Source organism: Bacteroides sp. (assembly GCF_030151085.1).
Taxonomy (GTDB): Bacteria; Bacteroidota; Bacteroidia; order Bacteroidales; family Bacteroidaceae; genus Bacteroides.
In genome coordinates this window covers 57,672-105,104 of the sequence record NZ_JASLER010000091.1, presented here as the reverse complement: position 1 = coordinate 105,104, position 47,433 = coordinate 57,672, and the positions used below count along the sequence as shown (strand labels likewise).

General features: G+C 41.3%; 31 protein-coding genes and 1 pseudogene (1 of these 32 cut by a window edge). 10 read left to right on the top strand and 22 right to left on the bottom strand.

The window, feature by feature from the left end; translation table 11 throughout:
• Positions 1 to 377: ATP-binding protein (locus tag Q1W14_RS19355; RefSeq protein ID WP_300704321.1), on the bottom strand; the 377-nt coding region annotated here is incomplete at its 3' end.
• Between the two features lie 260 nt (positions 378 to 637).
• Between Q1W14_RS19355 and Q1W14_RS19350 the strand changes: the two genes are divergently transcribed.
• A complete protein-coding gene (locus Q1W14_RS19350) occupies positions 638 to 1,780 on the top strand; it encodes a helix-turn-helix domain-containing protein (RefSeq protein WP_300704320.1) in 1,143 nt (380 codons plus the stop codon).
• Between the two features lie 49 nt (positions 1,781 to 1,829).
• Here Q1W14_RS19350 and Q1W14_RS19345 read toward each other — a convergent pair whose 3' ends face one another.
• The 9 genes from Q1W14_RS19345 to Q1W14_RS19305 form a co-directional block, all read right to left on the bottom strand.
• A complete protein-coding gene (locus Q1W14_RS19345) occupies positions 1,830 to 3,152 on the bottom strand; it encodes a TolC family protein (RefSeq protein WP_300704319.1) in 1,323 nt (440 codons plus the stop codon).
• On the bottom strand, positions 3,149 to 6,181 hold the full coding sequence (locus Q1W14_RS19340; RefSeq protein WP_300704318.1) for an efflux RND transporter permease subunit: 3,033 nt from the start codon (positions 6,179 to 6,181) through the stop codon (positions 3,149 to 3,151). Before Q1W14_RS19340 ends, Q1W14_RS19345 begins: the two co-directional genes overlap by 4 nt.
• An 82-nt stretch (positions 6,182 to 6,263) precedes the next feature.
• Complete coding sequence (locus Q1W14_RS19335) at positions 6,264 to 7,346, bottom strand: efflux RND transporter periplasmic adaptor subunit (protein ID WP_300704317.1); 1,083 nt, start codon at positions 7,344 to 7,346, stop codon at positions 6,264 to 6,266.
• A 99-nt stretch (positions 7,347 to 7,445) separates the two neighbouring features.
• A complete protein-coding gene (gene rsgA, locus Q1W14_RS19330) occupies positions 7,446 to 8,378 on the bottom strand; it encodes a ribosome small subunit-dependent GTPase A (RefSeq protein WP_300704316.1) in 933 nt (310 codons plus the stop codon).
• A 110-nt stretch (positions 8,379 to 8,488) separates the two neighbouring features.
• Positions 8,489 to 9,049: a ribosome recycling factor gene (frr, locus tag Q1W14_RS19325; protein WP_300704315.1), complete on the bottom strand. Its 561-nt coding sequence runs from the start codon at positions 9,047 to 9,049 to the stop codon at positions 8,489 to 8,491.
• A 94-nt stretch (positions 9,050 to 9,143) separates the two neighbouring features.
• The gene (gene pyrH, locus Q1W14_RS19320; protein ID WP_300704314.1) at positions 9,144 to 9,854 is read right to left on the bottom strand and encodes a UMP kinase; all 711 of its coding nucleotides are present in this window, start codon (positions 9,852 to 9,854) and stop codon (positions 9,144 to 9,146) included.
• Between the two features lie 160 nt (positions 9,855 to 10,014).
• Positions 10,015 to 12,468: a heavy metal translocating P-type ATPase gene (locus Q1W14_RS19315; RefSeq protein WP_300704313.1), complete on the bottom strand. Its 2,454-nt coding sequence runs from the start codon at positions 12,466 to 12,468 to the stop codon at positions 10,015 to 10,017.
• Positions 12,469 to 12,581: 113 nt separating this feature from the next.
• On the bottom strand, positions 12,582 to 13,175 hold the full coding sequence (locus Q1W14_RS19310; RefSeq protein ID WP_300704312.1) for an AraC family transcriptional regulator: 594 nt from the start codon (positions 13,173 to 13,175) through the stop codon (positions 12,582 to 12,584).
• A 40-nt stretch (positions 13,176 to 13,215) separates the two neighbouring features.
• Positions 13,216 to 14,523, bottom strand: coding sequence for an MATE family efflux transporter (locus Q1W14_RS19305; RefSeq protein ID WP_300704311.1), 1,308 nt, complete (start codon positions 14,521 to 14,523; stop codon positions 13,216 to 13,218).
• A gap of 139 nt (positions 14,524 to 14,662) precedes the next feature.
• Here Q1W14_RS19305 and Q1W14_RS19300 point away from each other — a divergent pair, with 139 nt between their 5' ends.
• Both Q1W14_RS19300 and Q1W14_RS19295 read left to right on the top strand, forming a co-directional pair.
• A complete protein-coding gene (locus tag Q1W14_RS19300) occupies positions 14,663 to 15,343 on the top strand; it encodes a hypothetical protein (RefSeq protein ID WP_300704310.1) in 681 nt (226 codons plus the stop codon).
• Positions 15,344 to 15,453: 110 nt separating this feature from the next.
• The gene (locus Q1W14_RS19295) at positions 15,454 to 16,878 is read left to right on the top strand and encodes an ATP-binding protein (RefSeq protein ID WP_300704309.1); all 1,425 of its coding nucleotides are present in this window, start codon (positions 15,454 to 15,456) and stop codon (positions 16,876 to 16,878) included.
• A 164-nt stretch (positions 16,879 to 17,042) separates the two neighbouring features.
• Here Q1W14_RS19295 and Q1W14_RS19290 read toward each other — a convergent pair.
• From Q1W14_RS19290 to Q1W14_RS19245, 10 genes and pseudogenes are all read right to left on the bottom strand, one after another.
• Positions 17,043 to 17,204, bottom strand: a pseudogene (locus Q1W14_RS19290) (transposase); the annotation flags it as partial.
• Between the two features lie 21 nt (positions 17,205 to 17,225).
• Positions 17,226 to 19,295 carry an O-antigen ligase family protein gene (locus tag Q1W14_RS19285; protein ID WP_300704308.1) on the bottom strand — a complete coding sequence of 690 codons (2,070 nt, stop codon included), beginning with the start codon at positions 19,293 to 19,295 and terminating at the stop codon, positions 17,226 to 17,228.
• 52 nt (positions 19,296 to 19,347) lie between these two features.
• On the bottom strand, positions 19,348 to 20,544 hold the full coding sequence (locus Q1W14_RS19280; protein ID WP_300704307.1) for a hypothetical protein: 1,197 nt from the start codon (positions 20,542 to 20,544) through the stop codon (positions 19,348 to 19,350).
• Between the two features lie 8 nt (positions 20,545 to 20,552).
• Entirely contained in the window at positions 20,553 to 22,871 is a 2,319-nt protein-coding gene (locus tag Q1W14_RS19275) for a carboxypeptidase-like regulatory domain-containing protein (RefSeq protein WP_300704306.1), read from the bottom strand.
• A gap of 74 nt (positions 22,872 to 22,945) precedes the next feature.
• The gene (locus tag Q1W14_RS19270) at positions 22,946 to 23,161 is read right to left on the bottom strand and encodes a hypothetical protein (RefSeq protein ID WP_300704305.1); all 216 of its coding nucleotides are present in this window, start codon (positions 23,159 to 23,161) and stop codon (positions 22,946 to 22,948) included.
• The gene (locus Q1W14_RS19265) at positions 23,148 to 24,515 is read right to left on the bottom strand and encodes an SPASM domain-containing protein (protein ID WP_300704304.1); all 1,368 of its coding nucleotides are present in this window, start codon (positions 24,513 to 24,515) and stop codon (positions 23,148 to 23,150) included. The genes Q1W14_RS19270 and Q1W14_RS19265 overlap by 14 nt, the downstream gene beginning before the upstream one ends.
• A 115-nt stretch (positions 24,516 to 24,630) precedes the next feature.
• Entirely contained in the window at positions 24,631 to 24,993 is a 363-nt protein-coding gene (locus Q1W14_RS19260; RefSeq protein ID WP_300704303.1) for a DUF3244 domain-containing protein, read from the bottom strand.
• 182 nt (positions 24,994 to 25,175) lie between these two features.
• Positions 25,176 to 26,927 carry a tetratricopeptide repeat protein gene (locus Q1W14_RS19255; protein ID WP_300704302.1) on the bottom strand — a complete coding sequence of 584 codons (1,752 nt, stop codon included), beginning with the start codon at positions 26,925 to 26,927 and terminating at the stop codon, positions 25,176 to 25,178.
• Positions 26,928 to 27,473: 546 nt separating this feature from the next.
• Entirely contained in the window at positions 27,474 to 28,745 is a 1,272-nt protein-coding gene (locus tag Q1W14_RS19250) for an ATP-binding protein (protein ID WP_300704301.1), read from the bottom strand.
• A gap of 90 nt (positions 28,746 to 28,835) precedes the next feature.
• A complete protein-coding gene (locus tag Q1W14_RS19245) occupies positions 28,836 to 32,897 on the bottom strand; it encodes a hybrid sensor histidine kinase/response regulator transcription factor (RefSeq protein ID WP_300704300.1) in 4,062 nt (1,353 codons plus the stop codon).
• A gap of 202 nt (positions 32,898 to 33,099) precedes the next feature.
• On the opposite strand from Q1W14_RS19245, the gene Q1W14_RS19240 reads away from it, so the two are divergent.
• The 7 genes from Q1W14_RS19240 (at position 33,100) to Q1W14_RS19210 (ending at position 46,454) form a co-directional block, all read left to right on the top strand.
• The gene (locus Q1W14_RS19240) at positions 33,100 to 34,608 is read left to right on the top strand and encodes a hypothetical protein (protein ID WP_300704299.1); all 1,509 of its coding nucleotides are present in this window, start codon (positions 33,100 to 33,102) and stop codon (positions 34,606 to 34,608) included.
• Between the two features lie 22 nt (positions 34,609 to 34,630).
• A complete protein-coding gene (locus Q1W14_RS19235; protein WP_300704298.1) occupies positions 34,631 to 37,678 on the top strand; it encodes a TonB-dependent receptor in 3,048 nt (1,015 codons plus the stop codon).
• Positions 37,679 to 37,695: 17 nt separating this feature from the next.
• Positions 37,696 to 39,354: a RagB/SusD family nutrient uptake outer membrane protein gene (locus Q1W14_RS19230; RefSeq protein ID WP_300704297.1), complete on the top strand. Its 1,659-nt coding sequence runs from the start codon at positions 37,696 to 37,698 to the stop codon at positions 39,352 to 39,354.
• A 195-nt stretch (positions 39,355 to 39,549) separates the two neighbouring features.
• Positions 39,550 to 41,154 carry a glycoside hydrolase gene (locus tag Q1W14_RS19225; RefSeq protein WP_300704296.1) on the top strand — a complete coding sequence of 535 codons (1,605 nt, stop codon included), beginning with the start codon at positions 39,550 to 39,552 and terminating at the stop codon, positions 41,152 to 41,154.
• 10 nt (positions 41,155 to 41,164) lie between these two features.
• Positions 41,165 to 43,573 (top strand): sugar-binding domain-containing protein, encoded by a 2,409-nt coding sequence (locus Q1W14_RS19220; protein ID WP_300704295.1) that lies wholly within the window; start codon positions 41,165 to 41,167, stop codon positions 43,571 to 43,573.
• A 214-nt stretch (positions 43,574 to 43,787) separates the two neighbouring features.
• Complete coding sequence (locus Q1W14_RS19215; RefSeq protein ID WP_300704294.1) at positions 43,788 to 45,152, top strand: hypothetical protein; 1,365 nt, start codon at positions 43,788 to 43,790, stop codon at positions 45,150 to 45,152.
• Between the two features lie 33 nt (positions 45,153 to 45,185).
• Complete coding sequence (locus tag Q1W14_RS19210; protein ID WP_300704293.1) at positions 45,186 to 46,454, top strand: hypothetical protein; 1,269 nt, start codon at positions 45,186 to 45,188, stop codon at positions 46,452 to 46,454.
• An 84-nt stretch (positions 46,455 to 46,538) separates the two neighbouring features.
• On the opposite strand, the gene Q1W14_RS19205 is transcribed toward Q1W14_RS19210, so the two are convergent.
• Both Q1W14_RS19205 and Q1W14_RS19200 read right to left on the bottom strand, forming a co-directional pair.
• Positions 46,539 to 47,312, bottom strand: a complete 774-nt coding sequence (locus tag Q1W14_RS19205; RefSeq protein ID WP_300704292.1) for a biotin--[acetyl-CoA-carboxylase] ligase — start codon at positions 47,310 to 47,312, stop codon at positions 46,539 to 46,541.
• Positions 47,296 to 47,433, bottom strand: partial view of an MmcQ/YjbR family DNA-binding protein gene (locus Q1W14_RS19200; RefSeq protein ID WP_300704291.1) — the final stretch only. It continues 219 nt past the right edge of the window; 138 of the gene's 357 nt are visible here — the last part of the coding sequence; its start codon lies off the right edge, out of view — the gene reads right to left on this strand; it ends in the stop codon at positions 47,296 to 47,298. Before Q1W14_RS19200 ends, Q1W14_RS19205 begins: the two co-directional genes overlap by 17 nt.

The window sequence follows — 47,433 nt, the reverse complement described above, 5'->3', positions numbered from 1 at the left end:
TGCTTGGCATCCGAATGATAGGATACCTCGTCCATGATACGATGAATAAGAAGATGCCCGATTTCTTGGATGATTTGCTGTTCCATTGATGTTTTGGAAGGAGAAACAACAGTACGATTCGGGTCAAGGGGAGCACCTTCATCTGTGATTGTAAAAGCTAGTACACCCGGTTCAATAACTGCTTGAAGAAAAATTTGACTTGGTTTGTTGTCTGTTTGAGTGTGTTGAATGATATTAGTGACTACCTCTTCAATGGCAAGTGCTATGCCCATTGTGAGTTTAGAGGGTAGGTCTAATGAGGTTCCTAAGTCTTCGATAAATTGTGAAATACGGGTTACTTCATTTAACTGGTTGTTAATAATAATTTCTTTTTCCATATTCTTAATGTTATGTATTGTGCAGGAGCAATTGGGGAGATTAATAAATGTTTCACAAATATCTCTATTCCCCTAATTAATTGTTAGATGTTTACCTCTAAAATATGTCCCATTTTGGTGGTACTTCCCCAAATGGGACGTATTTATGGGCTTTTGGAACGACAATGTACTATTTTTGGAGGTGTATATTCTAATAAAAAACTTGCATAAGATCTTGTTGATTGATTACTTTTCCTATCTTTGCTGTCGGATAAAATACGATGTTGAAGATGACTAGTGTGGTAGCTTTATTTATAGAATTATTACTAGATATTGTTGGATTTGTCACAGGTATTGTAGTATTGAAACGTTCTTTCGAAAGCAGCATTCGGCGGGCTTGGGGAATGTTGGCAGTCGCTCTATCTCTTCTCCTATTATGTGATAATCTGGAATGGATGTGGCTTTTTAGTCAGGGAGTTGAACGTGTTCCTCTTTTTGTTGATGTACCTATGGATCATCTTTCTATTTGGCACATAGTGCGAACTGTAATCTTTTTCCAGCTGTTTTCTTTATTTCCTATTGCTTCCTTAAAGCCCGGATGGATGATTTCATCGCGAATTCTTAATATGCTTATTCCTGTCTTATTGATTGTTTGCATCAGTTGCTGTTATCAGTTTTTTAATGGCCATTATACCATGCTAGGGTCATTTGCTGCTATCTGGCAGAATATCGGGAATACGGATGTAATTGTGAGGTTGGTATTGTTTATAGTGAGTGTATTAACTCCTTCTATTAATTTCTTACTTCCTTTTTTAGGTAAATGGATTCCGTTTCGTCGTAGACAGAGTAGGGGGATGTATATCTATATGGGGTGTTTTGCGCTGATTATGTCGGGATATATTTGGTTAATGTTAGGCACAAGTGGTTTAAGTTTCAACTTTTTCGGATACTTTGTGATAACACCTACCATATACCTGAATATACTCTATATCCGGAATGATAATCCATTGTCTTTGCCTCCGTTACCGATTGAAAATATGAATCAGCAAGAGATAAATACGATAAAAGAGATTGAAGTATCACCTTTGATTCTGGAATTGAGTGATCGCTTGCAGTCGTTCATGACGGAATGTACTCCTTTTGTAAACTCCCAATATTCTATGCAGGATTTATTAGGAGATATGCAAACGAATGAACACCGGCTTAGTAAAGTGTTACGTTATAATGGTTTTTCCGGTTTTCGTGATTATATCAGTTTCAAACGCTTGCAGTATTTCAAGGAACAAGCTGTATTAAGGAAAGAACTGACTGTTAAGGAGCTGATGTTTATGAGTGGTTTTACTTCGCGCTCAAGCTTTTACAGGTATTTTGCAAGTCTTGAAAATATGTCACCAAGTGAATTTATTGAGAGAATAAGGAAATGAGGTCAGTGCCTATCTTCTTATTCTCTCATCTTTGATTTTAGTTACTATATCAATTCAGGTAGGCAGTTACCTTTCCACTAATTTGCAGTAGGGATATTTCGCAAAGTTTAGTGTCATATTCTGCTGAGAGTATGCGCTCTTCGGCATCAAGAAGACTTTTCTGTGCTTCACGCATCTCGATGCCGGAGAGGTTTCCGAGCATATAGCGTTCCATGGCAATCTCATGGTTCTCTTTGGCGGCGACAAGATTCTGCCGTTCCAGATTCAACATTTGCAGATTGTTCTGGTAAGCTTGCCATAGGTTACTAAGATCGGCTCGTAAGGATTGTTCTACTTGTTCACGTTCTAGTCGGGCATTTTGAATGGCGATGCTTGCATTGCGACGTTCGCGACGACGATTCCCGTCAAACAAGTTAAAACCGACTGTCACCCCTACATTCAGCCCCAGATTGCTGCGACGGCTGTTGGCAGAGATATCGTATTTGTTGAGCGTATAGCCATATCCACCGTTCATTTTTAAGTAGGGATAGTCGCGTGAGCATACTTTCTTATAATCCAGCCGGGCAAGAGTATTGTTCTGTTCTGCCTTTAATAAGGAAGAGTTTATTTGCAAGGTAGCACTCCATAGCTCTTCGAAGTTCATAATATTATTTATGAAAATGATACTGTCGCGGATTATAAATGATTGATCCACGTCTTTGTTGGCCATCAGTTCATTTAATTGGATGCGCGATGTGTGCAAAAGTTCCTGCTGTTTCATATATTGTGCGCTATCCGCATTAAAATCGACTTTGGCTTGTTGATAATCCAAACGTGAGAAGTTGCCGATGTGATAACGTTCTTCTACGATTCGTAGTCGTTCTTTAGATAAAGATACGGCATAGCGGAAGTTCTTCAGGCGTATTTTCTGTTGCACATAATTGTAGTATTCTGCTGTAATATTGGCAATCAAATCTTCGATGGCGATACGGGTGTTTGTTTCGCCTTGTCGTTCCAATTCTTTTAGTTTCTGATAATTGGCGGTGATATTGAAACCGTCGAAGATGGTCCAGTTCAAGTTCAAACCGGCATTCAGGGTTTGGTCGAATATACCGCTATCTTTAGTGGTTTCACCGGTTGAGCGAAGTTTGGATTCAGTGTTGTCCAATGTACCTTTGTACCCTGCGGATAGGTCGAGGGTAGGCAGGTATCCGGCATTACCCAGCGTGGCGTTATTCTTGCTGACCTGCTCCTCGTTGCGGGTAATACGGAGAGAGTAGTTGTTCAACAATCCTTGCTCCAAGCATGATTTTAGGGTATAGGTAGCATGCTGCGCATGGAGGGATAGCGTTGTACTAATAGCGGTTATGAAGATTAAGAGCGTCCGTTTCATACTTTCTTTAAATTACTTCGATTCGTAGATATATAACTGTAAATTGCAGGAACGATATACATTGTTAGCAAAGTTGATACTAACATGCCACCCACTACTGCCGTACCCATGGCGATGCGTTGATTGCTTCCTTCACCGGTTGCGAATGCTAAGGGTATCAAACCCAATATGGTTGAAGCGCTCGTCATTAAAATAGGGCGTAAGCGCTGTAATGCAGCATCTTTAATAGCACTTATTTTGTCTTCGCCCACTTCCTGCTTCTGGTTGGCAAATTCCACAATAAGAATACCATTTTTTGCGACCAAACCAATCAACATAATAATACCGATCTGGCTAAAGATATTCATCGTTATATTTGTGAAATACATGAATATCAATGCTCCTGCAATGGCAAGGGGGACTGTCAACATGATAATCAGCGGGTCTTTGAAGCTTTCGAATTGAGCGGCAAGAATCAGGTATATCAATACGATTGCCAATACAAAAGCAAACATCAGGCTGGAAGAGCTTTCGCGATACTCTTTAGAATCTCCTGTAAGGGCAGTTCGGAAAGTATCGTCTAGCGTTTCTTTAGCGATCTTATCCATTTCTTCCAAACCTTGTCCGATTGTTTTGCCTTCAGCAAGTCCGGCGGATATAGTAGCAGAGACAAAACGATTATAACGGTAGAGTTTGGGAGGAGCAATACCATTGGTTAGTTCGATGAGGTTATCTAACTGAACCATATCTCCTTTACTGCTACGGATATAGATACCCTTTAGGTCAGCTGGCTTATTACGTTGCTGGCGATTGATTTCTCCCAATATTTCATACTGCTTTCCGTTCATGTAAAAGTAGCCCATACGTTGACCGCTTAATCCGTATTGCAGAGTTTGGGCTATATTTTTCGTGCTGACTCCCATAATACTTGCCTTGTCACGGTTGATGTTGATACGTGCTTCGGGCTTACTAAATTTCAAGTCAATGTCTGCCATTTGGAAGACTGGGTTTTCGTAGACTTTTGTTATAAATTTAGGCAGTACTTCTTGTAACTTTTCGATATTGGTAGCCTGCAACACATACTGTACAGGCATTCCGCCTCTACGCCCACCAAAGGAGGATGATTGTTGCACGAAGGAACGAGCTTTTGTTTTCTTCTGTACGGCTTTTGATAGTTTTTCGGCAACTTCCATCTGCGTATAGTCACGTTCATTCATGTCTTTTAAAGTGATACGCACGTTGCCATTGCCACTGGAAACACGGGCTGTTATCGCTTTGGCATCCGGAACGATGGAGTCGACCAGTTGGTTGATGTCTTCGGTATAATCACGCATGAATTCATAAGTCACACCTTCGGCACCCATCGTGTTAATACTAATTTGAGAACGGTCTTCCAATGGCGCCATTTCGGCAGGGATAGTTGTCCAAAGGATGCCGATTATACCGATGGTTGCAAGTGTAAAAGGCAGTGCAATCCAGCGGCGTTTGAGGAAAGCAGCCAATGACTGACTGTATAAACGGTTCATTCCGTTAAAGAACGGTTCTGTCTTCCGGTAAAACCAACTCTGCTTTTCTCTTTTAATCAGAAGTTTCGTTGCAAGCATCGGTGTAAAAGTCAATGCGGCAAAGGAAGAGATAATCACAGAACCGGAAACTACCAGACTGAATTCCCGGAATAGACGTCCCGTAGTACCTTCCATAAATACAATCGGGAAGAATACTGCCACTAACGTAATGGTTGTAGAGATGACCGCAAAGAAAATCTCTTTGGCTCCTTCGATACCGGCTTCCTTCGGTGGCATTCCTTTTTCTATGCGAACATAGATGTTTTCGGTCATAACGATGGCATCGTCCACCACAAGTCCTACCGCCAATACTACGGCAAGCATAGAAAGCACATTGATGGAAAATCCTGCGAGATACATTACAAAGAAAGCTCCGATCAGTGATACGGGAATTACGATACAAGGCACCAGCGTGACACGCCAATCGCGTAGAAAGAGGAAAATGATGATAATTACCAGTATAAATGCTTCGTATACGGTTTGCTTCACTTCGCTGATAGAAGCACGGATAAATTTGGTATTATCGAAACCATAGTCGTAGTGTACGTCTTCGGGGAGGTCTTTTTGCATCTTTTCCATACGTTCGTACACGGCATCGGCTATTTCTATATGATTGGCACCCGGCTGAGGCGTAACTACAATACCTACCATCGGTACTCCGTCCATCTTCATGTAACTTTTGATATCAGCCGGACCTAACTCTGCACGCCCGATGTCGCTGAAACGGACAATACGGTTACCATCTTCTTTCAGAATCAAGTTGTTAAACTCTTCTGCTGTATGCATTAAACCTAATGTACGGATGGTAAGTTCGGTAGTGTTTCCTTCTATACTGCCCGAAGGAAGTTCGATGTTTTCATTATCTATGGCAGTTTTTACGTCCATGGGCGTAATGCCGTAGCCCGACATTCGGATAGGATCTAACCATAGGCGCATGGAGTAACGCTTTTCTCCCCATATACTTACACTACTTACATCGGAAATGGTTTGGAGTTGCTCCTTTACGGTGAGGTCAGCTATTTCACTTAATTCCAGCAGAGAACGCTTGTCGCTTTGAAGGGCAACCATGAGAATGGGAGTAGCATCCGCATCTGCTTTAGAAACGGTTGGAGGGTCACAATCGCGAGGTAGAAAACGCTGGGCACGTGATACTTTGTCGCGTACGTCATTGGCAGCTGTTTCCAAATCGACAGAAAGTTCAAACTCCACCGTAATGCGGCTTTGTCCTTGCTGGCTGACACTGGAAAGCGAGCGAATGCCTGGAATACCGTTGATGTTTTGTTCCAGTGGTTCCGTGATTTGATTTTCGATTACATCAGCATTGGCACCCGGGTAGGAACAAGATACTGAAATGATCGGGTTATCCACCGACGGATATTCGCGAACACCGAGATAGTTGTACCCAATGAAGCCAAAGAGTAGGATAATCAGTGTCAATACGGTGGAGAGTACCGGGCGGCGTATGCTTAATTCGGATATATTCATGTTGGAAAATTATGAATTATGAATTATGAATTATGAATTGCCGTGCGGCATGATAGCACTGCTAATTCATATCTCATAATTATTAATTAATTGCGTCTAATGTAACCGGTAATCCAGTGCGGAGTTGGAGGGTTCCGGAAGTGATAATAGTATCTCCTACATTTAATCCTTGTACTACTTGTACTTCGGACTCGGTACGAATACCGGTAGTGATTTCTACAGGTTCAGCTTTTCCTGATCGGTAGAGGAATATTTTATCTTTGCCCATTTCCGGTACGATAGCTTCTGACGGAACTGCAATGGCATTTTCTATTTCGTCTTTATTCAATTTTATGCTGGCATAACGTCCGGGCAATACACTACTATTTGTGTTAGGGTAGAGTGCGCGAATGGTCAGAGTATGAGTAGTAGGGTCTATTTTTGATTCGCGTGCGTAGACTTTGGCGTGAAGGGCATCTAATTTGCCTTCGAGGGCGAAGTCCAGTCCGGCACCAATTTTCACATCACCGGCGTAGCGTTCGGGGACTGAGAACTCTACTTTCAAAGGAGATATTTTAGTCAATTTGGCAACAATAGTGGAGGGAGTAGCGTAAGTTCCGGCACTGACTTGACGCAGACCAATGACGCCATCGAAAGGAGCACGCATTTCTGTTTGCAGGATATTGGCTTTCACCAAATCGATATCGGCATTCAAGGTTGCAAGGTCGGTCTTTACTTGCTCGTAAGCCTCTTTGCTGACCGCATCCCTTTCCAGCAAAGCATTCTGACGGAATACACGGTCTTCGGCTAATTTTAACTGTGATACTAACCGCTGAAGTTGTGCTTGCAAGGGGCGGTCGTTTACTTTAGCCAATAGTTGTCCTTTCTTGACGAAGCTACCTTCTTCAAAATTGATTTCAACGATTTTACCGGAAGTCTCGAATGAAAGATCCACTTCTTCATCGGGTAGTAAGCTACCACTGATTTGGATTTCGTCTTTCAACAGTTGCGGTTTTATTATTTTGGCGTTTACATTCAGTATTTTTTTTCCACCACGTTGTTCGGTCATAACCTTGTCGGCGGCCGTTAATTCTTTATTTTCTTTGGGGAGTTGAGAATAAATCCCTCCTCCAATAATTCCGGCACCAATAACGATGATAATGCCCCATTTTACCTTTTTATTCATATCGTAGTTTTAGTAGTATAAATTTAGCCTTAAGTTTTGACAAAAGGCTAATAGAAAGGTTTAAATAAGGAAAGGTTAAAAAAGGTAATAAGGTGTCATTTAATAGGCTGCCCTGTATTTACCTTCTTCTTTATCATTCAGCATACTCAGGTAGGAAGTATAGCGGGATTCACTGATATAATGTTCTTCTACAGCTTTGCGTACAGCACAACCCGGTTCATGGCGGTGAGTACAGTTACCATAACGGCAATCAGCGGAAAATTTAAATATCTCGGGGAAATAATGGCCTACTTCCTCTTCTTCCATGTCAAACGTTCCGAATCCTTTAATTCCGGGAGTATCTATGATATATCCATCTCCCGGCACCGGAAACATTTCAGAGAAAGTAGTAGTATGCATACCTTTATTATGATAAGCGGATATTTCAGCAGTCTTAACGTTAAGTTCCGGTATTATGGCATTGATTAGAGTGGATTTGCCTACACCGGAATGTCCGGAAAAGAGGGTTACTTTTCCTTTTAATTCTTCTTTGATGGTGTCGATTCCCTCTTCCTTTAAGGCGGAAACCTTGAAGCAAGGGTAACCGATAGTGGTATAAAGGTTGATAAGTCCATCCAAATAGTGTAACTCATCTTCACTGTAGGCATCTACTTTATTAAAAACTAGTTTTACGGGAATGCGATATGCTTCGGCTGAAGCAAGAAAACGATCAATAAATGTAGTAGAGGTTTCAGGGAAGTTCACCGTTACTACTAATATGCATTGGTCGAGGTTTGCGGCAAGGATGTGCGATTGTTTGGATAAGTTGGAGGCTCGTCGAATGATATAATTTTTGCGGTCTTCAATTTCACTAATGAAAGCAGTGCCTTCCTGATTCATTATAATTTGTACACGGTCACCTACAGCTACCGGATTGGTGCTTCGGATGCCCTTCAGACGGAAGTTCCCTTTGATTTTACATTCGACTTCTTTTCCTTCGTCGGTTTTTACCAAATACCAACTACCTGTATTCTTTATTACCAGTCCCCTCAAGTCATTTGAAAGTTGAGAGTTGAAAGTTGAAAGTTAAGAGTTGTGAGTTACTTTGCAGCATGATAGCGCAGCCTAACTTTCAACTTTCAACTTTCAACTTTCAACTAAGTTTATACGGTCATGATTTCTTTATCCTTTGCAGCCAGCATGTCATCAATTTGCTTGATGTATTTATCATGGATTTTCTGCAATTTTTCTTCACCACCCTTTTGGGCATCTTCAGCCAAGCCGTCTTTTACAGATTTCTTCAAGGCATCGATGGCGTCACGGCGTGCATTACGTACACTTACTTTAGCGGTTTCGCCTTCGGATTTACACTGCTTAGCAAGTTGTTTACGGCGTTCTTCTGTCAACGGCGGAATACCGATACGTATCATTTCACCATTGTTTTCGGGCATGATACCGAGTGAAGAGTCAATAATCGCTTTCTCAATGGGGCGGAACATACCTTTATCCCATGGCTTGATAACAATGCTACGGGCATCTGGAGTATTAACAGCGGCTACATTATTGATGGGAACCATACTGCCGTAAGAGTCCACACGAATACCGTCCAAAAGGCGAGTATCGGCTTTACCGGCACGAATATGCACCAATGCTTCTTCAAGATACATGATTGCCATATCCATTTTCTCTTGCGCTTCGTCTAAGATGTCTTTTACGTCTTTCATATTTCTGGGTTTTGGAATTTCTTTATTTGTTGAATTAAGAACAAAAGTAACGTATTTTTTGATTTTCTGCAATAACGGGCCTATCTTTCTTGAATCAGTTATGTACCAATGTACCGATTTCTTCGCCTTGCATTACTTTTTTCAAGTTACCTACTGTATCCATGTCAAACACGACGATAGGGAGGTTATTTTCCTTGCACATGCAGGTGGCGGTGAGATCCATCACTTTCAGTCCACGTTTCAACACTTCATCGTAGGTGATTTCGTGGAACTTCGTTGCGGTAGGATCTTTCTCCGGATCTGCGGTGTAGATGCCGTCTACACGGGTGCCTTTCAGCATAACGTCCGCTTCAATTTCAATGCCGCGAAGACTGGAACCTGTATCGGTGGTGAAGAACGGATTGCCTGTTCCGGCCGACATGATGACTACTTCACCTGCTTCCATGCACTCGATGGCTTTCCATTTGTTGTAGAATTCGCCGATGGGCTCCATGCGTACAGCAGTCAGCACACGTGCTTTCACACCGGTAGCTACCAGTGCCGAACTAAGTGCAAGGCTGTTGATAACCGTAGCCAGCATGCCCATTTGGTCGCCTTTCACGCGGTCGAAGCCTTTGTTGGCTCCGCTGAGTCCGCGGAAGATGTTTCCACCGCCAATCACAATACCGATTTGTACTCCTAATTCATGGATTTCCTTAATTTGTGCTGCATATTCGGCAAGACGCTTCTCGTCAATGCCGTATTGCTTTTCTCCCATCAGGCTCTCGCCGCTGAGCTTTAATAATATTCGTTTGTATGTTGCCATATTATATAAGGTGTTATAAATTCTCTTTGCGACAAAGATAGTGCAAACCGGACATAAAAACATCAAGCTTACTTGAAAAGTTTTTGTTTGCCGGAATTCGTCAATATGCAGCTCTGCTCAGACAAATGGTGAAACCCTTTAAAAGACAATTTATCTTCGATTATTCTTTAAGCGTATACTCTCCTGCATTTTCAGTAACTACCTCCTGTAATTCTTTCAGCGGCTTTTCTTCTCCGGAGAACTCTACTGTAGCTACTGGTGGATTGAGGGTTACAGTGGCTTTTACGCCATCTATGCTGTTTAATGCTTTCTCTACATGCATGCGGCAATGATTGCAGGTCATGCCTTCTACTTTAAATTCTTTCTTCATGATTTTTTCTGTTATTGGTTTAACTTCTTGAATCTTTTTCCTTTTTAATCGCAGGCTGTTGCTCACTACACTGACACTGCTGAAAGCCATGGCTGCACCTGCTATCATCGGATTCAGCAGAAAACCATTGATAGGATAGAGCACACCGGCCGCAATGGGTATACCTATTAGGTTGTAGATAAATGCCCAGAATAAATTCTGCCGAATGGTGCGTACGGTCAGTTTGGACAGTTTGAGGGCCTCTGGTATCTTTGTCAGGTCGGAAGAGATAATGGTCATCTTGGCAACGTCCATAGCAATGTCACTACCGCCTCCCATAGCAATGCTAAGATCGGCTTGAGCAAGGGCTGCGCTGTCGTTAATGCCGTCGCCTACCATTGCCACCTTTTTACCTTCCTTTTGCAGTTGGCTGATAAACGCCGCTTTGTCTTGCGGCAAGACTCCTGCTTTATAATGCGGAATTCCTACCTTGCGGGAGATCTCTTTGGCGGTGGCTTCATTGTCTCCGGTCAGCATATATACATCGATGCCGGCGTTGCGCAATTCTTTGACTGCTACGATGGAAGTCTCTTTAATCCGGTCGGTTATGCCTGCTATTGCCAGAGCGTTTTCTTCATCGGAGAACCAAATAACGGTTTGGGCTTCTGCCGTCAATCGGGCGGCTTCGTCTGCCAACGATTGGCTGACGGTAATCCCTTTTTCCTCCAGTAGCTTACGGTTGCCAGCATAATAGAGTTTACCCTGTGCCCGGCCTTTCACACCTTTTCCGGTGATACTGTCGAAATCTTCAATCTCCGTGAACCATGTACCTTTGAGATAGCCGACAATAGCTTCGGCAAGCGGATGCTCGGAGAGTTTCTCTAAACTGTAGAAGATGCTTTGTGTACTGTCTGCCCCGTTATTCCAAATCAGTTCGCTGACTACCGGCTTACCTTCGGTCACGGTTCCGGTCTTGTCAAGTACCACCGTGTCTATCTTCTTGGCTATTTCAAGACTTTCTGCATCTTTAATCAATATGCCTCTTTCGGCACCCTTCCCGATACCTACCATGATGGCTGTCGGAGTTGCCAATCCCAGGGCACACGGACAAGCGATGATAAGTACCGTCACCAAAGCCAGCAGACCGTGGGTGAAACCGTTTTCTCCGTCGAGCAACATCCATGCTACGAAAGAGAGTACGGCAATGCCGATAATCACAGGGACGAAAATCCCTGCAATTTTATCAACCAATTGTTGCACAGGAGCTTTACTACCTTGTGCATCTTGTACCATGTGGATGATTTTTGCCAGCAACGTGTCAGTGCCTACTTTCTCCGCCCGGAAACGGAAACTGCCTTTCTGATTGATCGTTCCGGCAAATACTTTGGTGTCCTTATGTTTGGCTACCGCTACCGGTTCACCACTTAACATGCTTTCGTCCACGTACGATGATCCTTCAGTCACGAAGCCATCTACGGCGATACGTTCGCCGGGTTTTACCAGAATCGTATCTCCGGGACGAATCTGCTCGATGGGAATTTCCTTTTGCTCTCCCGTTGAAGTGATGATATTCACCGTCTTGGGTTGCAGCCCCATCAGTTTCTTGATGGCAGAGGAGGTATTTCCTTTGGCTTTCTCTTCCAGAAGGCGTCCCAGCAGGATGAAAGCGATAATGACGCTTGCTGCTTCAAAGTAAACATGAGGATGAATACCTCTTGACAGCCAAAAGTCGGGGAAAAACATATTGAATAGACTGAACAGATAGGCAATGCCGGTACTGTTGGCCACCAGCGTGTCCATATTGGCGCTGCCATGTTTCAACTGTTTCCAGGCGCTGACAAAGAAGCTTCTGCCCAACCAAAAAACGATAGGAGTGGAAAGTATCCACATGATAAGGTTGGCGTAAGGCATGTTCATAAAGAACATGCCGATGACGACAATTGGCACGGACAGGATGATAGCCCATGTGGTACGGAATTTTAGTGCGCGATACTTCTTATCGTGTGCTTGTTCCGCTTCCTCAAGGATATCTTTGTCTTGCTGAATCAACAAGTCATATCCGGCTGACTGAACAGCTTGTTGCAGGGCTTCGGGGCTGCATTGCGAACGGTCATATTCCACGGTTGCCATTGCCGAAGCGTAGTTGACAGCCGCTTTGCTGACTCCGGGCTGGTGGTTTAATGTTTTATCTATCCGTGCGGCACATGAAGCACAACTCATGCCTAATACGGGAAACGTCTCTTGGACGGTATTCTTGTTTGCCATAATGCTTTTTATTTTTTCTGAGAACAAAGATACGGCAAAAGAAGTTGTTCGGAGTTATGGAATTCTGGATTTGATTTATAGGATTTTGGCAGAAGACTGTCTGTATTATAGTTTTATACTTCGTCGAGTGGCTTTCGTTTGTTCTCTTTGATCTTCTTGAAATAACTGGGAGTAAGACCGGTCACACTTTTGAATTGTGCACTGAGGTAGGCGGCACTGGAATAATTCAGTTTGTCGGCAATCTCGTTTAAGGATAGTTCACCGTAGACCAGCAGTTCTTTGGCACGTTCTATCTTTTGGGCGATGAGGTACTTCTCAATGGTGGTATTGGTGATTTCCGAGAAGAGTTTGCTTATGGAACTATAATCCCGATTAAGTTTGGAAGTGAGATAATCGGAAAGATTCACTTTCAGGTCGTTGTCGCTGTAGTGTACCAACTCGATGATGGCGTCTTTTATTTGCTCTATCACTTGAGACTTTTTGTCATCTATCAGTTCGAAGCCGAAAGGTTCGAGTGCCTCTTTTACGGCATGATAAACCTCGTCTGTTACTTTATCAGGTAGTACGGCAATACCTAATTCTACTGAGACAGGCTGTAGTCCCAACTGTTCGAGTTGGTTTCTGACTACCATGATGCAACGGTTGCATACCATATTTTTGATGTGCAAAGCATTCTCTTGATTAGAAATCATATTTGTATCGGTCATGATGATGCAAATATAACGCTTTTGGGGGACAAAATGTTGGTTAACCGAAAGCCTTGTTCATGACTCTCCTGCTTAATGCCGTCTGTACTAATCCTCTTATGAAGAGATAAGTAAGAAAAGCAAGCCATAGTGCATGATTTCCAAGTGCGGGACGAAGTCCGTAGTACAATGCAAAGAAACTGATAGCAGCGGCTGCCATTGAGAGAAGCATGTCGCGAGTAGCTGTTGCCCCTATGAAAATGCCATCCCAGATAAAAGCAGCAATACCTGCCGCAGGAATGGCGAGTGCCCAATAAAAATACGTGTCGGCGGCAGCTATCACTTCCCGGTCGTTTGTCAGTAGTCCGAGGAAAGCATTGCCTCCTAAAGCATAAATCAAAGTGAATAGTATAGCCATTATCCCACCCCATGTGAACAGGTGGCGGGTGCTATCTGTGAAAGCTTCGCGATTGCGGGCACCTATATAGCGTCCGCTAAGCGCTTCTCCTGCATAAGCGAATCCGTCCATGACATACGAGAACAGTGTAAATAGCTGCATCAGCAAGGTGTTCACTGCCAATATAATTTCGCCTTGAGAAGCTCCTGCCGAAGTAAAAAACAGAGTTACTGCCACCAAGCAGAGGGTGCGCAAAAATATGTCCCGATTGACTTGGAAGAAACGAATCATTGCGTCTTTCTGCCATATACCTTTCCATACGATGTATTTCTTTAGTTTACTATATTGGTGCATCCACAATACGACTCCCATAAAGAAACCTGCATATTGGGCAATCAGTGTTCCGAATGCCACACCTTCTACCTTCATACCGCCGAGATAGACCAGGCTGAGGCTCGCCACAATATTTACTATATTCTGCGTAATGGCTATGTACATCGGAATCTTTGAATTCTGCATGCCGATGTACCAGCCCGAAAGTCCATACAATCCTAACATGGCAGGTGCACCCCAAATACAAATTTGAAAATAGAGTGTCGCCAGTTCTTTGATTTCTTCCGTCGGATGAATCAGCGCAAATGCAGTCTGCCGGATGGGAACTTGCAAGATGATAAGGCAAAATGCCACTATCAATCCTATGCCGACTGAACGTAAAAGCAAACGTACTATCTCCGGTAAATCCCGTTTTCCGTATGCTTGTGAGGTCATCCCACTGGTTCCCATGCGAAGAAAACCGAAAATCCAGTAGATGATATTGAATAGCATGCCACCCACTGCAATTGCCCCGATGTAAGCTGGTGCACCCAGGTGTCCGACGATGGCTACGTCGATCAGTCCGAGCAAAGGTACAGTGATATTCGAAACGATAGAAGGAAGTGCTATTTGTAAAATTTGTCTATCTCTGGGACTCATTGTAACATTCATTTGATTAGGTTGACAAAGTTAACTATATTTCTACTTTAATTTATTGATTATTGTCGTAGAAGTTCGTACTTTTGTGAGCAGACTTCTACTGCGATATATTTTTGGGCTGTAAAACTGAATATTGAAAATGAAAACCTTAGCTTTGTTTTTCTCCTTGTTCTTTGTGTGTCCGCTGTCACTTTGGTCACAGTCGGCTAGTGATTTGTTGCCAAAGCTGTCCGAGGCGTTATCCGAGGGTAAAGATAGCTATGCTGTAAGCTTGTTCCGTCAATCGGCAAGTGCTAATATGGAGCAGACTGAAATGTTCTACTGGACAAATGTAGACAAGAACAGTGCTGTAGCACCTAAGTTGGCAAATGAGATGGCTACGCTTTACAAGAAAAAGCGGAACTATGATAAAGCCTATTTATTTTATAGAGAATATTTGCAGCACAGCCCTGAAGATGTGTCTGCTCTTGTTGCCTGTGCCGAGATGGAAATGATGCGTGGCAAGGAAACAGATGCGGTAAAAACTTATGAAAAAGTTCTGAAGCTGGATGCAGATAATCTACAGGCTAACATCTATTTAGGAAACTATTACTATCTTCAAGCCGAAAACGTTAAAATGAAGCTCGAAGAAGATTTTAAAAAAATCTCTTCCCCAACGCGAATGCAATATGCCCGTTATCGTAACGGCTTATCCGATGTATTTACCGGTAGCTATTCCAAAGCAAGGGGATATTTGCAACGGGTACTACAACTGTTTCCTTCGACTGAGGCGGGCAAGACACTGGAAAAGATTAAGAAAGTGGAGTTGGAATTGAAATAAAAGTAGCTAAATCTGTCTTTTGAATAATAGATTGCGCAAGTAATAGATTTATTGCTTGCGCAATCTGTTGTTTTTTTATAGCTTTGCGCAAGTAATAAATCTCCAAAAGTATGAATACAGAGATTGTTGGTCGTATTAAAGAGCAAAAGGAGCTAGAGGAATATATAGCTTCAGAGTCGTCAGAGTTCATTGCTATCTATGGGCGTCGTCGGGTAGGTAAGACTTTTCTGGTACGTGAACTGCTTGGAGATAACTTTGCTTTTTATGTTACAGGCATGGATAATGTCTCTATGCAAGAACAATTATTGAATTTTAATTTGTCTTTGCGGAGATCTTCTGATAAAGAATGGCCGATAGCCTCCAACTGGCTCTTAGCTTTCGATCAACTCATTTCATATTTGGAGAGCTTGCCTAAAGGTCGTAAGATTCTTTTTATGGATGAACTGCCTTGGATGGATACACATAAATCCGGTTTTATCAGTGCTTTGGAGCATTTTTGGAATGCATGGGCATTTGCTCGCTGTGATATTAAGTTGATTACTTGCGGTTCTGCCACTTCGTGGATGATTGATAAATTGATAAACAACCGCGCTGGGCTACACAATCGGCTGACGCACCACATGCTGATTGAACCTTTTACTTTGCACGAGTGTGAACTTTATTTCCATTCAAAAGGTATTGAATATTCTCGTTATGAAATTGCCGAATGTTATATGGTGATGGGAGGTATTCCTTTTTACTTAAGTCAGATGAAGAAAGGACAGAGTGTGGCACAGAACATTGACTATATGTTTTTTGAGGATGGCAGTTCGTTAGGTAATGAATTTGGTAACCTTTATCGTGCCTTGTTTAAGTACTCTGAGAAGTATATCAAGATAGTAGAAGCTCTTGCTTTAAAAGGAAAAGGACTGAATAGAGTTGAGTTGATAAAGCATACTGGATTAACTAATAATGGTGGGCTTACTACTATGCTGAAGGAATTGGAGGCTTGTGGCTTTATCCGCCGATACAAACCTTTTGGTAAAATAAAGAAAGATGCGCTTTATCAATTAATGGATTTTTATACGCTCTTTTACTTCAAGTTTATATTGAAGAACTGGTACAAGGATGAACATTTTTGGACGGCTTCTTTAGAAAGTCCCGTGCAGAGGGCATGGAGCGGCTATGCTTTTGAAATGCTGTGTTTATGGCACATTCGGCAGATTAAAAAGGCATTAGGTATATCTGGTGTTCAGAGCCTTGTTTCTTCGTGGTGTAGCGAAATGTCTGACGATGGCGCACAAATAGATATTGTGATTGACCGCAAGGATCAAACAGTCAATCTTTGTGAGATGAAGTATTCCATTGCCGAATTTGTGATAGATAAGAAGTATGATGCCGTATTACGCAATAAACAAGCAGCCTTTCTATCCGAAACTAAGACACGAAAATCTATTCATCTTACTTTTGTAACGACTTATGGTGTGAAGGTGAATGCATATTCGTCGCATGTACAAAGCCAAGTGCTGCTGGAGGACTTGTTTGGGGAGATATAGAAGAGGGCTTGGCGCTGTACTGTACAATGTTATTTCAATATTCTCTTCAATAATGTTTTTTCAGATAAGATAATACAGGCTTTTCCTTTCATCCATTTTGTAAATAACAAATCAAATTCACCTAAAGAAGATTACTTGCGATAATAGTAGTAAAGCAACTCTTAAGGTGCAAAATCTGAAGGGAGCATACGCCATTGATAACCCGTTTTCACAAGGTAAAATATGGCATTCCATATTTCAAGCAGATCATATTTTCGTTTCCATTCTTGCACGTTTAAGATTTTCTTGATAACTTGCCACTGTGTTTCTTCTAAATCTGCACATATTGTATGAGTAATCTTTATTAACTATATAAATAGTTTGATTCCATACCAACTTTGAAATTTCATAGCATAATTCTTCAAAAGAAATTTTTCACTAATTCCTACTATATCAATATCCTCATTGTCTGAAGATAGAAGTTTAGTACTAAAGGCTCCATAAGTGAGAAGTTTGTATCTTTTTAGGCAAATGTTGGCATACACAGTATTGCCTGTTTTTTGATTTATTTTATGTAATAATATCCAAGGGATAGATAAATTGGGTAATTTAGAAACAGCTTGAGAAAGGTATTGCTCTGCATCTTGCATATTCCCACTATGATAAGCTATGTAGCCATATTGAGCTAAAACAATTGGTTCATTCTCCGATATTGGTCGCTTGGCTAATAATTGCGTAATTAGTGTATGGTGAAATGCAGGATCAGTTTGAGATATTATTTTGATATTTTCAAGGTTTAAAATTCTTGGTAATATTTGGATTGCTATTTTCAAGTGAATGAGGGCCTTGGCTTTTTGTTTGTTGGCATACAATAATTTATAAAGTTCGTATTGGTAAAGGGCATTTTGAGGATAGTTTTTCACTAAATCCATTAGTATAGTAATAGCGAGAGTCCTATTTTGGGCTATAGTGGCTAGCTTGGCTTGTAAATAATATATATGTATGTCTTCTGGTTGATTCTTTTTTGCATCTTCTAATTCGGCTTTTGCCATATCTAAATATAGCCGATCATTGCTGTATTTAGCACTTTCCATGTAAAGAATACTCTTATTAATTTGATTAGGAAGAGTATTTCTTGAATTCTTTATTGTAGAGATTGCTTTGGTGGTATCTCCTTTTTTAAAGTTTTCCCATGCTATAAAATTCAATTGATCACTCTTTTGCAAATTATAAATGACATATTCTACACATGTATATTCAACTATGAAAGATATAAGTATTATTTTATATGATAATTTGTTATGAATATTAGTATCTTCTATCATAGTTTCATCACTCCTTTGTACTATTGCTAATAAAATTAAAGTCAGAAATAAGGTTATTTGTGTATCTAGCAATGTACTTAATGTCATTTCTTTAACTAATATTGATACCAATGTACATCCTATAACTATACAAGTATTGCTTTTTCGTTTGTCCCAGATTGTTTTTATTATACATAACATTAGAGAAATATATAATATAATACCGATTATTCCATTTTCAATTAAAATGTGAGCAATGATATTGGGTGCATATGATGTGTAACTTTTTGTTGTATCTTGGTTTAATCCTTTATCTATAGCCAAAGTGTAATTGCCTGATCCAACACCCCAAAATGTATGATTTTTCCATATTGTTTGAATAAATTTTGTTGAATCTATACGTCCTTGCGTGCTTTGTCTTTGGGAATTAGTATAATTCATGCGTAAAGTTGTTAGAGTTTCTTGTGGATATAAGTAAAATAGAGTTCCACCTACGGTCAAAACAATAACTAGTAATTTTACTTTTTCGATTAAAGGGAGAAATATGACTAACAAAATCACAAATATTCCTACAGAAATAAAGACTCCTCTTGAGAATGACAAGCATGCGGCAAATATAGTTAATCCGAATAATATCTGATAAATTAAATTCAGCCATGTATTAATTGATTTATTGATCAAAAAAAAGCTTGATAGAATGATTAGTATAGTAGCCCAAACATTAATGTTATAACCTGCTGGCTTAAAAAGAAAGCGGAATGAGTATAATTCCTCAAATCCACTATTTAATACAGAATGACGAAATATAACGAAAGTGCAAAGAGACAAGAAAATTGCAATTCCTGCTAATACACCTAAACAATGTAGAAAAAAGGAGTAAGAAGATTTATCTTTCAATATATTTCTTAATATGATATATCCTAATATACATGTTGTAATTTTGTAGGCTATTAATAAGGATGGTATTAAATTGATACTCATGATACATGATAACCATGTAAATCCTCCTAGTAATAAAAAGAGCATATCGATATTTGTTGAACGATATGCAAAGAAAGATGGTAAAATGAATGCTATAAGTAAAAGTAAAGCAAGTTTTATCCCCCATGGATCACTAATACCAAGCAACATCATAATTGATATTGTAAATATGATAAATAGAAATATTTTACTGCGTGTCGAAGCTTTACTTTTGCTTTGCATGAATATATTGTTTTATTGAACGTATGATACTTATAAAAAGTATACTTATGAGAAGAATGAATATTACTTGTGAACCAATATTGTGCAATAAAGCAAAGGGAGGAGTTGTTTTATTGGATAATGAGATTATTAGTGTTTCTAGTTCTTTAGGAAAACTTTGAATAAAATTATATAGAAATATTGGAATTATATAGAAAAAATAGTATCCCATAAATAGATTTACAAGTAATGAGTATAGAAAGAAAATGATTTTTTTTGTTTTAGATATTTGCATTAAATAGGGAGGATTAATTGTTGGATCCTTGCGAATGAATCTATAGCAATAGACTAGTAATTCTTTTGATCGTTTACGTAGATTCGGTATACCCATTAAATCAGAAGCAATCCAATAACCATCGAATTTGAAGAATGGATTAAGAGTCATTAATATTCCTAAATTCATAATCAGTATTAGATATTTGAATATGAAATTGTAGGTTAAAAAGAACGAAATGAGACAAAATAACAACAGAAAACTCTGGAAATAAACTCCTGCTATATTAACGATACATCTTTGTTGAGCATTTAATTTCCAAATTCTTGTAACGTCTGTGTAAAGTACAGGAAAATTTAAATATAACCCAATTCCTATTCCTCCGTGGGATATGTTAAAATGTTTGCATGCTGAAGCATGTCCCATTTCATGCCAAAAAGATGAGAAAAAAATAAAAATTAGTAATCCTAATACTATGTAGACATTGACTTGGTTGTTGAAATATAATAATTTAGAGGCTGTTGATAAAAAATATATATCCAGTGAAAATGTTAAAAAGATAGTAGCCCACATGCATGGTTTATAAAATAAGAAAGTAAAGAACGTTGAAAATTTATCTATAGCCGAGGCTGATAGTAATTCTTTTTGGTAAATGAAGGTCTTGCTTTTTTTTTCATCTTTTATTAATAGAGGATGAATATATCTACTTATAATCTCTTGAATTTCCTCTTTGGTATATTTATTATGTCCTTTGTTTATGTAAAAAGAAATGGCTTCTTCTTCATTTTTAAATTCTTGTAAATTTTGTAATAACTCTACAATGGAATAATTAGTTTCATAATAATGATCTTTGCAGTATAATAGATAACGTGCTTCGTTGGTAGAAGTTGTTAAATATTGAATTTCTATATCATTATAATCTTTCATATTGTATATTAATTGTTACTGTTAGCTTTCAGTATTCCAGAATCACGTGTATTATCCATTGGAACAGACTGGAATTGATGTTTTTGTCCGAAGTTAAATCGATAATTGATACTTACTGCAAATACATTGTCTTGAATACGTGGAAAATAAGTTCTTCCTACTTTTGAATAATCATTTGTTGTATATTTTACTTTCATAGGTGCATTGAAAAATGGATTTCGTATGTTCATACCAAAATGCCATTGTTTATAATTATAACCAGCATCTATTTTTAAGGAGAAAGGATGTGTAATAAATTGCCCTCTATATAGTTGTTTGATAGGAGTAGTAGCAGATAGAGAAGCGTTAAAACCTTTTTGCATGAGAGTTATTTGGGTGGAACCTAAGAGTTCATTGATTGTTTGCTTTTCCCAGTCATTCTCGCTATAGTAATCATATTCGCCACTAATCATCCAAGTTAATTTGTTAGGAATAAGCTTAAATTGAAACTCTACATTTGATATAAAGCGTGTGAAAGTACCTCCATTTTGATAAGTATGAATGAATACATTTTTGTTGGAGTCATAATTAACTTGTTCGAATATATTTTTTTCATCACGATTATAAGACATGAAATAACTAAAGTTTCCCCATTTGGTAGCCTTATTATATGAAATTTCAGTAGAAAAAGTTGTACTTGTGACTAGATTCGGATTACCCATTAGTATTTGGTACTGATCAATTCTCTGTTCTGCACTATTATAGTAACGCATCTCCGGATCATAAACTCCTAAAGATGCCATTAAACGAATTGTATTATTTTTAGGTAAATTGAAATTAGTAAATAGGGAGGGGGAAAAGTAGTGTTGGAAAGAAGATGTTTTCCCATTATTTATATAGACCATTCTATCTGCTAATTGCAAAGTTAGCGATGCGATTTTCTTTATTCTTAAATTGTCACCTATGGTAATAATACCTTGCCCATTTGTTAGTTTATTGTTGTATTTGTTATTACCTTCCGTATATACATTGGATGTTTGTTTATGATTATATTTAAAGTCAGCAAATAAGGAGTGTTCTTGAATTGGATGAACATAAAAGAGTGTGGGATTGAACTTATAGAAATTATCTTTATTTAGCGAAATGTAATCAGTCATCACTTCTTTATCTGCAAAAGCTTGATAGCGTCTTTCTACTGTTGTTTTATTATAACTACCGTACAGGGTGGCTCTGAACATACGTCCTTTTTCGAAACTGTGTTTATAATAAAATTGTATTGCAGGTGATATGTCATCTGTATGAGAAAGGTCTTTTACAAGTAGATTTTCGGATTTATTGCTATATTTCTGTTGGCTATTTCTTTTATTAGAATTATGCTCATTATGAAGATTGATACTGATACAGAATTGGTCTTTTACTCCTTGGTATAAATAAGACATCATCGTATTTATTCCATTTTTGTGAATAGGAGATGGCATGGAATAAGTATTGTTGGTTATAGTTTCATTGGGGAATCTAAAATTGGTTGTAATTTCTTCGCCTCGATGAGGACTATAATGGTTGTAATTGCCATTTGCATACAATGTAAATTCCGATTTTTTGTGATAGAATCTGATATGAGCCATATCCATTCCGTTAACTTGATTTAAGTTTTCATTGATACTGATGTTGCCAGCTCCACCATGATCGTGTTTTACGACAATATAGTCAATAACAGAAGATGCTAACGGATATTCAGGATGATGGTTCTCATAGAAATCCACGCGGATTATATCTTTAGGATTTAGAATTGTCACTTCTTCTGTTTTTACTTCTCTACCATTTATGCATAATAAAGTTTCTCCTGATCTCGTAGTAACTGTTTTATTATAAATATCTACATTGAGACGGGAAATCATCATCATGGCTAGAGCAGAGTATCCATCGTAGGCATGGCGTATTTGTTCTTTAGAAGGAAAGATCATGATTTTGTCATCTTTTCGTATAGTTTGGTTAGCTGTTATGATTACGTCACTTAATTGATTGTTCTTGGTGGTTAATGCGATATTTCCTAAATTAATATCACTGTTATTAGTTCGAAAAGAAAATTCATATTTTTGAAAACCTACAAATGTTATTAATAATCTGTATTGCTCGCCTTTGTTGTTAACTGTACATGTAAAATTGCCTTTATTATTACTTACAGCTCCACCTTGTAGTGTACCTTTGGCATCAAAGCATTGAATGGTTGCAGAAGAAATTGGAACATTCGCTTCATCCACAATTTGCCCTTTGATCTTTAGAATTTGTGCTTGAGCTATATTGGGTAGTATACACACTAATATAAGTCCTATAATCTGTTTTATCATATTGTAGAGTTTGATGATTGAGAAATAAAAAGCAAAAGTATGGAACTATAACATTCCACACTCTTGCTTCTTTACTACCATTGTATGCCACAGTGAGACTTGTCTGTACAGCCTCCATCACCGTTGCAGGTTGACTGCCCAATGCAACCAAATGCCTCTGACTGCAAATTAAATACACCTGATAACATTAAAGGATCAGTTTCTAATCTTTGTTCCAGTTCTTCAACAAAGAATTCCGGTAATTCTTTGTTAAGGGCAACTACTTTGTCCTCTTTTTCATTCTCTTTCATACACTTTACTTTTAGATTTGAATTTGTTATATGCTCTATGAGCTGCATAGTTTATGATATTCAACATGTGGGTACACTTATGCTTGTCCAAATTATGTGCTAAACACCCTCCACCGCAGAGTAAGGCACATTTACATGTGCTGCAACTAGCGTATTGAGTAATATCATTTTTTCTCCATTGGTTTAACATCTCAGTATTCCATTGCGTAGGTTGTGATGAATAATCTCCTATTTGAAAGTCTTTTTTGCCAACCAAATCCCAACACGTGTATATTTTCCCAAGTGGATCTAATACATAACTTCCTGTCTGCGCTCCACAAAAAGTAGGTCTGTATTGGATTGGAACCTGCTTGATTATCGAGCTATAAATCATATCATACGCACCGAAATCATGGCATCCATATTTAAAGTTTAATTGACTATGTTTATTTATAAATTCTTCGGGAGTGAGGAAATTGTGAACATTATCTTGCGCTGAATGCTTTTCATAGTTTATTAAACGTGCTGAGTCAATAATGAAATGTGGATTGTCCGTATAGTGCATTTCATTAAAAAGTTTTTCTAAATCTTCTAATTCGTCAAAATTCTTTTTGTCTGTATTGAAACGAACAGTAACTGAAATATCTCTTTTAAGGGCTTCTCCTATATTCGTTACTATTTTTTTGAATGTTGGTACTCCTTGGAAATGTATTCTTTTTGAATTATGCATTGTCTCGGTACCGTCGATTGTTATTTGCACATGGTTAATACTATTGGGAGCAAGTAAATCAAAATAAGCTTCTAAATCATATCCGTTTGTAATAGCACTAAAAGTAAAATTCAACAATTTTCCTTTTTCTATGATATATGAGACAATATCTTTATTTTCTTTTAATAGTGGCTCACCACCAAAAAGAACAATTTGTTTTGCACGTAGATTCTCATTTGGTTGAATATCTTTAATAAACAGGTAAGCTTTATCTACCATCTCTGGTGTAAAGCAAGCTGAGCGTTTATCCTCTAATATTGAGTTTTTCTCAAAACAATATGGACATCTAAAATTACAATTATATGTAACGACTATTGTGAAAGAATTTTTTATTAAACTATCCCTTTTATGTAAGGCTAATGCCATGCGTTCGACATATGCATATTCTTCTTCTTTTGTTTTTAAAGTTAAATATCCTCTTCTTTGCAAAATTTTCACGGTGTCTTCCCCTTGCTGTATGATAGCTTGGATATTTTCTTGCTGTAAAAGATTGGCTATATCAGAGGTAACAATATCTATTGCACCACTATATCCGTGAATCAACATCGTTTTTTTATCTGCTAATTCGACTAATATAATATAAGATGACACTCTTAGTAAATTCATAGTATTATAGACTTATTGTAGGCTATCAGTGCAAAGCACTGATTCCTTATAATGTTGTTTGGAAAAATGTTCGTTTTGTTAGATATTTCTTCTTAATATTTTTTGTAAACAACGTTTATTTGCAAAAAATACCATAATAGTTTTCATCACCTATGGTTATTTCGAGAGTATATTCTCCTTGTTCTAAACTACTTATTTCGAATAAATGGAGTTTGGAATATGTCATGTTACTATTTGCGTAGATGACATTCCCATTTTCATCCTCCACTTTCACCTGAATTTCTTCTACTGCTATATCTGTATAGATACGTATCGTATTTCCATCGATAGTAGCAGTAGGCACCATAGAGATGGAACGTTTATCATGTGCCCGATTTTCTTTGTTTGTACAGTTATTTAGGATTATTTCCCTTTCTGTAGCTTTAATGCCTATACAAAAGAATACGCCCAAAATTAATAATAAATACTTCGTTTTCATCTGATTTTATTTTTTGTTGCTACAAAGTTGAAAACAAATGGGATTTTATCAAAGGGTTTTGTCTTTAGATGTATGTGCAGAGTTGTGTGCACTCCTCCTTTTTGTGTGCAAAATTATGCGCATAGACTGCGCAATTGTATGTGCATAGATAGATTGAGAATGTTATTGAGTAGTTAAGAGATTTATAATGAGTGTATAATCTTATCCCACATTTCCGGGTTTCCATTGTTGCCTGTCACTTTCCGATAAAGCCGCTTTCGGATAGAAGAAATGCTTTCGGGTTTAAGCTGGAGCAATCGTGCTATATCTGCCGGACGGAATTGGAGTTTGAGAAGCATACAAACGTGCAACTCGTTATCATTGGGGGTATGTAGCGAGTATAGTCTTTCGAAGAAAGTTGGGAAGGCAGGAGAGGTAAGTTCTTTCAGTAACACCCATTCTTCGGAAGCGATATAGGCTTCGCCACGTGCGGAGTTAATTCGCTCTTGAAGTTGTTTGTACAAATCGGAATTGAATAAATATTCTTTAGCTTCTTTTTCTTGCTCATTTTCTATTGTTTTTTGCTGCATTATGTGATTGAGCAATTCAATTCTTTGTCCTACTTGTCTTTCTTGTATGTTGTCTTCATGGGTATTTATATCTGCGAGACTCTTTTCTAATTCCTCTTTTTGAGATTTATGTCTCTCGAGGAATAGAATTTTTTCTTGATTTTCTTTTTCTATTATGCGGAGTTTCTCTAATTGTTGTTTCAGTTCTAAATTTCTCCGTTTGTTGTATTGACTGTAAGCAATGAAAGACAACATAACTATGATAAGTCCTCCGCTAATGCTCCAAAGCCAAAGTATGTTATTGTGGTTTTCTGCCTTCAATTGTAAATTCTCCTTTTCTCTTAATTGGTAGTTGTAAAGAGAGTGCATGCGTTGAACGGTTTCGGTCTGGGTAAGCTTTTGTATGGAATCGACATACAAAAGATACCCGTAAAGATATTCAGAGGCTTGTTTTTTATCATTTTGTTTGATTGCAAGTTCCAATAATTTGCGGTAGGCAGTCCTTTTTGCATAAACGGAACCGAAATCTAACAGTTCGTTATAATACCAAACGGCAGAATCTGTATTGTTGGTTGCATCATAAAAACGGGCAGAAATACTGTAAATGGCACTTTTGTCGGGTAGTATGATATCTTTTAATGCATTTTGTAAAGCTATTCGGGCTGAATCGTATTCTTGTAGGTCTATATAAAAAGAGGCAAGTTGGCTTTGAACCATATTAAACAAGTCTGTCCGCCCAAGTTGTAGGCTTAATTGATTCGCCTTCTTGAAATAGGATAATGCACGGTCTTGTCTATTTAATCCAATGTTCATATTGGCCATATCTCTAAAATTGTAAATCATGCTGATGCTATCTCTTATTATGCTATCACATTGTCCTCCTTTTTTATACGTATCTGAAGCTTCTGCATACATGTCTTGATAGTCAAACAGTGTTCCCATTTGGCTGTAAATCTTGCTTTTTAGTGCATATCCTCCATCTTTGGGCGATACTTCTATTGCTTTTTCAAAGTATCCCAAAGCCTGTGGCGCGTCTCCCAAATCTCTATATACTCGTCCTGCATAGTAATATGCTTCTGGTAAATGTTGCTCGTCATTTGCATCTATATAATAATGTAGAACGGGAAGTATTAAGCTGTCTGAAGTATGAAGTATGTACGCCTTATCATTCGCCTTGATACAAAGCAACCGATAATACATTTGTGTAGCCTCGGGAGCATTCCTCATTTCCTCTTTCAGGCTATTTAGCAACGCAATGGCACTATCGGCATTGACACTTGATAAACTGTCCGCAATAATTAGTGAGTGTGGATAAGGTTTGTGTCCACAGGCGAATAGAGAGAGTAGGGCACATAGAAGCAGAATCAAATGTAAACTTGTCTTCATATTTACAAAGGTAGTGTTTGCTATTTGGAATTGCAAATATTTGCAAATGTAAATTTGAAAAGTTTGTAAAGCGACTTATATTGTGTTATAAAGTCATTAAAATACTCTATTTTGTAACATTGTAATTTTCTGAAGAACACTAAATAGAAACAGATTCTATAAAAGTAGGAATATTAATTCGGATTCTCTGTATAATATACTTCTTTTATGCAGAATTGGGTTGGAAAAAGTTAATATCGTGTCGGCAAACTATTAACTTCGTAACGACAAGAAGTTAATATGTCGCCGACATGATGTTTGTTCCCCGTAGAGAAACTGTTAGTTCCTCGGTGCCGAACAGATTGTTCCCCGGTGAGGAACTAAAGACTGGCAATATCAGAAGCTGTTTTTAATTTATTAGATAAGTATGTATTCTTGTATTAAGCTGTACTACTGATATATAGCGATTTTCGTTCTTTTATTTCAATTTACATGAGGCATTGCCTGAGAATAGGACATTCTCAGACGATTAAAAATACAAAATGACAAAATGTAAATTCTAGAGTTCTATAGTTCCTCCGGCAAGTTCCATGCTTGAATGTGGCGTACACCTTCAAGGGATGGAAGAAGAACTTCGTCCATAGAAACGACGTATTTTTCATAGCTATCAGGGATAGATAGGAGTGGAGCATACTCTCGTTCTTTGGTATTCTCATCCTCGAGCATATAGGTTGCCTGGATATAGATTACTCGGTCGTCCTTTATCGCAACGAAATCGACTTCTTTGTCGCGGAAGATTCCTACATAAACTTGGAACCCTTTTCTCACTAATTCAAGATAGATGGCATTTTCTAATAAATAGCCTATTCCGTAGGCATAGCCAGGATAGAGAAAGTTTTTAAATGCAAGATCATTCAAATAATACTTGCAATTATTTGCCAATACCTCCTTGCCCTTTATATTGTAACGTTCTACTTTGTAGGCAAGAAGGGCTTCTTCTATATAACCGAGGTAGTTTGACACTGTGTCGTATGATACTTTTCTGTTTTTTGATTTAAAGAAGTTCATCACATTCTGAATAGAGAACAGGTTGGAGGCGTTGTTCACTAAATAGATGAAAAGAGCGTCCAAGAGCCGGACATCGCGAATAAGTTTACGTTGTACGATGTCGCGCAAGAGTATGGTATCTTTTACAGAAGCCACATATTGCTTTTGCGATTCCATATCCGTGAGGTTATATAATTCGGGTAATCCTCCTCCTTTCAGATAGGACAAGTAAGTAGAACGGGCTTTCTCTTCTCTTGTAACCTGCAAGTATTCCATATAGCTATATGGGAAGATGTGAAACTCCACATAGCGTCCGGACAGTAATGTAGCCAGTTCGCTGGAAAGCATTTTTGAGTTTGAACCACTAATAAAGAGTTCGCATTCTTCGACAAAATCCTGAGAATGGGAATTGACAAAGCGTTCCCAACCCTCTATGGTTTGTATTTCGTCTATAAATAAATACACTTTCCCTTGTGGTTTCCGCTTCTCCCGATAAAGTTGATATAGCTGTTCAAGTTCTTTATAGTTGTCGATGAAATCGAATTCCAGGTATTCTTTATTGATATATAAGATATTGTCCGGATGGATGCTTCGTTCGGTTATTAAACAGGAAGCAATTTGCCTTAGAATATAACTTTTGCCTGAACGGCGTTGCCCGATAAGTACTTTGACCAATTTGTTGCCGATGAAAGCTTGAACCCTATTGGTATAGGAAGTACGTATGAAACCTAATTTGTAGAAGTTTCCATTCCAAAGGTTATACTTTTCCAGTGCATTCCATTTATCGTCCATAATCGAAGTTTTCTACAAAAATAGCTAAAGTTCCGATTATAATCGAAGCTTTAGCTATTTTTCTGTACTTTCCCGATTATAATCGAAACTTTATTTGGTTGAATCTCCTTTTAATTGCTTTATATATTCGGATGGAATTGCTCCGAATTCCTCTTTGAAGCATTGCCGGAAGTAGAAAAGATTATTGATACCTACTTTAAATGCTATCTCCGAGATGTTATATTTCCCTTCCAGCAGGAATTGTTCTGCATATTTCATCCTTACCTTTCGGACATATTCGTTGGTTGATAATCCAGTTAAAGCTTTCATTTTACGATAAAGGGTAGAGCTGCTCATACACATCTTGTCCGACAGATAGCTGATGTCAATCTTATCCGAAGAGAGTCGTTCTTCAATTAATTGATTGATTTTCCGGATAAATTCATTATCCAACTTAGTGAGCGATTCTGTTATGATTGCCGACTTATCATTGATAGCCGTATTTGTACTAAAATGCTTCGCCAATTTGCGTCTCGATTGCAATAGGTTTTCTATACGGCTACGCAGCAGGCTGGCGCTGAACGGCTTGGTCAAGTAAGAATCGGCACCTACCTGATACCCTTCTTCTTTGTCCTTCAACGAGTCTTTGGCAGTCAGCAAAATGATGGGGATATGGCTGGTACGTACATCACCTTTCAACTCACGGCACATTTCGTTGCCATCCATAACAGGCATCATAATGTCGCTGACGATGATGTCCGGTATCTCTTTCAGAGCACTTTCTTTACCCAATTTGCCGTTGGAGGCTGTTTTTACTTCAAAACTGTCCGAGAAAGATTCAGCTATGTAGTCGCATATATCCGGATTGTCTTCTACAACCAGTAAGATAGGCTTATCATTATCGGGCATTTCGGTTTCCTGAAGAACTATCGTTTCCGGTTCATTTTCTTGGTCTTGTTCCTGCGAATCGGCATGCAGCGCATTGGGGTATGTATTATCGGCAAGCAGACTGATGCAGAAGGTACTACCTGAGTTGAGTACGCTTTCTACGCTAATTTCCCCTTCGTGCAAGGTAACCAGGTTTTTCACTAATGACAAACCGATGCCCGTACCCGATGCCTGATGTTTGCCCCCTTCCTGATAATAGCGGTCGAAGATATGAGGCAATGCTTCCGGTCTGATGCCGTGACCAGTATCGCTGATCCGGATATCTATATAGTTCACTTCGGCACGTTGCGCTTTGCTGAGGCCAACGGTGATATTCCCTTTTTCGGTGTACTTCAAGGCGTTGGATATCAGATTGTCCAGTACAATCTGAATGACTTCTTTGTCGAAGTACATTAGTATATGCTCGTCTTCTATTTCCAATCGGATATCGACTTCTGCCTTGCGATTCAGTTCCTTGTATTTCAGACCAATCTCGTGGATGAGTGTTGCCAGATTATCCCTGCTTACACAAAGTTTCTTATTCTGCGTTTCGGTCTTTCTGAATTCCAGGATTTGGTTAATCAGATTCAGCAGGCGGATAGCACTTTGGTGTATGACGGAGATCTTCTGTGCATCTTTGGTAGATAATGCATTTTCTTTCTGTATATCTTCCAGTGGACCTAATATCAGCGTAAGCGGTGTGCGAAGCTCGTGCGTGATGTTGGTATAGAAACGCAAACGTTCGTTGTTCAACTCCTGTTCCTGTTCGTGGCTTTGTTTTTCCAGTTTGTACAAGGTTTCTACAGACAGTCTTTTTTTATAAACGTAAAGTATATAGAATAGAAGGGCAAGCGAGGATAGTACATAGAAGGTCTTCGCCCACCAAGTGAGCCAAAGGGGAGGGGTGATGTGAATATTCAAAGAAGTGACTTCATCCGACCATTTCTGATTGCGCATGCGTGTCTTTACCTGTAATTGATATTTTCCGGGAGGAAGATTACGGAAAGTCACTTTATTGGGATCGGGGAGTGTGTACCACACGTCTTCAAGTCCTTTCAGCATATAGGCGTATTCCACTTGATTGACCAGCGCATAGTTTTGTATGTTGAAGGTGACACTGAAACTGTTTTGTTTGTAGTTCAATTCTACGTTGTCCTGGCCTTTCAGTGTTATGATATTCTGGCTGTTATTGGGATTGTTAATTGGGTCGGCTATCTCGATGTTGGTGATAAATGCAGGAGGCGATTTACGCTCTTGCAACACCTGTTCGGGATTGAAGTAACACAATCCATTGATAGAGCCGAAGTAGAAGTTCCCGTCTTGTCCGTATGCTACACATCCACGGCTGAAACTACTCATAGGAAGGTGGTCGTGATGGTCGTAATTGTAGAAAGTTTGTTTACTTTGAACGAAGCAGCTAATGCCCTTGTTCGTGCTCACCCAGATATTGCCGGCTTTGTCTTCGCCAATGGCATGTATATGTATATTGGCAAGTCCGCTTTCCCGTTGATATACTTTGTATGCTTGGTCGGTAAGAGACGGAAAACATACCAGTCCTTCACCGGTAGCTACCCACAAGCGTTTCCGGCTGTCTTCGTAGATGGCGTTGATGGTATTTGAAGGAAATTTGTTTTGAACATTGAATAGCTTGATGTCTTTTAGTTTGGCATCATACAATCCCAATCCTCCACCAAAAAAGCCTACCCAAATCTGCCCTTTGGTATCTTTCAGTATGCACCTTACCAAATTGTTTTCGCGGTTGTAGTGCTCCTTGATTGTTTTCTTTTCCGAGTCGATAATGAAGATCCCTTCACTGGTACCTACCCAAATGTTCCCTTCTTTATCTTCAAAGAAAGATCGCACGTCTGAGTGAGCTTGGTCTTGGGGAAAAACTTGTTGGAAAGTTCTGGTATGCGGATTGCAATGAATGATTCCTCCGTAAAAGAGTCCGAACCATAGATTGCCTTTCGAATCACAAAGTGCGGCTTGCACCGTATTACTGTTTAGTTTTCCGTTTTCGCTGTTATAGACTGCTATACGCTTTCCTTTGCTGAATACATTGATGCCTCCTCCGTCAGTACCTATCCAGAGGTCACCCGACTTGTCAATGCAGATACCGGAGGCGATCTTGGTGGTCAGGCTGTTTCCAGTCGATGGGAAAGGGGTATAATTGTATGTATTGAAAAGCAGGGCTTCTCGTCTTATAAAGTTGATGCCTCCTCCCCATGATCCTGCCCATACATTATTGAACGAATCTTGTAACAAGCAGCGTACGCTCGAATTGGATAGTCCATATTCATCATCTCCTTCTTTTATGAAAGAAAAATGAATCTGGTCGGCGGAGTGGAAGAGGTGTTGCGATAGATCGAGAATGGCTATTCCACCGAACTCCATAGCTATCCAAAGTTTATTGTCGTTCAGTTGGCGGATATCGTATATGCGGTGCGAAATATTATTCATCTTATCGTTGAAAAGGATGAAATTCTCGGCTTCAGGGTTGAAGAGAGCCAGACCTTTATCGGTTCCTACCCATATATTGCTGTTCTTGTCTTTGTAGACGCAAGTTACTTCATTGCCGGGAAGGCTATTCGGGTCTTGAGGGTTATGAGAGAAGCTTTTTGCTTTTTTATCTTTGATGGACAATACACTAAATCCGTTGTGTACATGTCCCACGTAGAGAAGTCCGTTTCCTCCATCGGTAACAGACCAGATATGATTACTGGCTAATCCGGATACGGTATTGGTGTTATAATGGGTGAATTTGCCGGTTTGCTTATCGAAATAATCAATGCCTTCCCAATAGGTACAGATCCACAAGTTACCATCGGTTGCGGCAACAATCTTGGTTATATCATCGGTAATCAGGCTGGATGGGTTTTTCTCATCATGTTTATAGGTGGTGAAAGTATCATTGACATAATTGTATGCATTCACTCCTGCTCGTTGGGTGCCTATCCATAAGATGGAGTCGACGGGATCGTCCAGCAGGCAATTCAATTCATTGCCGGTGATGCTTTGTCGGGTGGTGGACTCTTCTTTATAATAGGGTATAAAGCGTATGCCATCAAATTTATTGAGTCCCTCTTCTGTGGCGAACCATAAGAAACCCTTTTTATCCTGAGCTATACTTACGACATGGTTGTTGGATAACCCTTCTTTGATACCTAACTGATTGATAGTATACAACTGTGCCGGTAATGTAAAAGGGAGGAAACATAGAATGATAGAGAGTAGTGTCTGTTTCATGACGTGGTTTTTCTTTCAACGAGTCAAATGTACAAATAAAACCTTTAAGTGATATATATAAATCGTGCATTGATGGATTTGTATCCATTCTCTGCATGATTTATATAGCTATCGCATTGAAAAATGGTATATGTTTGCATCGCCGATTGATGCGAATTGGCGGCAAAATGAACTTATTTGTTTAACTTTAAAAATAATATGTATGAAGAAGCATTTTCTGAGTGCCACGTTATGGGCATTTCTATCGCTGGCTTTATGTACTACGGGGTGTAGCAACGATGATGGCTACCCCGATGTGGACGGACAAAGTCCGACAATGACGTTGGTGACAGATCACATCCAGTCCGCTGCGGGACATCGGTTTACAATTGAAGGTAAATTGGCTGATGCTGATGGTATCGCTTCCATTCGTTTGCAATGCGCTGACCTTTCTTTAAACAAGACTATTGATTTGATTGAAATCTATGGTGCTCCGAAAACAGAGTATAATCTGAGTTATTATTATGACTTCAAGAGTAACGAGATTGGTGAACGCTTTACAGTGAAGCTTACGATTACGGATGTAGGCGGACGAGAAATTTCACAAGATGTTTTAGTGACAATGGATGGAGATTTTGAAGTCCCCGTCTTTAAAAATGCGCCTGAAGAAGGCGGAATGCTGACTGTGTTGTTGCGCCAAGGTGAGAAATCCATACTTTCTTTGAATGTAGGAATGACGGATGACCGGGCATTGGATTACTTGGATATTACCATTGACGGTATTGATGGTTACTCTCCTAAAAAGGTGGATTTAAAGCAGAAGGCTGCTTATGATTATTCAGAAGAAATCTTGTTCCCCTTCGAAAAGAAAGATTATGCTTTGACATTGGCTATGGCTGATACGATTGGTAATATTGTCACTCGTAAGGCAGTCATTTCGGTTACGGATGTACAGGACTTTGATAAAATGTATTTGGCTGATGTGGCTACGGATGCAGCATTGAACAGTGATGTGTTCGGAGTGCCGATGTGTGTAAATCATGTAGGTCAGTTCGAATATACGGCTTATTACTATTGTGAAAAGGCCAATACTGAAATCTACTTCTTACCTCAGAAGAACAGCTTCTCGCCTGTATGTTATGGTATCGATGCCAGCGATGATGCGAAGTTGACTGATGACAAATCGAATATGAAACCTCTTGTTCTGACGCAATCCGATACCTATTATAAGATTGTCTTTAATATCTTGCAGAAGACTTATGAAGTAAGTACTTATTCAACAAAAGATGCGCAAGATCCCTGGGGAACAGATCTGATCTATGGAACGTCTTGCTTTGACTTGTGGGGGAATGGCACTGAATACATAGACTTCACTTTCGGGCTTACAAGCAATAATCCTACTGGTGTGAAGTCCTTCGTGCAAGATGCAACCAATCCTCACTTGTTCTATTCGGAAGATCCGTTGGAATTGACTGCCGGTGAGGCCATGAACTTCATTATTCATAATTATCACAAAAGTGAGTGGTGGAATTATGTAAGATGGTGCAGTACCAGTAGTACGGATTTAGATGTTTTCGGCTATTACACCGGAAGTGCTACTAAAAACGCCGATTACACCGGACCTACAAATACACAAGATGTATGGTCTAAGCCAGTGGTGACGACTTCGGGTTCCTACAGATTCTATTTTGACTCTCATCTTGGTAGAGCTAAATTGGTGCCCGCTAATTAATAAGTAACATTAGATTGAAAATATGAAAAAGCAGATATTATTATTATGTCTTGCGCTGATGAGCCTATGCAGCTATGCGCAGACCACCGTGAAGGGTGTAGTGATTTCGGCTACCGACAAGGAGCCGCTGATTGGAACCACGATTCAGGTGAAAGGAACCGGAGCCGGTACGATAACGGGCATTGACGGTGACTATTCATTGACGAATGTGGCAAAGGATGCTGTACTGGTGTTTTCGAGCATCGGCTATGAGACACAGGAGATAGCGGTTGGAGGTAGAACCGTCATCAATGTAGTGTTGAAGGAAGATGCCGAAGTGCTGGATGAAGTAGTCGTTATCGGTTACGGTACCGTAAAGAAGAGCGACTTGACCAGCTCCATTGCCACCGTAAAAGGTGAAAAGATCACGGAAGCCGTGACCGGTAATGCCATGGATGCCTTGCAAGGTAAGGTAAGTGGTGTACAGGTGACCAGCGGTGGTGGTCCGGGTGCTACTCCGAAGGTGTTGATTCGTGGTGTAACGACTACCAACGGAACCGACCCCCTCTATGTAGTGGACGGTATGCCGGTGGGTACTAACATCAACTTCCTGAACAGTAACGACATTGCTTCTATGGAAGTGTTGAAAGATGCCTCTGCCGCTGCCATCTACGGTACACGCGGTTCCAATGGTGTCATCTTGATTACTACCAAGAAGGGCGTTGCCGGAAAGACAAACATCAGTTTCAGTGCTTCGGCCGGCTTCCAGACATTGGCCAAGCCCAAGATGGCGAATGCCGCAGAATACAAGGAAGTGTTCAACACTCGTTATACCAATGATGGCGGTACTTCCATCTGGAATGATACGGGCGCTACTACCAACCCCGGCGGTACAGACTGGTGGAACGAAGTGGTCAACAAAACTGCTTTGGTACAGAACTATTCACTGGGTGTTTCAGGTGGTACGGACAAGCTGGTCTATAACTTCAGTGTAGGTTATTTCCGCAACAACTCTCAGTATGATGTAGGTTATTGGGACAAGATCAACGTCCGCCTCAATACAGAATACACGTTCAACAAGTATGTGAAGATGGGTGTGGACATCGCTCCGCGTATGGAATCATGGGACGATACGCCCAACTTGTTCTCTTCGGCTATGTCTATGGACCCTACGTCTCCCGTATATAGACAGGAGAGCGAATGGGTGGACAATGAGTATAACAACTATCAGCGTTCTTACAACAACCAGACGTGGAATCCTGCAGGTTCTCTGGCTCGTCAGAATGCCAATTCCAGAGAATTGGGTACGCTTATCAATACTTATTTGCAGGTGAATCCCATCTCGAAGCTGACCTTACGTACGCAGTTCTCCGCCAATGCGCACTACCGCCGTTCGGACAGCTTTACACCGGAGTTCAAGATAGACGCTTTGGAGCAATCTACACTGAGCAAAGCTGAACGTCGCTCGCAAGAGTGGCTTGACTGGAACTGGACCAATACGGCCACTTACATGGACACGTTTGCCGAGAAGCATAACTTGAACGTGATGGTCGGTTTCACGGCCGAACGCAATGCTTGGTATGATACAAAGGCTTCACGTGAAGATATTCCCAATAACATGGGTGCCATGCAGGAAGTAGATGCCGGTACTCAGAACCAGAAAGCCAATGGTGCGACTACTTACAATTCCATGGTTTCCTTCTTGGGACGTGTGATGTACAATTACGACAACCGTTACTACTTGACCGCTTCCCTGCGTTCCGATGGTTCTTCCAAGTTCCCGAAAGGCAACAAATACGCGCTCTTCCCCTCTGTATCCGCTTCATGGCGCATCATCAGCGAGGAATTTATGAAAGACCAGAATATCTTCAATGACTTGAAGTTGCGTGGAGGTTGGGGACGTGTAGGTAATCAGAATATCGACAACAATGCCACACTGACTTTATTGGGACAATCGGACTACGTGTTCGGTGCAACTCCCGGACGTGTTACCGGTACGATGGTATCGGGTGTAGGAAACAATAACCTGAAGTGGGAAACGGTGGAAGACTGGAACGTAGGTTTGGACATGTCCTTCCTCAACTCTCGCCTGAACGTGACGGCAGAGTATTTCCAAAAGAAATCTACCGACATGCTTTATAAGAAGCAGAACATCCTTGCTATCGGTTATCCGAGTTGGAACAGCACTGTATGGATGAACATCGGCAGCATGAAGGCCTCCGGTTGGGAATTGAGCCTGAACTGGAATGACAAGGTGGCTGACTTCGGTTATAACATAGGTGTGAACCTTTCTGCTGTGAAGAACAAGGCTGTGAAGTTCTCAGGTGACGGACCTATCTCGGTAGGCGGATTCAACGGTGACCAGATTATCCGCAACGAAGACGGTGGCGAAATCTCCCGCTTCTACGGTTACGTGGTCGACGGCATCTTCCAGAACTGGGAAGAAGTGTATGCTCATACCAATGAAAACGGCAAGCTGGTGCAGGACAAGGCGCAACCCGGTGACCTCCGCTTCAAGGACTTGAACCATGACGGTACGCTGGACGAGAAAGACAAGACCTTCATCGGTAATCCTTATCCGGACTTGATGATGGGTTTGAACCTGGGCTTCAACTATAAGAACTTCGATTTCAAAGCCAACTTCTACGGTACCCTCGGCAACGACATCTACAATACCACCAAAGGTTTGTATTCCGGCGTCAGCGGACAGAACGTATGGGCAGGTACTTTGAACAAGGCTTGGCACGGTGAAGGCACCAGCACGGACATTCCCCGTTTGTCCTACAACGACCTGAACCTGAACTACACCCGCGTTTCCAGCTTCTTCGTGGAAGACGGTTCGTATCTGCGTTGCAAGCTGTTGCAGGTGGGCTACACGCTTCCTAAGAAGTTGATGGGAGGAGCGGATCTGCGCTTGTCGTTCTCCGCACAGAATCCTTTCACCATTACCGGTTACTCCGGCATGGACCCCGAACGTCCGATGGTTGACGGTACTACCGATAGCGAAGGCAGTTCCATCAATACCGGTATCGACAATGTGGCTTATCCCAACCCGCGTACGTTCTTGTTTGGCATTGAATTGAAATTTTAATCTTTGAGATATAGACTATGAAACAGATATTATCAATATTGACATTGATTGGCCTGCTGAGCTTCACTTCTTGTGACGACTTCCTGACGGAGGAAGTGCGCGGCCAACAGAACCTCGATACTTACTTTCAGAGTGAGGAGGATTGTAAATCGTTCGTGACGGGCTGTTATCAGGCCATTACCTTCGGCGGATGGTGGAACATCAACACCGTGTGGCTGCTCTCCGAGATGTGCAGCGACGACGGATGGATGGGGAATACAACTCAGAGCCAGAGTGACTACATCTCACTGGCGCACTATCAGGGTACGGGACAGAGCAACGGAGCTATCTCCAACTTCTGGCAGTACCGCTACAAAGGCATTCTTCGTTGCAACGTGGCGATTGAACGCATTGCGCAGGCAAACCTGGCGGATGAGAATCTGAAGAACCGTCTCGTAGCTGAAGCCCGCTTCCTGCGTGGTTACTTCTACTTCGAACTGGTGCGCAACTTCGGCGACCTGCCGTTGATTACCGGTTTCTTGATGCCGGAAGAGGTGTCGGGCATTACCCGTACTTCTGCGACTGAGGTGTACAAGTTCATCGAGGACGACTTCAAGGCTGCCGCCGAGGTGTTGCCGCAACGCAGCGAATACGCCGCTACCGAGTTGGGACGTGCCACCCGTGGTGCCGCCCTGGGTCTGCTGGGCAAGGTTTACCTCTATCAAAACAAGTGGCAGGAAGCTCACGACGTGCTGAAGACCGTCATCGACGAGAAGGAGTACAAGCTGATGGATAACTTCGGCGATGTATGGGATGTGGATCACAATAACAATCAGGAGAGCCTCTTTGAAGTGCAGTACATGTACGACGGAACTTACTCTTTGGGGGGTGCCCTGACCGTGATTACCGGTGCACGTAACGGTCCCGGCGACGGATGGTCATGGGGACAGCCCACCGCCAACCTGGAACAGGCTTACAAGGATGCCGGCGACACTGAGCGTCTACGCTGGACCATCATCAAGACCGGATGTACCGAGATTGCCGGAGAGAACAACTTCGACGAGTTCATCTCGAACAGTAAGGACATGGCCAACTATAACACTTATATCAAGAAGTACGGCTGGGACGAGAACTGCTACATCATCGACCCGTCGCAGCACAAGTCTGCCCGCATCGTGCGCAAGTACTTCGTGCCCATCGAAAAGCGTCCCGAAGTGTACAACATCGACAAGATACCTTTGGATCACCGCATTCTGCGCTATGCTGACGTGCTGCTGATGTATGCTGAGGCTTGCAACGAATTGAGCGATGACGCTACCGCACGTACTTACCTCAATCAGGTGCGCAAGCGTGTGAAGCTGGCTGACGTGACTTCAAGCGGCAGCGCACTCCGCAACGCCATTCGTCTGGAACGTCGTCTGGAGCTGGCATGGGAGCAGAACCGCCTCTACGACATCCGTCGCTGGACGGATGACAACGGCAAGAAGGTTATTACCAACCTGATGGGTACTAACGGTACTTTCGTGAAATGGAATACCGATGCTGCCACCCGCGACCTCTACGAGTGGGAGAATCAGGGTGAGGCGAGTGACAAGGGTATAGGTTTTGATGAGAGCCGAGATTTGGTATTCCCGATTCCTCTGTATGAGATAACCATGTCCAACGGTTCTATCACGCAGAACCCGCATTGGAATTAAACTTTTTACTAGGGTTCACGAACGGCTCTTGTCGGTGTCCTTGTCGGGATTGCGGACGGGGGGAGTCCGTGAACTCTTGTTTTATAGCTCTGCCGACACTCCGATGTCATCGGTAAAGACATCCGCATGTCATTCGCAGCCTTCTCGGTATGTCTCTCTAATATATGTATTTATTTAAAAACCAATAATACCATTATGTCTATTAGATATTATCTTCTTCTTTCGGCCATGGCGTGCTTTGTCACGGCTTGTGGCGGCAACGACTCGCCTTCCACACCCGACATTCCCGATGGACCGGACACTACGAACAGCGTAGAGAAGCTGGTCACTATTGATGCCGGAAAGACCTATCAGACCCTCACCGGATTTGGCGCTTCCGATTGCTGGTCGCCTGCATACGTGGGTAAGCACTGGATATCGAGCCGTGATAAAATCAGCGAATTGTTGTTTTCTTCGGCTATCGAGTCGGGAAAACCGAAAGGCATCGGACTTTCTATGTGGCGTGTTAACCTGGGTGGCGGTAGTGCCGAGCAGGGTGACGCCAGTGGTATCGAAGACAAATCCCGCCGTGCGGAGTCTTATCTGACTAATAATGGTACGTTCGACTGGACTCGTTGCGAAGGTCAACGTTACTTTATGAGTCGTGCCAAAGAATTGGGTTGCGGAAACTTTGTTCTTTTCAGCAATACTCCTCCTGTGCAATATACCTCCAACGGTAAAGGTTTCTCCGCCAGTGGTGGAGTCTCGAACTTGAAAAGTGAATACTACGATGACTTCGCTGCTTATATGACAAACGTAGCTAAGTATTATATGGGTGAAGGATATCCGATAACCCATATATCACCTGTTAACGAACCACAGTACAATTGGGAGAGCGGTCAGGAAGGTAGTGGCTGGACCAATAATGAAGTAGCCCGACTGGCTCGTGAACTTGATAAGTCGTTGACTGCTTCCAATCTCTCTACTGATATTCTGTTAGGAGAATCCGGTGATTGGGAATATCTGTATAAGTCGAAGTCCGATGCTAACCGTAGCAATGTACTCTCCGCTTTCTTCACTCCCGGTTCGTCTGCATACATCGGTGACTTGGCTCATGTAAAGAAACTGATTTGCGGTCATAGCTATTGGACCGATGGTACTTGGGATGGAATGCGTAGTGTCCGCCAACAAGTTGCCCAAGCTGCCCAACAATACGATCTTGACGTATGGCAAAGCGAATGGAGCATGCTGGGCGACAACTACAGCTCCTCCGAATTCATGGGATATGATAAAGCGTCGGAGATGGATATTGCCCTCTACATGTCGAAAGTGATACACAACGACCTTACAGTAGCCGGCGTTACTTCGTGGAGTTATTGGACTTCAATGGATGTTGCCCGTTGGGGACATAAGAACCGCTTTTTGCTCATCTCACTCGTCCCATCAGGAGGTGTTGATGGGGATATAGCTAAAGAAGGAACTTATCAGCCTGCTGCTACACTGTGGGTATTAGGTAATTATAGCCGTTTCATCCGTCCGGGCTATCGCCGTATCGGTCTTGATTTGAATGAATCCCGCAGCTTCTTCGGTTCGGCATGGATTTCTCCCGAAGGTGATAAGATCGTTACTGTATATACCAATTTATCCGATAAAGGTGTTCGCTTGAATGAAACGCATACAGGATGGAGTGGAGATGCAAAATCGGTAACAACTTATACTACTACAGGTAGTAAGGATTTGATAGAGAACAAGGTAGCTGACGGGCAGCCCGTTGTGCTGGATGCCGGGAGCGTAACGACTGTCGTATATCAACTCAAATAACATATAAAAGATGAAGAACGCTACACTTACAGTCGCCATTCTGATAATGGCACTATTTACGTTTGCACCATTAAAGGCGCAGGTATCGTTTGGCGATGCCACAAAGTTTAACGACGGTTGGTTGTTTAAACTAACGGATGACTCAACCATCGTAAAACCCACTTTCGAAGATAAGGACTGGCGCAAGTTGATGTTGCCGCATGACTGGTCTATCGAAGGGCAATTGTCACCTTCTTTGGCGAGTTGCACCGGTTATTTGCCGGGTGGAATAGGCTGGTATCGCAAACATTTCACGATTACCGACAACGCAGCACGTCATTATATCTATTTCGAAGGTGTATATAATCGGAGTGAAGTCTACCTCAACGGACATCTGCTGGGGAAACGTCCTAACGGCTATGTCTCCTTTTTGTACGATCTGACTCCTTATCTGAAAGAAGGTGACAATGTATTGGCAGTTCGTGTAGACCACAGCCGCTATGCCGACTCCCGCTGGTACACCGGTTCGGGTATCTATCGGGATGTATGGTTGGTATCTGCTCCCGAAACGCATTTCGCACAGTGGGGTGTGGGTTGGCATGCCGCTTCGTTGACTGACCGTCAAGCAGTAGTAGCTGTTGATATGGAAGTACAGAAACACCAGGCAAACGCTGAAAAGCTGGAAGTAACCGCTACTTTGTATGACGCTGACGGTAAGCAAGTAGCCGGACGTCGTACCTCTATTGCCGGTGCTAAGCAAGGCATCACCAAAGCTTCACTTTCTCTGAAAGTAAACAATCCCCGCCGCTGGGATCTTGATTCACCTTACCTCTATACGCTGAAAACCGAACTGCTGAGTAACGGCAAGCGCATAGACGGCAGCGAAACAAAAGTTGGATTGCGTACATTGAACTTCGATCATAATAAAGGCTTCGCACTCAATGGCAAGTGGATGAAAGTAAAAGGTGTGTGCCTGCACCACGATGCCGGAGTACTAGGGGCTGTGGTGCCCGAAGAAGTATGGCATCGTCGTCTCGTCAATCTGAAAGAGATAGGTGTAAATGCTATCCGCATGAGCCACAATCCGCAAGCTCCTGTGGTTTATAATCTTTGTGATAAACTGGGCCTGCTCATCATGGATGAAGTATCGGACGAATGGGAGTTTCCCAAACGCAAATGGGTAAAAGGTTGGAACGTAGGCGAACCTAGCTTTGACGGCACAGCCGACTTTTTCGAAGAATGGATAGAACGGGATGTTACCGATATGGTACGTCGAGATCGTAATCATCCTTCCATTTTCCTGTGGAGCATCGGCAATGAGGTGGATTACCCCAACGATCCTTACTCGCATCCTATTTTGGACGGTTCTACCATCAGTCAGCCTATGTTTGGCGGCTATAAGAAAGATGCTCCCGACGCTATGAGAATCGGCATGATTGCCAAGCGTTTGTCTGCCTGTGTGCGTGCGGTAGATACCTCTCGACCCACAACTGGTGCTTGGGCAGGTGTCGTTATGTCCAATCAGACAGCATACGCGGACGCCATCGACGTAGTAGGTTATAATTATACTGAAGATCGTTACGACGAAGATCATGCCACCTATCCCAAACGTGTAATTTACGGAAGTGAGACTCGTTCGGATATTGACGCTTGGTATGCGGTGAAGAACAAGGAGTTTATCTTCGGTCAATTCATTTGGACGGGTACCGATTATTTGGGTGAATCCGGTAGATGGCCGTCTCGCGGACTCTATACCGGACTGCTTGATTTCGGCAGTTTCCCCAAGCCTCGTGGTTACTTCCGTGCTTCCTTGTGGAGCGAAAAGCCGACCACCTACATCGGTACATATCCCAAACACGGTCATCTTTCGGTGGATGCGTGGGATATTTGGAATTATGAACCGGGACAAGAGATACGTGTTGTTTGCTATACCAATGCATCCCAAGCCCGCCTGTTGCTCGATGGTAAAGAAGTAGGGAGTATGAAGCCATACGATGAGAAGACCGGCATCATTTATTGGGATATTCCTTATCAGGCAGGAGAATTGCGTGCTGAAGGATGTGATAAAGACGGAAATGTGCTTTCGAGCTATATAATCAAGACATCCGGTCGTGCATACGCCTTGCGTGTTAGTGCCGATCGCACTACTTTGTCCAAAGATCGTGCTACAGCTCATCTTACCGTGGAAGTGGTGGACGAGAATGGTACTATTGTGAAGCTTGGAGACAATGAGATAACATGTACCATTGAGGGCCCTGCACGCCTGTTGGGTCTCGAAGGTTCCAATAATTCGGATATGAGCGATTACACAGATAATCGTCATCGTGTCTACCACGGTCGTCTGCTGGCATACATTCAGACTACCGGAGCCGAAGGAGTGGTTCGTGTGAAGTTCACTTCTCCACTTTTGCAAGGAGTGGAAATAACTTTAAACAACTAAGGTCTTATAGCCTATTTAGAAGTGCCTTATCTGGACTAAGTAGCTGATTATATGCTTTAATCAGTTACTTTGTTCGGGTAAGGCATTTGTCATTAATTTCAGTGTGTTAACTTATTCCGTACACTAAAGTATAATGGTAAGAGATTTTGTGTACCTTTGTTGTGTTCTAATATCCGGACATTGTTGTGGAACGACAGACATAAAATGAAACGATATGCCTAAAACTACTAATTTTTGCTATAAGCGCAGCCGAAATCACTATATTGGTTGGGCTTTGGGAAGCTTTTTTATTGGAGCAAGTTGCTTCCCTTCAGGTTTTTTGCTATTAGTTGATGAACCATTTACATGGGGAGCACTTATCATTTCCGTCATTGGTACTATTGCACTTGCGATTTTTATCCGTAGTTTATTACTTATTTTCTCACCTGCTAATGGAAAGTTGGGAAAATCGATTAGACCCTATATGGATGGGTCTATTCATACGGATGTGAAGTCTATGTTCGCTTTAATCGATGAAGATATAGCGCAGAACGGAAAAAAGTTCGGTTACGTCCGGGTAGGCAAGCAGTGGATACTTGGAGGTGAAGCGATGTTGATCGAACGTATTCGTGGAATCTTCTGCGTCAAAATAATCAAAAGTAAGAGACGTGAATATGCCATTTGTCTGGTAGACGATAAGCGGAATGTACAAACTACGAATCTAACGCGTGAAAAACATCTGGACGAACTTAATGACTATCTTACTCATTTGTTTCCATACGCTGCAACCGGTGACTTTGATGATTATCTCACTTTTATCGCTAAAGATAATGCCGAGATGGAAGCATTCAATGAAGAATTTGAGCGTAGGAGTGCAGCGGTAAATTCAGAATATGTATTGACTGAGTCGGACGATATACCTACTTCATTGGTTACACCCGAGAAAATACGTCGTGCCATCAATACGCTACAGCCCGGACAACGTATTTTACTCTCAGCTTGCAATCCGCCGGAATCAAAGTGGGGGAGATGTACCGGTATCTCCTGTCATTGTTTTGAAGATGGAAGGTATGCTCTAGCTGCCTATTTCGAAACAGATGAAGGCGATAAACGACGTTTTGTATTGCGCTTTATCCCCTTGACGCAATTGCATGCCGTTTGGAAAGATTTCTTTGAGAATGCCCGGATCCCCGATGTAGATTCATGGGAAGATCAATCGGATAGAATTGATTCTGTGGAACCGATGGAGGACTATGTACTTTATGTGGATGGTCATAAATATGATCACATCACTTTTGAAGATGTACAAGCTTCTTTAGAAGATTTGGAGGAAGGTAAATGCGAAGCACTTTTGCTCCGTACACCGGGTTGGAAGAATGGCTATCTGGAAGTAAGCGGATCAAAAGACAATTATGTAGTAGAGGTAGCTGGCTTTGATGGTAACCATGAGGTGCGTGGATATCGTGCAAATACTGAGGACGGAGAGAGTGTCAGGTACTGGCTTTCGGAATATTATCACAATTATCGGTATCCGGAGGTGGGAGACGATTGGGAAGATATTACCGAAGAGGTACGGCGAAAATCGGCGTCATCTAACTGAGAATGCTAACAATAAACATATATAGAAAAGAACATGGGAAAGTTTTTTAGTGACAAAGTTGAAGAAGGCATCGAACAAGTTTGGATGTCCTTCGATAAAGAAGAAATGCAGCAAGGGTTCGCTTTGTTGACAGAAGCGGCTAAAGAAGGTGATGCCGATGGATATTGCTTCCTGGCACGTTGTTATATGGGCTCCATGTATGTGTGGGATGGTGGTGAACTGCCGGAAGACGATGAAAAAGCAGCTCTTTATGTGAAAGAAAGTATAGCTCGTGGCAGTGCCAGTGGGGTACTTTGCGCCATGCGTTGTGGCGAACTGACCCCTTCAGTACGCAAATCGATGCCTTTCAGTAGTCTGAAAGAGGCTTTCGAGATAGTACTGGCTAAGGCTGAAGCCGGACATCCTTTCTGCCAGTATATCATAGGTAACGCTTATTACTGGGGTGATATTCTTGAAATAGAAGGTGTAGAAGAGATGATGAAACGTTATCCTACGGAAGAAAGTTATAATGCTTATGCCTATCCGATTGCTGCCGAATGGTATCAAAAGGCTTTTAGAGGTGGCTTTACATTTGGATTTGGTAATTTCCGTACTATCTATCAGAGTGGGAAAGGCGGCATTAAGCCCAATCCCGGTCTAGTAGAACAGTGGCAGAAAGTGATAGCTGATGCCGGAGATCCGGTGCAGTTATGTAATTATGGTTGTGCTCTTGAAGAGAAGGAAAATTATCCTGAAGCACTTCGCTATTATGAAAAAGCTGCCGTTAAAGGAAATTATGTGGCGGCTTATAATGCCGGATATTGTTATAATACCGGAAAAGGTGCAGAAAAGAATGAGGAAAAAGCATTCGAATATTTCATGATAGCTGCCAAAAAAGGCGATTTAGACGGACAGTTTCAAGTGGGTACATTCTATTTTGAAGGCAAAGGTAATGTATTGGTAGATTATGCCAAAGCTGTATATTGGTTGTCTAAATCGGCAGAGCAAGATTGTAAGTGGGCTTTCCCCCGGTTGGGTGTTTGTTATCAGCAAGGTCTAGGCGTACAGAAAGATTATGATTGTGCCTTCGACTTGTTTACAAGAGCGGAGCAATATCTGGATGATTTTAGCAATTTGCTCGAAGGTTATGTGCTGAATGGCTTGGGCACTGCTTATGCTTTAGGTTATGGAACAGACGAAGACATTGCACGTGGTATAGCCTATTATGATCGTGCTATAGCTTGTGGTTCCGATGAGGCGCGGAAGAACAAGAAATGTTTCCATAAAACGATGTTTGGATTGGGCAAGTGGGTGCGTAAATAAGGATGATATATAATGAAAACAAGCAGACTCTTGTAAGCTATAGCTTATAAAGAGTCTGCTTGTTTTTATTTTGTAGTTACTATATCAGAGTATATACTGTACTTCTTTAAATAAATATTCTCTTTCTTTTCCTGATTCATCTTCCAGTATGAATCGTCCGTCATTTTCTACACGTAACAGGCGGGCCAGGAATTTACCATTGGCATCTTCATACGGGTGAAGTCCTCTGCGGCGGAAAAGGGAGCGGGCATAACGGGTAGCTATAAGAGCCGAATATGTATCGGGATCTTCGGATTGCAGACAATTATAGTAAGTCTGCACCCGTTTCAGGATACGGGCAAGTATTTCATATCGGTCATATTCTCTGCCCGTGATTTGTTTAAGAGATACCGGATTGGGGGCATCACTGTGAAATTCATCTTGGTTGATATTTATTCCGATTCCGGAAATACTGCGTCCGATAAAGTGTCCGGAAAGGTCATTCTCTATCAGAATACCGCAAATTTTCTTATTTTTCCAGTAAATATCGTTCGGCCACTTAATAGTGATATCCCCTGTCCACATTTCCAACTCTTCCTTGATAGAGAGTGATACGATTTGCGAGAGGATAAACTGGCGGCGTGCTTCCAGAAAAGTAGGATAGAGTACGAAACTGAAAAGTAGGTTTTTTCCTTCTTCAGCTTCCCAAGTATTACCTCGTTGTCCTTTGCCGGAAGTCTGGAATTCGGCAGTGACAGTGGTCAGTTCTTCAACGCTTTCTTGTAAGTTGTTACAAAGTTGGCTGATGTACTGGTTGGTAGAAATCGTTTCTTCTAAAGCAACCAGAGGAAATGGAAAAGTATCAGGGCAAGGCATCATATTCGGCACGCATTTTTTTAGTGAATTTCTTGAATACTTCTTCGATAGAATGATCTATCAATTGCTTAATCAGATTATCATCTACATCGCCGTCCAGAATTATTTGATTCCAGTACTTCTT

Bases quoted from the DNA above. Each gene is read 5' to 3' on its own strand.
- pyrH (WP_300704314.1), bottom strand. From the start codon at position 9,854: ATGGCAACATACAAACGAATATTATTAAAGCTCAGCGGCGAGAGCCTG.
- Q1W14_RS19275 (WP_300704306.1), bottom strand. From the start codon at position 22,871: ATGATAAAACAGATTATAGGACTTATATTAGTGTGTATACTACCCAAT.
- Q1W14_RS19300 (WP_300704310.1), top strand. From the start codon at position 14,663: ATGAAAACCTTAGCTTTGTTTTTCTCCTTGTTCTTTGTGTGTCCGCTG.
- Q1W14_RS19285 (WP_300704308.1), bottom strand. From the start codon at position 19,295: ATGATGTTGCTTGGTATTAGTGATCCATGGGGGATAAAACTTGCTTTA.
- Q1W14_RS19210 (WP_300704293.1), top strand. From the start codon at position 45,186: ATGGGAAAGTTTTTTAGTGACAAAGTTGAAGAAGGCATCGAACAAGTT.
- Q1W14_RS19205 (WP_300704292.1), bottom strand. From the start codon at position 47,312: ATGATGCCTTGCCCTGATACTTTTCCATTTCCTCTGGTTGCTTTAGAA.
- Q1W14_RS19265 (WP_300704304.1), bottom strand. From the start codon at position 24,515: ATGAATTTACTAAGAGTGTCATCTTATATTATATTAGTCGAATTAGCA.
- Q1W14_RS19245 (WP_300704300.1), bottom strand. From the start codon at position 32,897: ATGAAACAGACACTACTCTCTATCATTCTATGTTTCCTCCCTTTTACA.
- Q1W14_RS19235 (WP_300704298.1), top strand. From the start codon at position 34,631: ATGAAAAAGCAGATATTATTATTATGTCTTGCGCTGATGAGCCTATGC.
- Q1W14_RS19350 (WP_300704320.1), top strand. From the start codon at position 638: ATGTTGAAGATGACTAGTGTGGTAGCTTTATTTATAGAATTATTACTA.
- Q1W14_RS19295 (WP_300704309.1), top strand. From the start codon at position 15,454: ATGAATACAGAGATTGTTGGTCGTATTAAAGAGCAAAAGGAGCTAGAG.
- Q1W14_RS19345 (WP_300704319.1), bottom strand. From the start codon at position 3,152: ATGAAACGGACGCTCTTAATCTTCATAACCGCTATTAGTACAACGCTA.
- frr (WP_300704315.1), bottom strand. From the start codon at position 9,049: ATGAAAGACGTAAAAGACATCTTAGACGAAGCGCAAGAGAAAATGGAT.
- Q1W14_RS19255 (WP_300704302.1), bottom strand. From the start codon at position 26,927: ATGAAGACAAGTTTACATTTGATTCTGCTTCTATGTGCCCTACTCTCT.
- Q1W14_RS19230 (WP_300704297.1), top strand. From the start codon at position 37,696: ATGAAACAGATATTATCAATATTGACATTGATTGGCCTGCTGAGCTTC.
- Q1W14_RS19310 (WP_300704312.1), bottom strand. From the start codon at position 13,175: ATGACCGATACAAATATGATTTCTAATCAAGAGAATGCTTTGCACATC.
- Q1W14_RS19215 (WP_300704294.1), top strand. From the start codon at position 43,788: ATGCCTAAAACTACTAATTTTTGCTATAAGCGCAGCCGAAATCACTAT.
- Q1W14_RS19335 (WP_300704317.1), bottom strand. From the start codon at position 7,346: ATGAATAAAAAGGTAAAATGGGGCATTATCATCGTTATTGGTGCCGGA.
- Q1W14_RS19315 (WP_300704313.1), bottom strand. From the start codon at position 12,468: ATGGCAAACAAGAATACCGTCCAAGAGACGTTTCCCGTATTAGGCATG.
- Q1W14_RS19280 (WP_300704307.1), bottom strand. From the start codon at position 20,544: ATGAAAGATTATAATGATATAGAAATTCAATATTTAACAACTTCTACC.
- Q1W14_RS19250 (WP_300704301.1), bottom strand. From the start codon at position 28,745: ATGGACGATAAATGGAATGCACTGGAAAAGTATAACCTTTGGAATGGA.
- Q1W14_RS19240 (WP_300704299.1), top strand. From the start codon at position 33,100: ATGAAGAAGCATTTTCTGAGTGCCACGTTATGGGCATTTCTATCGCTG.
- Q1W14_RS19305 (WP_300704311.1), bottom strand. From the start codon at position 14,523: ATGAGTCCCAGAGATAGACAAATTTTACAAATAGCACTTCCTTCTATC.
- Q1W14_RS19270 (WP_300704305.1), bottom strand. From the start codon at position 23,161: ATGAAAGAGAATGAAAAAGAGGACAAAGTAGTTGCCCTTAACAAAGAA.
- Q1W14_RS19220 (WP_300704295.1), top strand. From the start codon at position 41,165: ATGAAGAACGCTACACTTACAGTCGCCATTCTGATAATGGCACTATTT.
- Q1W14_RS19260 (WP_300704303.1), bottom strand. From the start codon at position 24,993: ATGAAAACGAAGTATTTATTATTAATTTTGGGCGTATTCTTTTGTATA.
- Q1W14_RS19340 (WP_300704318.1), bottom strand. From the start codon at position 6,181: ATGAATATATCCGAATTAAGCATACGCCGCCCGGTACTCTCCACCGTA.
- Q1W14_RS19225 (WP_300704296.1), top strand. From the start codon at position 39,550: ATGTCTATTAGATATTATCTTCTTCTTTCGGCCATGGCGTGCTTTGTC.